55 protein-coding genes and 1 tRNA gene (1 of these 56 running past the window's edge) are annotated in these 56,327 nt (G+C 71.6%); 26 read left to right on the top strand and 30 right to left on the bottom strand.

Annotated features, from left to right (window positions below):
* On the bottom strand, positions 1-284 hold the 5' portion of the coding sequence (locus tag ABD811_RS26455) for an ATP-binding protein (RefSeq protein WP_344952879.1). Its footprint begins 157 nt before the window's first position; the window shows 284 of its 441 coding nt (coding positions 1-284); its start codon is at positions 282-284; the stop codon falls past the left edge of the window.
* Between the two features lie 14 nt (positions 285-298).
* A complete protein-coding gene (locus tag ABD811_RS26450; protein WP_344952877.1) occupies positions 299-652 on the bottom strand; it encodes an STAS domain-containing protein in 354 nt (117 codons plus the stop codon).
* Positions 653-907: 255 nt separating this feature from the next.
* Here ABD811_RS26450 and ABD811_RS26445 point away from each other — a divergent pair, with 255 nt between their 5' ends.
* From ABD811_RS26445 to ABD811_RS26430, 4 genes are all read left to right on the top strand, one after another.
* A complete protein-coding gene (locus tag ABD811_RS26445; protein WP_344952875.1) occupies positions 908-3,214 on the top strand; it encodes a DEAD/DEAH box helicase in 2,307 nt (768 codons plus the stop codon).
* A gap of 207 nt (positions 3,215-3,421) precedes the next feature.
* Positions 3,422-3,943, top strand: a complete 522-nt coding sequence (locus tag ABD811_RS26440; protein ID WP_344952873.1) for a helix-turn-helix transcriptional regulator — start codon at positions 3,422-3,424, stop codon at positions 3,941-3,943.
* 20 nt (positions 3,944-3,963) lie between these two features.
* On the top strand, positions 3,964-4,695 hold the full coding sequence (locus ABD811_RS26435) for an ABC transporter ATP-binding protein (RefSeq protein WP_344952871.1): 732 nt from the start codon (positions 3,964-3,966) through the stop codon (positions 4,693-4,695).
* A 1-nt stretch (position 4,696) separates the two neighbouring features.
* Positions 4,697-6,421 carry an ABC transporter permease gene (locus ABD811_RS26430; RefSeq protein WP_344952869.1) on the top strand — a complete coding sequence of 575 codons (1,725 nt, stop codon included), beginning with the start codon at positions 4,697-4,699 and terminating at the stop codon, positions 6,419-6,421.
* Between the two features lie 3 nt (positions 6,422-6,424).
* Here the strand turns inward: ABD811_RS26430 and ABD811_RS26425 are convergent, their stop codons facing one another.
* The 13 genes from ABD811_RS26425 to ABD811_RS26365 form a co-directional block, all read right to left on the bottom strand.
* Entirely contained in the window at positions 6,425-6,808 is a 384-nt protein-coding gene (locus ABD811_RS26425; RefSeq protein WP_344952867.1) for a hypothetical protein, read from the bottom strand.
* Positions 6,809-7,592: 784 nt separating this feature from the next.
* Positions 7,593-8,018 carry an NUDIX hydrolase gene (locus ABD811_RS26420; protein WP_344953057.1) on the bottom strand — a complete coding sequence of 142 codons (426 nt, stop codon included), beginning with the start codon at positions 8,016-8,018 and terminating at the stop codon, positions 7,593-7,595.
* A gap of 435 nt (positions 8,019-8,453) precedes the next feature.
* A complete protein-coding gene (locus ABD811_RS26415; protein WP_344952865.1) occupies positions 8,454-8,894 on the bottom strand; it encodes a hypothetical protein in 441 nt (146 codons plus the stop codon).
* A gap of 953 nt (positions 8,895-9,847) precedes the next feature.
* A complete protein-coding gene (locus ABD811_RS26410) occupies positions 9,848-11,179 on the bottom strand; it encodes a fibronectin type III domain-containing protein (protein WP_344952863.1) in 1,332 nt (443 codons plus the stop codon).
* A gap of 241 nt (positions 11,180-11,420) precedes the next feature.
* Positions 11,421-11,810 (bottom strand): Rv3654c family TadE-like protein, encoded by a 390-nt coding sequence (locus tag ABD811_RS26405; protein ID WP_344952861.1) that lies wholly within the window; start codon positions 11,808-11,810, stop codon positions 11,421-11,423.
* Between the two features lie 650 nt (positions 11,811-12,460).
* Positions 12,461-12,838, bottom strand: a complete 378-nt coding sequence (locus ABD811_RS26400) for a TadE family type IV pilus minor pilin (protein ID WP_344952859.1) — start codon at positions 12,836-12,838, stop codon at positions 12,461-12,463.
* Positions 12,835-13,029, bottom strand: a complete 195-nt coding sequence (locus ABD811_RS26395) for a DUF4244 domain-containing protein (protein ID WP_344952857.1) — start codon at positions 13,027-13,029, stop codon at positions 12,835-12,837. Before ABD811_RS26395 ends, ABD811_RS26400 begins: the two co-directional genes overlap by 4 nt.
* A 114-nt stretch (positions 13,030-13,143) precedes the next feature.
* Entirely contained in the window at positions 13,144-13,722 is a 579-nt protein-coding gene (locus ABD811_RS26390; RefSeq protein WP_344952855.1) for a type II secretion system F family protein, read from the bottom strand.
* Between the two features lie 211 nt (positions 13,723-13,933).
* Positions 13,934-14,131, bottom strand: a complete 198-nt coding sequence (locus ABD811_RS26385; RefSeq protein WP_344952853.1) for a hypothetical protein — start codon at positions 14,129-14,131, stop codon at positions 13,934-13,936.
* A gap of 36 nt (positions 14,132-14,167) precedes the next feature.
* Entirely contained in the window at positions 14,168-14,983 is an 816-nt protein-coding gene (locus ABD811_RS26380; RefSeq protein ID WP_344952851.1) for a type II secretion system F family protein, read from the bottom strand.
* A gap of 42 nt (positions 14,984-15,025) precedes the next feature.
* Entirely contained in the window at positions 15,026-16,183 is a 1,158-nt protein-coding gene (locus ABD811_RS26375; protein ID WP_344952849.1) for a TadA family conjugal transfer-associated ATPase, read from the bottom strand.
* Between the two features lie 400 nt (positions 16,184-16,583).
* Entirely contained in the window at positions 16,584-17,666 is a 1,083-nt protein-coding gene (gene ssd / locus ABD811_RS26370) for a septum site-determining protein Ssd (RefSeq protein ID WP_344952847.1), read from the bottom strand.
* 2,901 nt (positions 17,667-20,567) lie between these two features.
* Positions 20,568-21,365: a Fic family protein gene (locus ABD811_RS26365; RefSeq protein ID WP_344952845.1), complete on the bottom strand. Its 798-nt coding sequence runs from the start codon at positions 21,363-21,365 to the stop codon at positions 20,568-20,570.
* A 1,253-nt stretch (positions 21,366-22,618) separates the two neighbouring features.
* Between ABD811_RS26365 and acs the strand changes: the two genes are divergently transcribed.
* The 5 genes from acs (at position 22,619) to ABD811_RS26340 (ending at position 28,686) form a co-directional block, all read left to right on the top strand.
* Positions 22,619-24,586, top strand: coding sequence for an acetate--CoA ligase (gene acs, locus ABD811_RS26360; protein ID WP_344952843.1), 1,968 nt, complete (start codon positions 22,619-22,621; stop codon positions 24,584-24,586).
* A gap of 818 nt (positions 24,587-25,404) precedes the next feature.
* Positions 25,405-26,652 (top strand): Na+/H+ antiporter NhaA, encoded by a 1,248-nt coding sequence (gene nhaA / locus ABD811_RS26355; RefSeq protein WP_344952841.1) that lies wholly within the window; start codon positions 25,405-25,407, stop codon positions 26,650-26,652.
* Between the two features lie 159 nt (positions 26,653-26,811).
* Entirely contained in the window at positions 26,812-27,243 is a 432-nt protein-coding gene (locus tag ABD811_RS26350) for a phage holin family protein (RefSeq protein ID WP_344952839.1), read from the top strand.
* Positions 27,244-27,250: 7 nt separating this feature from the next.
* Positions 27,251-28,174: an alpha/beta fold hydrolase gene (locus ABD811_RS26345; RefSeq protein ID WP_344952837.1), complete on the top strand. Its 924-nt coding sequence runs from the start codon at positions 27,251-27,253 to the stop codon at positions 28,172-28,174.
* A 50-nt stretch (positions 28,175-28,224) separates the two neighbouring features.
* Positions 28,225-28,686, top strand: coding sequence for a DUF309 domain-containing protein (locus tag ABD811_RS26340; RefSeq protein WP_344952835.1), 462 nt, complete (start codon positions 28,225-28,227; stop codon positions 28,684-28,686).
* An 8-nt stretch (positions 28,687-28,694) separates the two neighbouring features.
* Here ABD811_RS26340 and ABD811_RS26335 read toward each other — a convergent pair whose 3' ends face one another.
* The 4 genes from ABD811_RS26335 to ABD811_RS26320 form a co-directional block, all read right to left on the bottom strand.
* Positions 28,695-29,876 carry a MarP family serine protease gene (locus ABD811_RS26335; protein WP_344953056.1) on the bottom strand — a complete coding sequence of 394 codons (1,182 nt, stop codon included), beginning with the start codon at positions 29,874-29,876 and terminating at the stop codon, positions 28,695-28,697.
* Between the two features lie 195 nt (positions 29,877-30,071).
* Complete coding sequence (locus tag ABD811_RS26330) at positions 30,072-30,668, bottom strand: NUDIX hydrolase (protein ID WP_344953054.1); 597 nt, start codon at positions 30,666-30,668, stop codon at positions 30,072-30,074.
* A gap of 125 nt (positions 30,669-30,793) precedes the next feature.
* Positions 30,794-31,522 (bottom strand): endonuclease III, encoded by a 729-nt coding sequence (gene nth / locus ABD811_RS26325; protein ID WP_344952833.1) that lies wholly within the window; start codon positions 31,520-31,522, stop codon positions 30,794-30,796.
* Positions 31,523-31,807: 285 nt separating this feature from the next.
* Positions 31,808-32,452 (bottom strand): DNA-binding response regulator, encoded by a 645-nt coding sequence (locus tag ABD811_RS26320; RefSeq protein WP_344952831.1) that lies wholly within the window; start codon positions 32,450-32,452, stop codon positions 31,808-31,810.
* Between the two features lie 532 nt (positions 32,453-32,984).
* Here ABD811_RS26320 and ABD811_RS26315 point away from each other — a divergent pair.
* A complete protein-coding gene (locus ABD811_RS26315) occupies positions 32,985-33,767 on the top strand; it encodes an AfsR/SARP family transcriptional regulator (RefSeq protein ID WP_344952830.1) in 783 nt (260 codons plus the stop codon).
* Between the two features lie 11 nt (positions 33,768-33,778).
* On the opposite strand, the gene ABD811_RS26310 is transcribed toward ABD811_RS26315, so the two are convergent.
* Positions 33,779-34,774, bottom strand: a complete 996-nt coding sequence (locus ABD811_RS26310; RefSeq protein ID WP_344952828.1) for an LLM class flavin-dependent oxidoreductase — start codon at positions 34,772-34,774, stop codon at positions 33,779-33,781.
* Positions 34,775-34,970: 196 nt separating this feature from the next.
* Here ABD811_RS26310 and ABD811_RS26305 point away from each other — a divergent pair, with 196 nt between their 5' ends.
* From ABD811_RS26305 to ABD811_RS26265, 9 genes are all read left to right on the top strand, one after another.
* Complete coding sequence (locus ABD811_RS26305; protein ID WP_344952826.1) at positions 34,971-35,093, top strand: lasso RiPP family leader peptide-containing protein; 123 nt, start codon at positions 34,971-34,973, stop codon at positions 35,091-35,093.
* A gap of 113 nt (positions 35,094-35,206) precedes the next feature.
* A complete protein-coding gene (locus tag ABD811_RS26300) occupies positions 35,207-35,332 on the top strand; it encodes a hypothetical protein (protein ID WP_344952824.1) in 126 nt (41 codons plus the stop codon).
* Between the two features lie 47 nt (positions 35,333-35,379).
* Positions 35,380-37,392 carry an asparagine synthase-related protein gene (locus ABD811_RS26295; RefSeq protein WP_344952822.1) on the top strand — a complete coding sequence of 671 codons (2,013 nt, stop codon included), beginning with the start codon at positions 35,380-35,382 and terminating at the stop codon, positions 37,390-37,392.
* Positions 37,389-37,640, top strand: coding sequence for a lasso peptide biosynthesis PqqD family chaperone (locus tag ABD811_RS26290; RefSeq protein ID WP_344952820.1), 252 nt, complete (start codon positions 37,389-37,391; stop codon positions 37,638-37,640). The genes ABD811_RS26295 and ABD811_RS26290 overlap by 4 nt, the downstream gene beginning before the upstream one ends.
* Positions 37,637-38,092, top strand: coding sequence for a lasso peptide biosynthesis B2 protein (locus tag ABD811_RS26285; protein ID WP_344952818.1), 456 nt, complete (start codon positions 37,637-37,639; stop codon positions 38,090-38,092). The genes ABD811_RS26290 and ABD811_RS26285 overlap by 4 nt, the downstream gene beginning before the upstream one ends.
* Complete coding sequence (locus ABD811_RS26280; protein ID WP_344952816.1) at positions 38,089-38,643, top strand: MauE/DoxX family redox-associated membrane protein; 555 nt, start codon at positions 38,089-38,091, stop codon at positions 38,641-38,643. Before ABD811_RS26285 ends, ABD811_RS26280 begins: the two co-directional genes overlap by 4 nt.
* On the top strand, positions 38,640-39,560 hold the full coding sequence (locus ABD811_RS26275; protein ID WP_344952814.1) for an ATP-binding cassette domain-containing protein: 921 nt from the start codon (positions 38,640-38,642) through the stop codon (positions 39,558-39,560). Before ABD811_RS26280 ends, ABD811_RS26275 begins: the two co-directional genes overlap by 4 nt.
* Positions 39,557-40,381 carry an ABC transporter permease gene (locus tag ABD811_RS26270; RefSeq protein ID WP_344952812.1) on the top strand — a complete coding sequence of 275 codons (825 nt, stop codon included), beginning with the start codon at positions 39,557-39,559 and terminating at the stop codon, positions 40,379-40,381. Before ABD811_RS26275 ends, ABD811_RS26270 begins: the two co-directional genes overlap by 4 nt.
* Before the next feature lie 279 nt (positions 40,382-40,660).
* Positions 40,661-41,347 (top strand): Crp/Fnr family transcriptional regulator, encoded by a 687-nt coding sequence (locus ABD811_RS26265; RefSeq protein WP_026412280.1) that lies wholly within the window; start codon positions 40,661-40,663, stop codon positions 41,345-41,347.
* 77 nt (positions 41,348-41,424) lie between these two features.
* On the opposite strand, the gene ABD811_RS26260 is transcribed toward ABD811_RS26265, so the two are convergent.
* From ABD811_RS26260 to ABD811_RS26240, 5 genes are all read right to left on the bottom strand, one after another.
* The gene (locus tag ABD811_RS26260; RefSeq protein ID WP_344953052.1) at positions 41,425-42,249 is read right to left on the bottom strand and encodes an MBL fold metallo-hydrolase; all 825 of its coding nucleotides are present in this window, start codon (positions 42,247-42,249) and stop codon (positions 41,425-41,427) included.
* 138 nt (positions 42,250-42,387) lie between these two features.
* Entirely contained in the window at positions 42,388-43,236 is an 849-nt protein-coding gene (locus tag ABD811_RS26255) for an NUDIX hydrolase (RefSeq protein WP_344952806.1), read from the bottom strand.
* Positions 43,237-43,431: 195 nt separating this feature from the next.
* Positions 43,432-43,890 (bottom strand): RidA family protein, encoded by a 459-nt coding sequence (locus ABD811_RS26250; protein ID WP_344952804.1) that lies wholly within the window; start codon positions 43,888-43,890, stop codon positions 43,432-43,434.
* Positions 43,887-44,048 carry a Sp36 family protein gene (sp36, locus tag ABD811_RS26245; RefSeq protein ID WP_344952802.1) on the bottom strand — a complete coding sequence of 54 codons (162 nt, stop codon included), beginning with the start codon at positions 44,046-44,048 and terminating at the stop codon, positions 43,887-43,889. Before sp36 ends, ABD811_RS26250 begins: the two co-directional genes overlap by 4 nt.
* A 54-nt stretch (positions 44,049-44,102) precedes the next feature.
* A complete protein-coding gene (locus tag ABD811_RS26240; RefSeq protein ID WP_344952800.1) occupies positions 44,103-44,504 on the bottom strand; it encodes a winged helix-turn-helix transcriptional regulator in 402 nt (133 codons plus the stop codon).
* Between the two features lie 126 nt (positions 44,505-44,630).
* Here ABD811_RS26240 and ABD811_RS26235 point away from each other — a divergent pair, with 126 nt between their 5' ends.
* Positions 44,631-45,587: an NADP-dependent oxidoreductase gene (locus ABD811_RS26235; RefSeq protein ID WP_344952798.1), complete on the top strand. Its 957-nt coding sequence runs from the start codon at positions 44,631-44,633 to the stop codon at positions 45,585-45,587.
* A 47-nt stretch (positions 45,588-45,634) separates the two neighbouring features.
* Here the strand turns inward: ABD811_RS26235 and ABD811_RS26230 are convergent, their stop codons facing one another.
* Positions 45,635-46,699: a slipin family protein gene (locus ABD811_RS26230; protein ID WP_344952796.1), complete on the bottom strand. Its 1,065-nt coding sequence runs from the start codon at positions 46,697-46,699 to the stop codon at positions 45,635-45,637.
* 353 nt (positions 46,700-47,052) lie between these two features.
* On the opposite strand from ABD811_RS26230, the gene bagA reads away from it, so the two are divergent.
* Positions 47,053-48,048 carry an ATPase BagA gene (gene bagA, locus ABD811_RS26225; RefSeq protein ID WP_344952794.1) on the top strand — a complete coding sequence of 332 codons (996 nt, stop codon included), beginning with the start codon at positions 47,053-47,055 and terminating at the stop codon, positions 48,046-48,048.
* Between the two features lie 22 nt (positions 48,049-48,070).
* Positions 48,071-49,225, top strand: coding sequence for an ATPase BagB (gene bagB / locus ABD811_RS26220; protein WP_344952792.1), 1,155 nt, complete (start codon positions 48,071-48,073; stop codon positions 49,223-49,225).
* Between the two features lie 167 nt (positions 49,226-49,392).
* On the opposite strand, the gene ABD811_RS26215 is transcribed toward bagB, so the two are convergent.
* Complete coding sequence (locus tag ABD811_RS26215) at positions 49,393-49,707, bottom strand: WhiB family transcriptional regulator (protein ID WP_344952790.1); 315 nt, start codon at positions 49,705-49,707, stop codon at positions 49,393-49,395.
* Positions 49,708-50,051: 344 nt separating this feature from the next.
* On the opposite strand from ABD811_RS26215, the gene ABD811_RS26210 reads away from it, so the two are divergent.
* On the top strand, positions 50,052-52,388 hold the full coding sequence (locus ABD811_RS26210; RefSeq protein ID WP_344952788.1) for a penicillin-binding protein: 2,337 nt from the start codon (positions 50,052-50,054) through the stop codon (positions 52,386-52,388).
* A gap of 83 nt (positions 52,389-52,471) precedes the next feature.
* Here ABD811_RS26210 and ABD811_RS26205 read toward each other — a convergent pair whose 3' ends face one another.
* Positions 52,472-52,927: a GatB/YqeY domain-containing protein gene (locus tag ABD811_RS26205; RefSeq protein WP_344952786.1), complete on the bottom strand. Its 456-nt coding sequence runs from the start codon at positions 52,925-52,927 to the stop codon at positions 52,472-52,474.
* A gap of 153 nt (positions 52,928-53,080) precedes the next feature.
* Here ABD811_RS26205 and ABD811_RS26200 point away from each other — a divergent pair, with 153 nt between their 5' ends.
* Entirely contained in the window at positions 53,081-53,968 is an 888-nt protein-coding gene (locus ABD811_RS26200; RefSeq protein WP_344953050.1) for a metallophosphoesterase, read from the top strand.
* A gap of 75 nt (positions 53,969-54,043) precedes the next feature.
* Positions 54,044-54,117 (top strand) — tRNA-Pro (locus ABD811_RS26195).
* Positions 54,118-54,210: 93 nt separating this feature from the next.
* Here ABD811_RS26195 and ABD811_RS26190 read toward each other — a convergent pair.
* On the bottom strand, positions 54,211-54,384 hold the full coding sequence (locus ABD811_RS26190; protein ID WP_344952784.1) for a hypothetical protein: 174 nt from the start codon (positions 54,382-54,384) through the stop codon (positions 54,211-54,213).
* A gap of 453 nt (positions 54,385-54,837) precedes the next feature.
* On the opposite strand from ABD811_RS26190, the gene ABD811_RS26185 reads away from it, so the two are divergent.
* The gene (locus ABD811_RS26185; protein ID WP_344952782.1) at positions 54,838-55,335 is read left to right on the top strand and encodes a DUF4265 domain-containing protein; all 498 of its coding nucleotides are present in this window, start codon (positions 54,838-54,840) and stop codon (positions 55,333-55,335) included.
* A 60-nt stretch (positions 55,336-55,395) separates the two neighbouring features.
* Here ABD811_RS26185 and ABD811_RS26180 read toward each other — a convergent pair.
* The coding region (locus ABD811_RS26180) for a serine hydrolase (protein ID WP_344952780.1) at positions 55,396-56,327 on the bottom strand (932 nt) is incomplete at its 5' end.

Here is a 56,327-nt window from a genome sequence, read left to right as displayed (position 1 = left end):
GGCGCGGCGGGCAGGCCGCGGCCGGCGTCCTCACTGGGAACGGTGTCGCTGACGGTCACTTCGAACCGGCGGCCGGTGCCGCTCAGCTCCAGCCGTACCGGTTCGTCCGGACAGTGCCGCTGGTGCGCCTCGACGGCACGCGAACACGCCTCGCCCACCGCCAGCCGGACCTCGTCCAGCAGGGCCTCGGCGACGCCGCTGCGGCGGGCCACCGCCGTGACGATCAGCCGTGCCGTGCGGACATGAGCCGGCAGGGCGCTGAAAGTGAGCTCAACGGGTCCCATCGCGGCCGGGCCGTTTATTTGGCGCCCTTGCGCTTTTCCTCGGCCTCGGCGATCGAGTCGTGGATGCCGAAGACCTTGGTCAGGCCGGTGATGCGGAAGATCTTCAGGATGCGCTCCTGGGTGCACACCAGCTCCAGCGACCCGTCGTGCGCCCGCACCCGCTTCAGGCCGCCGACCAGCACGCCGAGACCGGTCGAGTCGAGGAACTCGACCTTCTCCATGTCAACGAGGAGGTGGAACTTGCCCTTGTTGACCAGGTCGATGAGCTTCTCGCGCAGCCTCGGCGCCGTGTAGACGTCGATCTCGCCCTCCACCGTGATGACGGTGAGGCCATCTTCGGTGGTGTAGTCGTTCACCTTAAGGTCCACAGATCCTCCAGCGCCATGCAGCACACTTCGATCCCGTCGTCCACGAAACCGGCCGCGGGGGGCGGTTCGCGGGCGCCGGGACTCCGCCGTGATTCAATCACGCTCCGGCGTCGAGTACGCGCGTTATCGCCCAGTCGGACGAAACTTCGTACGGCCGTCTGACCTGCTGATCTGCCGGTCGTGACGAGGGGATGCAGCCCTGCGGCGCCGGGGCGTTCACGTACTTGTGCCCAGGCTGGCAGACTGAAAAACCTGATGGGCCCGCAAAGATCTTCGACCCCCCTGGACCGGCTGCTGGCCGTGCCGTCCCGGCGCGACCGCATCACCCACGTCCAGCAGGTTCCCGCACGTCAGGGCCGTCGCGCCGACTGGCCGCGGTGGGCCCCGCAGACGCTGGTGCGGCGGCTGGCCGCCGCGGGGATCGAGGCGCCCTGGGAGCACCAGGCCGAGGCGGCCGAGCACGCCCGGGCGGGACGCTCTGTGATCATCGCCACAGGCACCGCGTCCGGGAAGTCGCTGGCCTATCTGCTGCCCGCCGTCGCCTCCATCTACGAGGAGGAGGCGCGGAGCCAGGGCACTGTGCTCTATCTCTCCCCCACCAAGGCGTTGGCCGCCGACCAGCTTCGTGCGCTGCGGTCACTGCGGTTGACGCGGGTGCGGGCGGCCACCTACGACGGGGACACGCCCCGTGACGAACGCGCCTGGGTGCGGCAGCACGCCAACTACGTGCTGACCAACCCCGACATGTTGCACCGCTCGATACTCCCCGCGCACGGACGGTGGGGCGCCTTCCTGCGTCGCCTGCGCTACGTCATCGTGGACGAGGCCCATGGGTATAGGGGCGTGTTCGGTTCTCATGTGGCGCAGGTGCTGCGGCGCCTTCGCCGGGTGTGCGCGCGGTACGGGGCGTCGCCCGTCTTCATCCTTGCCTCGGCCACCACATCCGAACCTGCGACGACCGCGTCCCGCCTTACGGGCCTGGACGTGGTGGCGGTGGACGACGACGCGTCCCCTCGGGGGCCGGCCACGTTCGCCCTGTGGGAGCCCCCGCTGACCGAGCTGCGCGGAGAGCAGGGCGCCCCCGTCCGCCGTACCGCCACCGCCGAGACCGGTGACCTTCTGGCCGATCTGGTGGTCGAGGGTGTGCAGACGCTGGCGTTCGTCCGCTCGCGGCGCGGCGCGGAGTCGGTGGCGCTCGGAGCCAAGCGCGCGCTGGAGGAGGCCGCCCCCGAGCTTCTCGACCAGGTGGCGGCCTACCGCGCGGGCTACCTGCCCGAGGAACGGCGCGCGCTTGAGGCCGCCCTGCGCTCACGCGAACTGATCGGCCTCGCCAGCACCAACGCCCTGGAACTGGGCGTCGACGTGTCCGGCCTGGACGCGGTGGTCGTCTGCGGTTGGCCCGGCACCCGCGCGTCCCTCTGGCAGCAGGCGGGCCGCGCCGGACGCTCCGGGCAGGCCGCGCTCGCCGTCCTCGTCGCCCGTGACGACCCCCTGGACACCTACCTCGTCCACCACCCGGAGGCGATCTTCGGAACGCCGGTCGAGGCCACCGTGCTCGACCCCGACAACCCGTACGTCCTCGAACCGCACCTGTGCGCCGCCGCGTCCGAGCTGCCGCTGACCGAGGACGACCTCGACCTGTTCGGGCCGTCCACCGCCGACCTCCTGCCGGACCTGGTGCGCCGCGGCATGCTGCGCCGCCGTCCCGCCGGGTGGTACTGGACGCGCCGCGACAAGGCCGCCGACCTGGCCGACATCCGCGGCGCGGGCGGCCCGCCGGTCCAGGTCGTCGAGGCCGCCACGGGACGCCTGCTGGGCACCGTGGACGAGGCGTCGGCGCACACCACCGTCCACGAGGGCGCCGTCTACATCCACCAGGGCGAGTCGTTCATCGTCCAGACGCTCGACCTGGACGACTCGGTCGCGCTGGTGGAGGAGGCCGAGCCCGACTACTCCACCACCGCGCGTGACGTCACCGACATCCGGGTGATCGAGCGCCTGCGCTCGGTCTCCTGGGGCGAGGCGACGCTCAACTACGGCACCGTCGACGTGACACGGCAGGTCGTCGCGTACCAGATGCGGCGCCTGCAGACCGGGGAGATGCTCGGCGAGAAGCCCCTGAACCTGCCTCCGCGCACCCTGCGCACCCGCGCCGTGTGGTGGACGCTGTCGGAGACCCAGGTGGAGGGCCTGGGCGACCTCGACCTGGCGGGCTCTGCCCACGCCGCCGAACACGCCTCCATCGGACTGCTGCCCCTGTACGCGACCTGCGACCGCTGGGACATCGGCGGCGTCTCCACCGCCCTCCACCCCGACACGGGCCTGCTGACGGTTTTCGTATACGACGGCCATGAGGGCGGCGCCGGATTCGCCGAACGCGGCTACGCCAACGCCGCCACCTGGCTGCACGCGACCCGCGAGGCCATCACCGCCTGCGAGTGCGAATCCGGGTGCCCCTCCTGCATCCAGTCGCCCAAGTGCGGTAACGGCAACGACCCGTTGGACAAGCACGGCGCCCTGGTCATGCTGGCCGAACTCCTCCGCCACGCCCCCACCCCCTAGGCCACCAGGGCGGGCGCTCTGATCCGCGCGTGGCGCCGGCGATGAACCTGGACATGCTGCGCTCACGCCGACTGCGGCGCGAGACGCCGGAACCGTCGACACCCGTCACCATTGACACTCCCAGGGGCCTCGTCGCTCATGAGGGGCGGCTCGCTTGACCGGCCCATAGTTAACCGTTATCTATATGGCTGACCGTTAGGGGGCCAGATGCAGGACGTGGTGCTGGCGCTGCTGGCCAAGGAGCCCGCGCACGGGTACCAGCTGCGCGCCAGGCTGCAGGACGCGCTCGGCCCGCTCGGCGACGACCTCAACGCCGGGCAGGTGTACGTGACGTTGCGGCGCCTGGAGAAGGCGGGGCTGGTGACCGCGCGGCTCGTCGGGCAGACCGACCGGCCCGACCGCAAGGTCTACGAACTGACGCCCGCGGGCCAGGAACGCGTCACCCACTGGCTGGCCGACGTGGACCGCGCGTCCCGCCCGGCGCCCACCGACCTCTACCTGAAGCTCGTGGCCGCCGCCTCGTCCGGGCTGGCCGACCCCGTGGACATCGTCGACGCCCAGCGGCGCGAACTGCTGCGACGGCTGGCGGACGTCCAGCGGGCGGCGCTCGACCAGCCCGCCGGGTCCGGCCCGGCACTGCTCCTGGAAGGCGCCGTCCTGCGCCTGCAGGCCGACCTGCGCTGGCTGGACGCGTGCGCCGCCCACTGGGCCGACCGCCCGCGGGGCTGACCGGAAAGAAGTGAGGAACCGTGGAACCCATCCTGCGGGCCCATCGCCTGCGCAAGCACTACGGCACGGGCACGGGCCTGGTCCGCGCCGTCGACGACGTCGACCTCGACGTCGCCCCCGGTGAGGCGCTGGGCGTCGTCGGCCCGAGCGGCTGCGGCAAATCGACCTTGCTGCACCTGCTCGGCATGCTGGACCGTCCGGACGGCGGCCAGATCTGGCTCGGCGGCGAGCGGGTCGACCGGCTGAGCGAGACCGCGGCCGCCCGGCTGCGCCGCCGCGCGGTCGGGTTCGTGTTCCAGGCGTTCCACCTGGTGGACGAGCTGACCGCGCGGGAGAACGTCGAGCTGCCCGCCCTGCTCGCCGGTGCCTCGCCCCGCGCCGCCCGCCGCCGCGCCGCCGCCCTGCTCGACCGCGTCGGCCTCGCCGACCGCGCGGCGCACCTGCCCGCGCAACTGTCCGGCGGGCAGCGCCAGCGGGTCGCGGTCGCGCGCGCCCTCGTCAACGACCCGGGCCTGCTGCTGGCCGACGAGCCCACCGGCAACCTCGACACCGCGGCCACCGGCGAGGTGCTGCGGCTGTTCGACGAACTGCGCGCCGAGGGCCGCACGCTGGTGATCGTCACGCACGACTCCCGGATCGCCGCGGCCGCCGACCGGCTGATCACCATGCGGGACGGCGTGTTCGTCGACCAGACCGTGCTCGGCCGCACCGGCCACGGCACCGGTCTCGGCGCGATCAGCGGGCTGGTGTGACATGGGACGCGTCCTGCTCGCCTGCCGCCTGGCCTGGCGTGACCTGCGCCGACGCCGCGCCCAGGCGGTCCTGCTCCTGGTGGCGATCGCGGCCACCACGACGACGTTGACGCTCGGCCTGCTGGTACGGAACGCGGCCGACGACCCGTGGGAACGCACCCGCGCCGCCACCGCGGGCCCCGACGCCGTCGCCACCGCCACCGACGCACGCGCCCTGCAGGCCCTGGCGAAGGCCGACGGCGTGACCGACGCCGTCCGGCCGTTCCCGACCTTCGCCGTGCGCCTCGGCGTCCGGGACGTCCAGGTCAACGCCGTCGTCCAGGGCCGCGACATCACCCCGAGCCGGATCGACCGCCCCCACGTCACCTCGGGCGCGTGGCTGCGCCGCGGCTCGGTCGTCGTGGAACGAGCGTTCGCCGACGCCCTGCCCGTCCGCCCCGGCGACGAGATCACCCTGTCCGGACGCCGTTTCACCGTCGCCGGAATCGCCGTCACGACCGGCCGGGCGCCCTACCCGTCCTCCGCCCCGGGCCTGATCTGGACCACCCGCGCCGACGCCGCCCGCCTGCCCGCGCTCGCGCAGCGGCGCCTGACCATGCCGCTGCGCCTGGACGCCCCGTCCGCCGCCCCGGCCTTCGCCGCCCGCCACCCGGGCGTCACGCCCTGGCAGGACCTGTCCGCGTACGCCACCGCCGAACTCCGCCTGGCCAACAACGCGCTGATCACCGGTGCCTGGGCGCTGGCGGTCCTCGCGGGCCTGTGCGTCGCCCTGCTGGTCGGCGGCCGTCTCGCCGAACAGAGCCGCCGCGTCGGGCTCCTCAAGGCGGCAGGGGCGACACCGGCCGTCGTCGCCCTCACCCTCCTGGCCGAGCACCTGTTCATCGCAGTCGCCGCCGCCGTCGTCGGACTGCTCGCGGGATGGGCCGCGTCCCCCCTTCTGACGGGTCCGAACGCGGGTTTGCTCGCGTCCGGCGACACCGCCCCCACCCCCGGCATCGTCGCCGCCGTCCTCCTGCTCGCGCTCGGCGTCACCGCGACGGCCACCGCGTTCCCGGCGCTGCGCGGCGCCCGCGTCACCACGGCGCACGCGCTGCGCGCCCCCGTGCGCCCGCCGCGCCGCCTCGGGGTGCCGTCCGGCCTGCCGGTCACCCTGCTGCTGGGCCTGCGCATCGCCGCGCGCCGCGTCCGCCGCACGATCCTGGCGGCGCTCAGCACCGCCGTCACCGTCGCCATGATCGTCGCCGCGCTCGCCATGAACCGGGACGTGGCCCGCATGGACGGCCGGGCGACCGGCCCCGACTTCGTCCCGGGCGCCGGCAACCCCGTCACCGAACGCGTCAGCCAGATCGTCCTGGTGCTGGCCGTCGCCATGCTGCTGCTCGCCGCGGTCAACGCCGTCCTCACCGCGTGGGCCACGTCCCTGGACACCCTGCGCACCTCGGCGCTGGCCCGCGCCCTCGGCGCGACCCCCCGTCAGATCACCAGCGGCCTCGTCGCCGCCCACCTGCTGCCCGCCGCCGTGGCCGCCGCCGGCGGCATACCGCTGGGCCTGACGGTGTACGCGGCGGCCCGCGCCATCGGTGACTCCTCGGCGTCCGGCCAGGTCCCGATCCTGTGGCTGGCCGCCGTCCTCCCCACGGCACTGGCGGCCGTCACCGCCCTGACCGCCATCCCCATCAGGCACGCCGCCACCCGCCCCGTCGCGCCGACCCTCAGATCCACCTGAGGGTCAGGGCCGCCGCACGCCCGCCTGCACGGGTACCACCGAAGCCTGCTGCTGGGGCGACGCGTTGCGCCGGGCCATCGCCAACTCGCGTTCAAGCCGCCGCTTCTCCAGTTCCAACGCCTGGATGGACTCTTCGTGCTCGTCCCGCAGCTCCCGCAGTTCGCGCCGCAACCCGACGGCCCGCCTGACCCCGACCGTCGCGATCGTCGCACCGACCATGAGAACGACGGCGACCACGGCCCCCGCCATGAACACCTGCCACTCGGCCGCGACCCCCGGCACGGCCTCCCCGAACACCGTGAGCTCAGCCTCGCCGGTGTTGTCCGCGATGACGGCCGCCCCCACCACCAGCGCGGCGGCCACGATCAGCAACCCCAAGAAGATCATGCGGAGGGTTCTCCTCTCCGTCGCGGGGAGATCTCAGCTGGGAAGGGAGCCTAGACCGTCCCCATTTGCGACGCCATCCCCAGCCACAGCCTTTCGCCCGCCGCACCCGGCCTGCCGCAAGCTCCCACGCCCTCCTTCCACGCCGCGACTTCAACCCCAAACAGATTCAGCACCCGAAACAGGCCTCACACCCCCGCCGACCACTCCGTGACGGCCCGCCGAACCATGCAACACACGACAGACACCACCGCAACCAGAGCTGCCCGACAGACGGAAATCACCACAGCCACGACACACCGGAGACCGAGACTCACATGACGTGCAGCAACGACAACGGCAACGGCCGTGCATCAAAGAAGCGACACCGCAGCAAGCGCAAACAAACCGTGTCGACACGCTAAGCCCGCCAATATGACCGTAACCACCCTCCGCCTTTTAGAGCGACCACCCCAAACAGCTCCACATGCGGACACCGCACACATCTATGAGAGAGCGAGATCATTCTCGTCGCCACAAAAGGCCCATGCAAGACATGGCAAGGGTGGCATTTGCCAGTGACGAAACGTCCGCAACACTTCGACCAGCCACCCACCTGCAAGAACAGGTCGCAGGCCGACACCATTCTCCTCAGCCGCCCGACGCGGCCACACTAACGACCGGACCGGACGGCCGTCACCGTCAGCGTTCACGCCGACGAGGACGGCGGCACCTCGCCCCCCCGACATGAATTCCGCCCACACCGACAATCCCGTGGACTTAATAAGCAGGCAATGCCGACAACCGGTCAATGATGTTTCCGAGTCAAGGTCGTCCACACCGGGTCGATACGGCCGAGCCATACATCCTGATCGTCCGCCAATGTCTTTCTCAGCGGCAACGGCAGGAAACGGCAGGCGAACGTCAGCCCCACATCGTCCCCGTCGCCGCGGACAGCGTGGTTCCAGGCATCGATCGTGGTCGCAGGCGCCTGCAGATGAAAATACGTGGTCCGGCGCAGCTGCCCGGTGTGGGGGTGGGGCTTGTCCTCCACGGCGATCTGCCGAACCACGGAGACCGCATCCAGGCCAGTCTCCTCTGCGACCTCCCGCAACACGGCCTGTTCCAACTGCTCACCGGGACGGACGCCGCCCGCAGGGACCTGCGTACCGGCCTCAGGCATACCGACATGGTCGAAGACCAGCAACTCAGGGACGGATCGATACCTGATCACATAACCGGCAACGCGAATTCTAGGCGAGTCCACCCCACATTCTCCATCGGACGTCCCAACAAGTCGATCAACACTTGAACCCCAAGCGCGTCCGGAGGCGTCCCCACCCAAGAGAAAGTCAACGTAAGGGGCACCTCCCCTCAACCCCCACCTCCTCCCACTCCCCAAAGGCCCTCCCGCCACAACAACGCATCACGCCGAATCCACCCGGCTCCAACCACAGCCCGTATCCACACGACCTCGACCTCACCCTCACCCTCACCCTCACCCCGAACGACTACACCCTCAACCCTGCTTTCGCCGTTCACCAGGTGCTGGCCCGTACGTCCACACCTCCCACCAGCACCACGCCCGCCTCCAGTCGTAGAACCGCGCGAGCAACTGCAGCAATGTGCTCTTGCCCACACAAGGTCCAATCGGAGGACGGCCGGCGCCCTATCCCAGGATGCGGTTGGGGTCGCTGCCAGGAGCGAATCCGGCGAGCTTGCTCGGATCCCGATCGGTCTCCATGTCCTCTTCCCAGCCAACGGCGTGGGTCACGACGTAGTCCTGATCGCCGCCGGTCTCCAGGATGAGACACCGGGCGTCCAAGGCGAGGCCGGTGTTATCGGCGCGGATCCACTCTTCCTCGGCCGAGGTGGCACAACGGATCACCAGTCCGTCGTACTCAATCCTGATCTTCATGGCTTGAACGGGCTTGAAGAGTACGTCGATGCGGGACTGCCTACATCCATCCCGCCAGGCCGTTCGCGTACGCAGCAACAACTGACTGTGGCTGATGGTGTAGGCCCAGGTGGTGAAGGCCCGATCAGAGCGAAAAAGCTCCGCGCCGGGCACGAAGCGCTCCTCGGCGTTCAGCCAATCCCGTGCAAGCATGCACGAATCCTCCCAGCGCAACCCCATCAACACACAACAAACCCGAATGCGACATTCGACGAAGGACGGCGACGAGAACAACCACGGCAGTTACCGGATGGCGGAAGCCGATGACCTCGCCGCCCGGAGCAGTACAGGTGGCGAGTACCGCAGCGTGCGGCGCGCCAGGATTCCAGCCCCGCCAGGGCGCTATGCACCGACCTCGTCGTCGGCTCAACCCCCAGAACAAGACGGACACGGCATCAGCACTGAGCGAGACCAAGAGTCGCCCTCAGCTGCGGCCTACCTCACCCTGCGACGGCCGCCCCGGCGGCTTCCACCAGCTCAGCCCCCCAGAACAAGAAGGACGCAGCATCAGCACTGAGCTAAACCAAGAGTCGCCCTCAGCTGCGGACTACCTCACCCTGCGACGGCCGCCCTGGCTGCATCCACCGGCTCGACCCCCAACACAAGACGGACACGGCATCGACACTCAGCGAAACCAAGAGTCGCCCTCGACTGCGGACTACCTCACCCTGCGGCGGCCACCCTGGCTGCATCCACCGGCTCGACCCCCAACACAAGACGGGCATCGCATCGACACTCAGCGAAACCAAGAGTCGCCCTCGACTGCGGACTACCTCACCCAGCCACCACCACCCCGACGGCTTCCACCAGCTCAGCAACTCAGCCCCCAGCACAAGACGGACGCGGCGTCACCACTGCGGGAGACCAAGAGTCGCTTTACTGTGGACTACTTCGCCCTGCGGCGGCCGCCCTGGCGGCTTCCACCAGCTCGGCCCCCAGCACAAGACGGCCACCGCATCGGCACTCAGCAAGACCAAGCGTCGCCCTCGACTGCGGACTACCCCGCCCTGCCACCACCACCCCGACGACTTCCACCAGCTCAGCCCCCAGCACAAGACGGACGCGGCGTCAGCACTGAGGGAGACCAAGAGTCGCTTTACTGTGGACTACTTCGCCCTGCGGCGGCCGCCCTGGCGGCTTCCGCCGGCTCGGCGCTTGCCGGGTTGGCGGGACGGCTTGGCGATACGAACCGTGACTCCGCTGGTGCGTGAACCGCCGAGAGTCGCGGGGCGGCGCCCCGCACGCGATGTGGCCTTTCCACTGCGTGACGGCGCCGACTTGCCCTTCGAGGTCGGTGTGGCCTTCGCAGCCTTGGCGATGGACGAAAGGTCCGCGGTTCTGGCGACGGCCTCAGCCCGGGCGATCTGCTTCCTCGCCTTGACGACGCGTTTGCGGCCAGACCCGCCTCGCGCGATGCGCGCCGCCATGCCCTGGCTGCTGATCCCCGCATTGGCGACCCGCATGCGCCGCGTCCACGTTCCCAGGTGTGCCGCGACCACAAGCAGGATGAGGGCGATGGCCACGCTCTTGCCCCACTGCAGGCTGTCGGGCGCCGCGACGTTCTGGGCCTTGGGCCGGCTCTGGTCGGCCACCTGCGGCGTGGGATACGCCAGGCCAGGGGGCGCTCCGTCGGGCTGAACCGAGGGCAAGGTCACCGGAGAGGCGTTGTTGAAAGGCGTCAGCGGCGCCGTACCACGGGGCGTGTTCCCCGGCATCGACGGGACCGAGCTGGACGGTGCGGAGGAATTGGAACCGCCACCACTTCCACCACTGCTGCCCTTGACGGTCACGCTCGCCGACGCGGTGCCTGAGTAGACCGACCCGCCGGAACCGTTGGAACGCTTGGCCCGCACCCGCACCGGAATCGCCCCGCTCGTGCCGGACGGCACGCTGAACGTGGTGGAGCAGCTCGTCCCCGAGCACAGCCCGCCCACTGACCCGCTCTTGGATCCGACGGACCCGGCACTGATCGAGTATCCGGTGAGGTCGTTCTCCAGGCCCCGGTTCCAGCGAACGGTGATCTTGCTACCCGACACCGTGGCCGACAGTCCACCCGGCGCCGCAGGGGGAACCCGCGCGTAGAAGGCCCGGGTCGCCTTGGTGCTCCACGACACCAGGCCCTTCTTCTGCAGCCTCACCTCGTAACGGCCGTTGTCACCGAGCTCCGCGGTTCCGTTCAGGCTCTCGGTGTTCACGCCTTCTTTTGCGTCGACGACCTGCTCGTTACCGCCGGGGCTGACGACCACCAGCCGCCAGGCGAACCACTCCGTGGTGGCCGAGACGCTGACCGAGCCACCGCTGCTGATCACGGCACCGTCACCAGGACTGGTGATCCCGGCGCTGGCCGCGTGGGCCGGAACGGCGGTGCCGAGAATCGGGACGCTCATCGCAAGGGGTGCCGCGAGCACGACTGCACCGATCCTGCGAATCCAGGTCACGGCCTCAATCCCTCCATCGGACGATGTGCCGACTTCGCTCCGTCCGCCGAACCCGGCCCGGCCATCCGGCGGGCGGCCGAGGAGACCGCGCCGTGTCTGATGATTCCGGGGGGCTGAGGGCAGCGTAACGTACCAACGGGTAACCCACGTCACAGTACGGCGACAAAGCCGCGCCGTCGATGGCCGTCCCCGGTCGCCGACACACTGCGCGCACGATCACCGCCTGCTATTGACGCTCCGTTCAACGAGTCAGGTGTGGTAAGGGTACGCTTTCTGACTCCGCGGGACCACCCCGGGCTCGGGAAACGATCCGGATATCGCCGATCGCCAAGGCCCCTGTGACCGCAATCGTCACCGATACATCGACGACGCTTCCTCGTACCTGACACCTCTTCAGCCGCCCACCGAATTCCCGCACTACGACCGCGGCGCTCCTGCATGCCTCGCCAGCACCCTCGGCAACTCGCGCCGCCGCGGCCAGCGCGGCAAGATCCGCCGCAGCATCCGCCCGATGCCGCGCCACCCGCACACCACCCACCGTCAAGGCCGCCACAACCGAAACCCACACGACCGCCATAAACGCGACCACCCACAACGTCCCAGCCCCTTCATCACCCGCTTCCTTTATCACGACAACCCCCTTCCCAGCGAACCTGACATCACCACCCCAACGGCGTCTGCCCCTCTACCTGGCGCCGCCCACCTGCTCATAAGCCGCAGCGACGTCCCCCCGGTGCCACGCCACCCGCACAACACAGCACCCACCGCCAAGACCCACATGACCCCCATGAACGCGACCAACCACAACGCCCCCCTTCATCACCCGCTCTCTTCATGACGACAACCCCCTCCCGGCAGACCTGAGATCACCACCCCACCGGCGGGTGACCCCTCGACAGCTGCTGCGGACACTGGCCGCCTGGGCGGTGCCCCCACACACCTGCCCCGGCTGCTGACCGACCACATGGAGTTCGTCGCCGAGTCGTTCCGCGTGCGCGGTGGCACCGCCCACCTGCTCATACGCCGCAGCGTCCGCCCGGTGCCACGCCACTCGCACACCACCCACCGTCAAAGCCGCCACAACCGAGACCCACATGACCCCCGTGAACGCGACCAACCACAACGTCCCAGCCCCTTCATCACCCGCTCTCTTCATGACCACAACCCCCTCCGGCAGACCTGAGATCACCTCCGCCTGGGGAGGCCGCCCACCTGCTTATGCGCCGTAGGACTGGCAGGTGGGCGGCCGTGAGGCACCTCCTCCGTTGGTGTCACCGGCTTTCACTTCGCGGTCTGGCTATGGGCTCCCGGCTCGGTGGCGGCTGTGGCGTGGGTCCTGATCAGGAGAGCCGGCAGGCCGCTGACGGCCGGCGGCCTGGTGGGGACGGCCACGTCGACGCGGGTCGTTTCCACGTTGCGGCTGATCCTGATCTGGGCGCCGGGCGGCAGGGCCCGGGCGACGACGGCGCGGACTGCCGGCAGGGGTTCGCCGCGGGCCGCCGCTCGGGCGCCGCTTCGCGCCGCGTCCGTGCAGGCCACCTGGGTCGACGCGATCCGAACCGCCCAGAGAGACGTGACCAGGACCAGCACCAGGGCGGGGAGGGCCACGGCGATCTCCGCGGTGACCATGCCACCGTCGTGAGGCTGCCGGGCGCTCATCCCGCCAGCTGAAGCGCCCGCTTGACGACTCCTAAGAGAAGGCTCCTCACCTCCGAACTGGTCACGATCTTGAAGAGGAGCGCGGCGAACGCGGTCGCGGCGATCATGCCGACCGCGTACTCGGCCGTGGACATGCCGAGATCTCGAGCCTCCCGCCGCCACCGCCGTGCGACAGTCGTCATCATCCGCATGGGGATCTCCTTTCTTTGATGTTGTTGCAGGACGTCGGGACAGTGCCCGACTCCAGCCTGCAGAGGCGAGTACTCGGAAAACAGGTGAGCGCCGACCTGTGGATAACTGGGCAGTCACCACGGGAGAAGGACCGTCGCCGCGATCCCTGCGATGGTCGGGACGATGCCGAGCAGAACGAACGCGGGCAGGAAGCACAGGCCGAGTGGAGCGAGCACTCGGATGCCCGCGGCTCTGGCCCGGGCTATGGCCGCCGCGCGGGCTGCACGCCGCTGGTCGCGGGCAAGGCGGGTGAGGGTCGGTGCGATGGCGGCACCGCTGTTGACCGCGCGCACGGCAGTCCGGGCGAGCGGAGCCAGCGTCGGCTCGTCGGCCAAGCCAAGCCAGGCCGTGGACGGATCAACGCCCAACCGGATCTGGACGGCGACGCGCTGGAGATCGTCTCCGAGCGGTCCGCCGATCGCTCGTGCCACCGCCTCCACGGCGTCGCTCCAGGGTGTTCCGCCCTGCAGGCAGGCGGCGAGCAGGTCGATCGCCACTGGCAGATCCGCGACGAGACGCGCCCTCCTACGCCGCTGGTCGCTGTGTTCGAGCCGTCCCAGCACGCGGGCGACCGCCACCGCGACGGCGATCCCCGCCAGTACGCCGACCGGGCCGCCGAGCAGGACCGCGCACACGGTTCCAGACAGCAGCACCGCCCCACGCCTTGTCAGTACTTCGCGCTTGCCTCTGGTGGGAGAGGGCGTCACGTGTCCCGAAGCGTTTTGTGTTTGCTCGGCAGGAGGTGGCGGTCGGCCACGAGGCGGGACCGTGCCCAAGGAGTCGTGCGGACGGCGCGTGCCTGCAGGAGTTCGGTGCGCGCGACCGGAGACGAGCGCGGCGTATCTGTGGAGGGCGGACCTGTGATCACTCGGCCACAGAAAGCCGGACACCGCAGCGAACAGGACGGCCAGAAGGATCATTCGAGTCTCCTACGAGGTTGATGCGGCCGAGCACCAGCGCGACGGCGGTCAGCAGTACGCCGATCAGGATGGAGCCGACGCCGTCCCAGGCGGCCGACCCGGTGAGCTGGTGCAGGCCGAGCCCGCTCGTGTCTCCTTTCATCGGGGGATCGAGGGAGCGCTGGGGCGCGTCCGGCGGTCATCGGAGTACCTCCGCGGCTCGTGCGAGACGACTCGTCCACCACATGCCGAGCACGTCGAGGGTTACTCCGGTGGCGAGGCAGCCCAGGCCGGGGATCGTCCCGAACAGGAACGCCAGTGGCTTGGCGCCGAGCGCGGCCGCCATCGCCAGACCGAGCAGCGGAAGCCCGGACAGCAGGCGCGCCGTCGCCTTCGGCCCCGCCAGTTGGGCCGCGATCTCCTGACGTTGTTCCTCCTCGTCGCGAAGGGCGTCGGCCAGACCGTCCAGGACCGCGGCGAGCGTGCCTCCACGCTCGGCACCGATGCGCCAGCACGCCGCGAGCAGGCGCAGCCCTTCCGCTCCTGGACGTTCGGCGAGCCGCTCCAACCGGTCGGCCATGGAGACCTCTGCGCGGGTCCCCATGGCATGACCCGCTTGCCGCCGGCGCGGCTCGGAGCCGTCGATCCTGGGCTGCGCGGAGTCTCCCGGGTCGGGCGACGCGCTCAGCAGATGGACCGCGACCCGCCGATCGAGGACGCCGGCCGCCGCACGGAACGCCTCGTCGGGTGTACGACCTGCGGCCAGTTCGGCGGCCATTCCATCGCACAGACCGATGACCGCGGCGCGCCATCGTTGACGCTGTTTTCGACGTTCACGCAACTCGTCCAGGCGCGCGACCAGCGTCCGGAGGAGACCCTCCGCCGACGGCCATGCGTCATTGGCGCCCCGTGCGGTGAGCACCCGGCCAAGTCGTTCCGATGCTGTCGGAGGTCGGAACGAAACCCATGCGCAGGCGGCGGCGCACATCATGGCCAGCGCGATGATGACGGTCACGACGCCCTCCCTCCGTAGATTCGGCATTGCTGAAGACGTCGTTCATGGTTGCCACCTGTGATCGAGGCGGGCGGCGAGGTCGGAGGCGCCGGGCAGTGTGCGGGTTTGGCCCGCAGGGGTGAAGGACACCGCTGGGACGGCTTGCACGAGGCCGTCGGACCCTCGGCGCAGGAGGCAGATCTCGGCGACTCTGCGGCGTCCGCCACCGGGATCGCGGACGAGGTGGACCACGACGTCGAGGGCCGCGGCGAGCTGGCTGTGCACGGCCTCCCTGCTCAGGCCCGCGGCACACGCCAGCGCTTCCAGCCTGGCGGGGACATCGGCCGCCGCGTTCGCGTGCAGTGTCCCGCATCCGCCCTCGTGGCCCGTGTTCAGCGCGGCCAGCAGATCGACGACCTCGGCCCCGCGGACCTCACCGACCACGAGCCGGTCGGGTCGCATGCGCAACGCCTGCCGGACGAGTTCGTGCAGCCTGACGCCACCGGCGCCTTCCACGTTGGGTGGACGCGCCTCCAGACGTACGACATGGCCGTGGTCAGGGCTCAGTTCCGCGGAGTCCTCGACGAGGAGGAGCCGCTCGCCGGGGTCCACCAGACCGAGCATGCAGCTCAGCAGCGTAGTTTTGCCCGTGCCGGTGCCTCCGGCGATGATGAAGGCGGCCCGGGCGGCCACCAGGGCGGCGAGCAACCCGGCCCCACTGGAGGGGAGGGTGCCGGCCGCGACCAGTTCGTCCAGTGTGAACGCTCGGCGCCGAGGTAGCCGCAATGAGAGGCATGTGCCGTTGGCCGCCACCGGGGGCAGCACGGCGTGCAGTCGTATGCCGCCTGGCAGTCGCGCGTCGGCGTAGGGGGACGCGTCGTCGAGTCGGCGCCCGGCCGCTGCTGTCAGCCGTTGGGCGAGACGCCGCAAAGACGCTTCGTCCGGGAAGCGGGTCGGGGTCCTTACCAGTCCGCTGCCCGTGTCCACCCAGACCTCGCCCGGCCCGTTGACGAGGACGTCGGTCACTTCGGGGTTGCGTAGCAGCGGTTCCAGCGGGCCGGCACCGACGAACTCCGCACGTAACTCATCAGCGAGTGCCAACACCTCGCGGTCGCCCAGGAGCCGCTCCTCCGCACGCAGCGCGGCGGCGACATGTCCTGCGGTGGGCTCGCCTCCGGTGTAGAGGAGACGATCACGTACGGCATCAGAGAGCTTCCTCATCGTCCGTCCTTCAAGCTTGGTCATGGGTAGCGCGGCCCGAGGCCGAGCGCGCTCATGTCCCTCGTCGCGGCCTGCTCTGCTGGCGGTGTTCGTCTGCTGATCTGCGGCGCTCGCTGCCCTGGCCGCCCGCCCAGCTGGGTGTGGGCTGGTCTCGGGGTGTTGGGGTCAGGCGGCTTCGGCCACGGGTTCTCGTGGCTGGAGGCCTAGATCGCACACCAATTGACCGCAGAGGTCGGCGAGTGGTCCGCGGCGGCGCGGGTAGCGCGGCCTGAGGCCGAGCAGGGCGTCGCGCGCTCATGTCCCTTGTTGCGGCCTGCTCTGCTGGCGGTGTTCGTCTGCGCGGCACTCTGGCTGCTCTGGCCGCCCGCCGGGCTGGGTGGCTGGTCTCGGGGTGTTGGGGTCAGGCGGCTTCGGCCACGGGTTCTCGTGGCTGGAGGCCTAGGTCGGACACCAGTTGGCCGCAAAGGTCGGCGAGTGGTCCGCGGCGGCGGAGGGCCTGGGCGAGATCGCCGTCTTCGAGGATGGCGGGGAGCCGACGGTCGCAGTCGAGCACACCGGCCAGGGGCAGACCGATGGCCTCGGCGATCACCTCTGGGGTGAGGCCTCCGGGGGCCGGCTTCCGGACGATGAGCCGCAGTTCGGCGGTCTCGCGGCGAAGCGTCGTCGCGGTCACGTCGCCGGCCACGGCGGCGCGGACCTCGGCCGGTACGAGCAGGTATGTCACGTCGGCGGCACGCAGGGCGCAACGGCCGATCTCTCCGGGGTGGCGGGGGACGTCCACGACGACCAGGTCGAAGCCGCGGGAAGCGGCGTCCAGCAGGGAGCGCATGGCGTCCTCGGTGACCGGCACCGGTGCGCCGCGTCGCCAGGACAACACGGACAGGTCGCCCAGGTTGGGCAGGGCCTCGCGCAGGGTGGCGGCGCTGAGCCGGCCACGGCGGTCGGCGAAGTCCGGCCAGCGCGCACCCTCGTGATCTTCCAGCCCCAATGCGATCTCCAGGCCGCCGCCCAGCGGGTCGCCGTCGACGAGCAGGGTTCGCGCGCCGACACGGGCGGCGCTGAGTGCCAGGCCCGCGGCGAACACGCTGGCGCCCGTCCCGCCACGGGATGAGCACACGCAGACGGTGGTGCCCCAGGCCTCCACGGGCTCGGACGCCGCCGCCATCGCGTCGATCAGCCAGCTCTCGTCGTCGGGCAGGACCGCGAGATCCTGCGCCCCTATCTGCAGCGCCTTGCGGTAGATGTCGTCGGTTCCTTCTTCTCGGGTCACGAGGACGACGCCCTGTCGGCGCGGTAGGCCGGCGGCGGCGATCTCTTCGGCCGATTCGGCTCCGACCAGTACGAGCGGCGGCCAGTGCCAGCCCGCGCGGGCCTCACCGGCGTCCCGTACGATCTCGGCGCCCGTGTCGGCGGCCGCGGCGAGCCGCAGCAGGTCGTCACCGATCACCGGGTCGCTCGTCACGATCATTGCCGCGTTGGTCATCGTGCCCTCCCGTCCGTTCCTGGGGACACCACCTTGCGTTCTGGCGCGGACGCACCGAAAGGGTTTCCCCAAGTTGTGGATAACTCGGTGGAACCGCAGGTCATGGTGGGCGGGCGGCGTTGTCGCGCTGGTGATCCGCCGGGGCTCGTGGCGTGGTCTGCGCCTGGACTGGCCGGTGCGGCGGCGGGCAGTGCTGCAGCCTCAGCCCTACGGCCGTCGCCTTGGGCGTCGACGAGCTGGTGCGGTCAACTCTCGGTGATTCGCGGGTGTGGCCAACGTCCACGGCCTGGCCAGGTTCCCCAAGTTCTACGGGCGCGTGACACGAGGGCGACGTGCCGGGGTGCCTCGCATTGCGGGTTGTCGGCTACGACCGCTCTGGTCGGGCCGCCCTGCGGCTGTGCCCAGCAAAGCGACGCCGGCAGCCTCCAGCGCCTGCTTGGCGAGCCTGCCTGGCGAGCCTGCCTGACGGACCTGCCTGACGGACCTGCCTGGCGAGCCTCCTTGGCGGACCTGCCTGACGGACCTGCCTGGCGAGCCTCCTTGGCGGACCTGCCTGACGGACCTGCCTGGCGAGCCTCCTTGGCGGACCTGCCTGACGGACCTGCCTGGCGAGCCTGCTTGGCGAGCGCGGCGGCCGCCCCGGCCTTGGCGGGCGCGCCGGACGCGGTAGCTGCCCAGCCGACGGCGGTGGTACTGGCGGCTCTCGTTCGGGGGCATTCAGCGGGCGCTGGTCGAGGTGGCGCGTCGGGTCGACCTGGTGAATCGGGGCTGGGGGCGGAAGGGGGCGCCAGCAGACGGGGGGTCGTTGCGGTGCCTTCACGAGATGTCTGAGGCGGTGTGATCGGGCGGCCGTCCCGCCGATTCTGCGAGCGATCGGAGGGGGAGCGACATGGTGGTCAACGCATGTGCGCGAGGGTTTGGGCAAGGGTGGTCTGGCTGCGACTGGTGGGCCTGCCTCCGCGGAGGGCCGGGCGGTGGATGCCTGGGCTGACGCCTGTTTCTGTGGATGTCAGTGGGCATGTGAGGATCATCTGGGAATGGTGTGTTGACGAGGTGGGCCGGCGCCGTGGGGAGACGGCGTGCAAATTCATCCCGGGTTAGTCCGCTGGACACCTGGTCGTCCGCAACGGACTGCCCGTAGGACGCACATGCCGCCAAGCCGGGTAATGCGGTGCCGATTGGGGCACCCGGGATGCGCGGTCGGGCGGTGGCCTGGGCGCGTTGGCCCGGCCACCGCCCGACTGCGTTACGACAGGGCGACCCCCGCCGGGGGGGAGAGCGGGGGTCGCCGAACGGTCCGGCTCCGGGGGGGTAGAGCCGGGCCGTTTTCCCAAGAAAGTCTCGGGGAGATCGCCCACGGCCCGCAGGCCGGTTTGATCTATAGGACTGGCAAAGTCGCTGCCTCTAGTCTAGGCAGATACAACATATGCTGCCCGATCGTCGTGACTTCCGTCGAGCCGTAATGTCACCGGACGCGTAACGTTTTTTCTCACCTGGTTACGATGATCCCCACTCCAGCGGGCGAAGCGGTGCCCCTCGGCACCATCCCGCCCAGCGCCTGCCGTACGGCCGGAAAGCTCCCGACCGAGAGTGGGAGCGTACATGAGATCTCAAAGATCATTCCGTCGCACCGCCAGATCGAGATCCACAATAGAAATCGATCACACTCTGTGATCACCCGTGGATTGTCGACAGTGACCCGTCTCGTCCGAAATGTGCCCTACGGCGGCGGACTCCCGCCCGAGCGGAGACCTCCGCCGGCGCCGCCGATGCAAGCGCGATACGCGTCTGCGAGCCGCTCATTTTACGAATCAGGGCTTGTCAACTGGACGAATGAGGCGTAGACAGGTCATAAGGACCAAGTGTCCGGGCACGGCACCCGGGTACCCACGCGCGACCAGCCGCGGGAGGCGCGTCGTGACGGGCTTGACCCGGTCCGACGGATATGAGGTGCACGCTTGGTAACCCGGAGTGACGTGACTGGCGACGGCGTCCCGCCCTGAACGGGACGCCGTTCGCCGTGTTCGGGCGGTTGTCCCCACGCTGGTTTTGGACGGTGACGCGGGAAGGATCCGTCCCACCAGTACCCGTAGCCGCAGGAGCATCCGAACGCCACTTGCCTCAAGTTTGACGAGTATCAGCGGAGTGCTGGTGTGATGCGGCATCCACAAGGTGTGGGCGTCACACCACGTCTTGGGAGTCTTGTCCGTAAGGAAACGACTGTGCTGCTGGGGGCGGTCGTCTGCGGCCCTGGCAGTCGGTCGTCGCATGGCCAGTGTCCTCGAAGTCGGCAACGCGGCGCTGCAACCCGGCCCCTGGACGCGCGGCCGTAACGTCATTGCGTTGCGGGCGCCTGCCTGGGGGTGCGCGCGTAAGGGGGCGTCGGTGGGGCGGCCAGCTCTGGCTGACCGCGACTTGGGTCTGCGGATTGGGCCAAGCGTGGGGTGGGGGGACGGCTACACGCTCGCATGACCGGCCGACGTGAGGTGGCCGGCAACTGCAGTTACTGCTCCGCAAGGGTGTGCGGGTTGCCCCGAGGCAGGGACGCACACCGGGACGACTCAAGGTGAGATTCTCACCTGCAATTTTCCCACAAGGCCATAAACCCGGCCAGGTCGTAGCTTGACAGAGGCTTCACGGGTGAGTTCTCGGGTGGGTTCGGTCACACGGACAATGCGCCATGGGTGGCGAACGGCGTCGGCGCATCTCTCACTCAATGCAACAGACCGCCCCTCGTGGTTTCACATGAGAAGGGGGCGACCGGCCCTTCGCGCCGCGCCACGCCCCCATGGCGGCGATCCGCCATGGCTGTCGTTTGGAGTGCCGAAGGTTACGGAACGGCGGCCGAGTGGGATGCGGGGCGTAGAAGCCGAATGGGCGGCGGAGCGTAACGTCAGCGCGTCAGCCTCGCATGATGGCCTCGCAGATGGCCTGGGAGTCACGAGCGGCGGCGGCCGTGGCGTCGGCGCAGTGACGGATCCATCCGGCCACTCCCTCGGGGGTGCCGGAAGCGTAGCCGCGCAGTGCCGCCACGTACTCGTCTGCGAGCTCGGCGTGGCCGACCTCGGGTGCGGTGAGCGACTTGGGGTCGAGCCCACGCGCGACCATGGTCAGGCGTTGGGCAGCACGGGCGACGATGCCGTCCCCCCAGCCGAAGGGACGCAGGGTGAGCAGTTCGCCGTGCACCAGGGCCGCCACCACAAGCGCTGGGGCCTCGGTCGGTTGCACGAGCAGGCTGCTGAGCATGTCGAGCCGCGTGGCGACTTCATGCGCGGTGGGGGGTTGCCCGAGGCCGAGTACGTCCTTGACTTCCTGGCCCTCGGCTCTGGGGCGTCCCAGCTCGGCTTCGTCCACGGCGTCCGCCGCGACAAGGACGTGCAGTCGCGCCAATACCTGCCGGGGTGCCTGCCGCCATGTCTCCACCAGGGAGCCCAGTTCCGCGGAGACGCGAAGGGCACCCTGAACGACGGGGTCCTTGGGGGCCTCGGCCGCGCGCATCTCGTCCAAGGTGACCGAGACTCCCTCCAAGGCCGCCGAGGCGCGCGCGCCCCGCACCGCTGACTCGGTGGAGACCTCGGCACTGCGCCGACGCAGGACGCGATGTCCGAGCAGCCGGTCCACCGCCGTGCGAGCATCAGCCACCGCTTCGGCCACTCCGGGCAGTGCCGCTACTTGGGCGAAGGCATCGGATCCGGTCACGGGCCCGACCTTATGCGGTCGTCCTGACCGACTCGCGCGCGGGGCCAATGCCGAGCCCCCCGCCCCATGACGCCACACTGATCTCTCCTCACCCGGAAGCCACCGAAGCCCCTGTCGCCCTCCAAGCCTCGCGCAGGACGCACAGAGGCACGCACAGCGGGTCTGGGCATGCGCGGCAGCCGCCTATAGGTGCGCATCGCGCATAGGCACGCACGCAGAGCCCGGACACGCACGCCTAGGTTGGGGGGCGCATAGGGCGCCTCGGCCCGTATGCAGACGCAGGGGCGTCATCGGTGTCATCAGCTCGACCACGTCGCTCTTGCGCCAGCGCCGCGCGATGGTGGCGTACATGCCGGGACGCGTGGTCACCGGCGCACGGCACTCTGAGCGCGCTCCGCGAGCGTGGACACAGAATGTGGGCGTCTCCGGCCGTGTGCCGACACCCACGGCGGGCCCCAGCACGCACACCAAGCCTGGAGACGGCACACAGACCCCCAAGCCCGCATACAGACACAACGGCGAACCCGGAGCGCAGGGCGGGCATGACAGCAGGCACGTGGGCGTCCCCGGCCGTGTGCCCACACCACGGCGAGTCTGGCACGCACACCAAGCTCGGAGGCGGCACACAGCCCCCAAGCGCATACAGACACGACGGCGAGCTGAAGACGCACGGCGGGCGTGGACGCGGCGTTTCCGGCCGTGTGCCGACACACACGGCGAGCCCCGGCACACCAAGCGGAGGCGCACACAGACCAGCCGGCATACACACAACGGCGACCCGGGAACGCAGGGCGGGCATGGGAGCAGGCACGTGCACGTCTCCGGCCGTGTGCCCACCCACGGCGAGCCCGGCACGCACACCAAGCCTGGGGGCGGCACGCAGACGCCCAACCGCATACAGACACGACGGCGAGCTGGAGACGCAGGGCGGGCGTGGGGGCGGCGCGTGGGCGTCTCTGGCGGGTGCAGGTGCGCACGGCAGTGTGGGCGCTTACGGCGTGAGCGGGTGGGTTGGAGGGGGATCTTGCGCGGGTGGTGGGGGCGAGGGCGGATGGGGGTCGAGTGGCGGCGGTGGGGGTGTGGGGCTTGGTGTGGTTGTGGGGGCGGTAGAGGGGGCGCCAACGGCGGAAATGGGGGGAGGGGCCGCCATGCGGTGGGGGTCGTGGTGGTGTGAGGGTTGTAAAGAGGGACCCTTGCCTGGTGAAGTGGGGCACACCGGGGCGCCTTCCTCTGTCGCAAGCAAGGAGTACGCGTTGAGCCAGAGCCAAGAGACACTCTCGAACCTGCTGCAGGAGACGCGGCGCTTCCCTCCGCCTGCAGAGCTGGCCGAGTCCGCGAACGTCACCGCCGAGGCGTACGAGGAGGCGGCCGCGGACCGGCTGGGCTTCTGGGCCCGGCAGGCCGAGCGGCTGACCTGGGCCAAGCACTGGGACACCGTGCTGGACTGGAGCAACCCCCCGTTCGCCAAGTGGTTCGTGGGCGGCGAGCTGAACGTCGCCTACAACTGCGTGGACCGTCACGTCGAGGCGGGGCTGGGCGCCCGGGTCGCCTACCACTGGGAGGGTGAGCCCGGCGACACCCGCACGATCACCTACGCCGAACTCCAGCGGGAGGTGAGCAAGGCGGCCAACGCGCTGCTGGAGCTGGGCGTGCGCAAGGGCGACCGGGTGGCGATCTACCTGCCGATGATCCCCGAGCTGCCGATCTCGATGCTGGCGTGCGCGCGGATCGGCGCCACCCACTCGGTGGTGTTCGGCGGGTTCTCCGCCGACGCGCTGCGCACCCGCATCGACGACGCGCAGGCCAAGGTGGTCATCACCGCCGACGGCGGCTACCGGCGCGGCAAGCCGTCCGCGCTCAAGCCCACGGTGGACGAGGCCGTCAAGGACACCCCGTCGATCGAGCACGTCGTGGTGGTGCGGCGCACCGGCGAGCAGGTCGCCGAGAACCCCCGGGACGTGTGGTGGCACGACCTGGTGGAGCGGCAGCCGGACGAGCACACGCCGGAGCCGGTCGACTCGGAGCACCCCCTCTACATCCTGTACACGTCCGGGACGACCGGGAAGCCGAAGGGCATCCTGCACACCTCGGGCGGCTATCTCACCCAGGTGGCCTACACCCACCACGCGGTGTTCGACCTCAAGCCGAAGACCGACGTCTACTGGTGCACGGCCGACATCGGCTGGGTGACCGGCCACTCCTACATCGTGTACGGGCCGCTCGCCAACGGCGCCACCAGCGTGATCTACGAGGGGACGCCGGACACCCCGCACAAGGGCCGCTGGTGGGAGGTCATCCAGAAGTACAAGGTCACGATCTTCTACACCGCGCCGACCGCGATCCGCACCTGCATGAAGTGGGGCGACGAGATCCCGGCCGAGTTCGACCTGTCGTCGCTGCGCGTGCTGGGCAGCGTGGGCGAGCCGATCAACCCCGAGGCCTACGTCTGGTACCGGGAGAACATCGGCGGCGGGCGCTGCCCGGTGGTCGACACCTGGTGGCAGACCGAGACCGGCGCCATCATGGTCAGCCCGCTGCCGGGCGTGACGGAGGGCAAGCCGGGTGCGGCGATGCGGCCGCTGCCGGGCGTCGAGGCGGACGTGGTGGACGACCAGGCTCAGTCGGTGCCCAACGGCGGCGGCGGGTTCCTGGTGGTCCGGGAGCCGTGGCCGTCGATGCTGCGCACCATCTGGGGCGACGACGAGCGGTACGTCAAGACGTACTGGTCGCGGTTCGACGGCCTGTACTTCGCCGGTGACGGCGCCAAGAAGGACGACGACGGCGACATCTGGCTGCTCGGCCGGGTCGACGACGTCATGCTGGTGTCGGGGCACAACATCTCCACCACGGAGGTGGAGTCGGCCCTGGTGTCGCACCCGAAGGTGGCCGAGGCGGCGGTGGTCGGCTCCACGGACCCCGTCACCGGGCAGGCCATCGTGGCGTTCGTGATCCCGCGCGGCAACGCCGGCGCGGAGGTCGAGGGCGAGGACTTCGTGGCCGAACTGCGCGGCCACGTCGCCAAGACGCTCGGCCCGATCGCCAAGCCCCGCCAGATCATGATCGTGCCGGAGCTGCCCAAGACCCGCTCCGGCAAGATCATGCGGCGGCTGCTGCGGGACGTCGCGGAGAACCGCTCGCTGGGCGACGTGACCACACTCACCGACAGCTCCGTGATGGACCTGATCTCCCAGAAGCTCCCCAGCGCCAAGCCGGAGGACTGAGCCCGAGCACACTGATCGGCCCCTCCGCGCCTCACCGCGAGCCTTGCGGCGGCTCCGCAGAGCCCGGCGGTTCTGCGGAGCCTCGCCGGCCCTGCGGAGCCTCGCCGGTTCTGCAGAGCCCGCCAGCCCACTGTGAGGGGCCTCGGCGGCTCTCCGGAGTCTCGGCGGCTCTCGGGAGTCTCGGCGGCTCTCCGGGGCCTCCGCGGCTCTCCGGAGTCTCCGCGGCTCACCGTGAGGGGCCTCGGCAGTTCACCGTGCGTGCTTCCGCGACTCTGCGGAGCCTCTGCGAGTCTGCGGAGCCCCGGCGGCGCTGCGGAGCCCCGGCGGCTCTCCGGAGTCTTCGCGGCTCACTGTGAGGGCCTCCGCGGGTCTGCGGAGGCCGGCGGCTCACTGTGAGGGGGCCTCGGCGACTCACCGGGGCCTCCGCGGTTCTCCAGAGTCTCGGCGGCTCATTGTGGGGGTCTCGGCGGCTCACCGTGAGGGTCTCGAGGGTTCAGCGGCACCTCGGGGGGCTATGCGGAGCCTTCGTGGCTCGGCCGGGGTGCGGTGTTGGGGTGGAGGAGTGGCGGGCAATTGAGGGCCCCTGGTGCGTTCACGCGTCGGGGGTCCTCTGCCGTTCGCAGGGGGTGCCGGGTGTGTGGCCAGGTCAGAGGTTCGGCGACGGCGATCGGGGCGGGCGGACATATCGGGCGATCATCTGGGTACCCTGTGGGGCAGGTGTGCCGGGAAGTCTGGTCGGCGATGGGCTGTTTCGTCCCGGTATGCACGGTGGCGGATCGGTCCGTGTTCGTGTCCGCCCGCTGCCGCCCGGGGGTTTCATGCCGCGCCGCGTCGCCGCGCTCTGGCCGTTCCGTCCCACCGTCCGTTACGGGCGCAACGTCGCCGAGGCGTTGCGGCTGGAGACCGTCGGCGGGATCGTCATGCTGGCCGCCACGCTGGCGGCGCTGCTGTGGGCAAACTCCCCCTGGTCCGATGCGTACAGGGACCTGCAGAAGCTGGAGATCAGCCCGCACTGGCTGCAGCTCGGGCACATGGACCTGCAGCACTGGGCGTCCGGCGGGCTGCTGGCGGTGTTCTTCTTCATCGCCGGGCTGGAGCTGCGCGAGGAGCTGACCCACGGGGAGCTGCGCGATCCGCGGGACGCGGCGCTGCCGGTGATCGCCGCCTGCGCGGGCGTGGCGCTGCCCGCGCTGATCTTCCTGGCGGTGAGCGCGGGAGAGCCGGGCGCGGCCCGCGGCTGGGCGGTGCCGACCGCCACCGACATCGCGTTCGCGCTGGCCGTGCTGGCGGTGACGTTCTCGGCGTGCCCGGCGCCGCTGCGCGCGTTCCTGCTGACGCTGGCGGTCGTCGACGACCTCATCGCCATCGCGATCATCGCGCTGTTCTACACCGAGCACCTGAGCGCGCTGCCGCTGCTGACCGGGGTGGCGCTGGTCGCGGTGTACGGGGTGTTGCAGTGGCGGGGCGTGCGCTCGCCGTGGATCTACGTGCCGCTGGCGGTCCTGGCCTGGTACTTCGTCCACAAGAGCGGCGTCCACGCGACCGTGGCGGGGGTGGCGCTGGGCATGCTGACCTCGTCCAGGGAGACGCCGGGGCCGAGGCGGACGAACGCCGAGCAGGCCGATCACGTGCTGCGGCCGTTCTCGGCGGGCGTGTGCGTGCCGCTGTTCGCGTTCCTGTCGGCCGGGGTGACGTTGAACGCCTCCTCGCTCGGGGCCGTCGCCACCGATCGCATAGCCCTGGGGGTGATCGCCGGACTGGTGATCGGTAAATTCGTGGGCGTCCTGGGTGGAGCCTGGGCGGCCGTACGGTTCGGCCTGGCGACGCTCGGGGAGGAGCTGCACTGGCGGGAGATCGCGGGTGTCGCGATGCTCGCCGGGGTCGGTTTCACCGTTTCCCTGCTGATCGGCGGTTTGGCGTACACCGACCCGGCACAATTCGAAAGAGTGACGACAGCGGTCCTGATCGCGAGCCTCATCGCCTCGGCGGGCGCCACCATCGTCTTCCGGCGGCGGATGCGCGCGCGGGCGCGTGCGGAGGTCGCCGCCGGAACGCCGGACCGGTAGGACGGCACCGGGCGGTCCGGACGTCGGCGGCGGCCCAGGCCGCGCGCCGACGCGGCCACATCCGGACCGCGGTGGTCACGCCGGGTGGCCGGACGAGCCGCCCGGCTGCCAGGCTGGCGCGCAGCCCCTGGGAGCCGGGGCCCTGGAAGGAGTAGCGATATGACCGAGGCACAGCCGGGCGAGCGGATCGAGGACAAGTCCCTCGGTGAACTGGTCGCGCTGGCGTCGAGCAACATCTCCAACCTGGTCCGGGCCGAGATGGACCTGGCCAAGATGGAGCTGAAGGCCGACGCGAAGAAGGCCGCGCTGGGCGGGACGATGTTCGCGATCGCCGGGCTCATCGCCGGGCTGATCGTGATCCTGCTGTCCATCGCCGCGGCGTACGGACTGGTCGCGCTGGGCATCTGGCACTGGGCCGCGTTCCTCATCGTCGCGGGCGTGTACCTGCTGCTGGCGCTGGTGCTGCTCGGCATCGGCTACCTGCGCATCCGCAAGATCGATGGGGCGAAGCGCACGCGCCGCACGCTGCGCGACGACCTGTCGATGCTGCGGCACCGAGGCGACTCCGACGCCCCCGCGCTGACGGACTGAGCACGCCATGCCCGGACACGACGGGTCGATCGTCGAGGTCGACGGGCCGTGGACGCACCGCGCGGTCAGCGCCGGCGGCACGCGCTTCCATGTCGCCGAGGCGGGGGAAGGGCCTCTGGTCCTGCTGCTGCACGGATTCCCGGAGTTCTGGTGGTCCTGGCACAACCAGCTGGTGTCGCTGCCACGCGCGGGTTACCGGGCGGCCGCGGTGGACCTGCGCGGCTACGGCGGCAGCGACAAACCCCCGCGCGGCTACGACCTGGTGACCCTTGCCGGGGACGCGGCGGGGCTCGTCCGTGCGCTCGGTGAGGCCAACGCGATCGTCGTGGGTCACGACTGGGGCGGCCTGCTGGCGTGGACGATGGCCGTGTACTACCCCAAGGTCGTCCAACGGCTGGCCGTGGTGAGCGCCCCCCATCCGCTGCGTCTGAGGCAGGCCGTACGGAGCGACCTGCGCGGCCAGGCGTGGGCCACCCGGCACACCCTCGGGTTCCAGTTGCCCCTGTTGCCGGAACGCCGTCTCCTACGGGACGACGCCGCGCTGGTGGGGCGGCTGCTGCATGAGTGGTCCGGCCCGGGGTGGCCCGACGAACGCACCGAGCGTCTCCTGCGGAAGGCCGCGCAGATACCGGGCGTGGCGCACTGCGCGCTGGAGTACCACCGGTGGTTCGTCCGTTCCCAGCCACGGCCGGACGGCATCCGCTACGCCTCCCGTATGCGCAGCCCCGTCCAGGCGCCCACGCTCCAGTTGCACGGCTCCCTGGACACCTGCATCCTGCCCGCCTCCGCCCAGGGCTCGGGACGCTATGTGGAGGCGCCGTACCGCTGGAGGCTCATCGAGGGCGCGGGCCACTTCCCCCACCAGGAACGCCCAGAGACGTTCGACTCCCAGCTCATCGGCTGGCTCACCGACCCCGAACCCGAACACTGACCCCCCGCACACCGCCCTCGGCGCGATGACCGCTCGCGTACGGTGGAGGCATGCGTGATCGGGACGAGGCGGGCAGGCCGCGCAACGCCCGTCCACGTGACGCGTACGGGCGTCCCCTGCCGCGGGACGCCGTGGGCGTGCCCACCATGCCGGACGACCTGTCCTTCACCCCGGCGGAGACGCTGACGGAGGCGCAGCGGCTGTTGGACGCCGATCGTCCCTTCCACGCCCACGAGGTCCTGGAGGCGGCGTGGAAGGCCGCCGAGGAACCCGAACGCGAACTGTGGCGGGGGCTGGCACAGGTGGCCGTGGGCATCACCCACCTGCGGCGCGGCAACACGCAGGGGGCCAAGGCCCTGCTGACCCGTGCCGCCGACCGCCTGGAGCAGTACACGTCCGACCCGCCGCACGGCGTCGACGTCGCCGGCGTCGTACGGCAGACCCGCTCACTGGCCGCTCAGGCGACGGACGCCGACGCCCCCGTCCACCTGAGCCTGACGACGCCCCCGTAGGGCCGCCGTCAGTCGGAGCAGTTCTGGGTGGACACGGGGACGGTGGCCTGGGCGCCCAGGCGGACGTCCGGGGCGACCTCCTCGGCGGTGAGGGCGTAGCCGGTGGACGGGGTGTCGAGCGCCGCGGCGAAGATGACCCCGTAGACGCGACCGTCCGACGACAGCAGCGGCCCCCCGGAGTTACCGGGTTCCACCGTCCCGCGAATGGCGTAGATCTCGCGGCTGACCTGGCCGGAGTGGTAGATGTCGGGGCCCTTGGCGGTCTGCCGTGCGCGGATGCGGGCCGACCCCGTGGTGAACGGCTGGTTCTTGGGGAATCCGGCGATGATGGCGTCGTCGCGTACCCGGGCGGGCCCGGCGAACTTCAGCGCGGGCGCCCGCAGGCCCGGCACGTGCAGGACGGCGATGTCACGCCTCGGGTCGTACACCACGACCCGGCCGCGCTCGGTGGTGCCGTTCAGCGACGCGATCGTGGACGAGCCGCGCGCGCCCGCCACCACGTGCGCGTTGGTCATCACCCGTTCGGGCGCGAACACGAAGCCGGTGCCCTCGATCTTGCGCTGGCACTGCGGGGCGGTGCTGGTCACCTTGACGATGCTCTGCCGGGCGGCGAGCAGCGCCGGGGTCCGCAGGATCGCGTCGTTGGGCGGCGGCACCTCGGTCACCGACTCGCCGCCCAGGCCGTTGAACACCTGCGGGAACTCGCTGGCGGCCACGAACCGGCGGAAGGAGGCGAACCACGTCTGCGCCTGCTCGGGCATCACGTCGTTGACGCCGTTGAGGACCGAGGAGCCGTTGACCTGCGTGCGCAGCGGCTTGAACTCCGAGCGCGCCACCAGGCTGCCGAAGAACCAGGCGACCAGCAGCAGGGAGACGGCGCTGACGACGGCGCCTCCGGCCGCGTCGACGGCGCGCGCGTTGATCCCGGTGACCCGGTTGCGCAGCACGGCGCCGACGGACGAGGCGATCAGTTGCCCGAGCGTGGCGGCCAGGAACGCGATGACGATCGCCAGCAGCGCCTGCTGGGCCGCGCCGTCCACCGCCGTCTCGGCGATCGGCGGCGCCACCAGCACCCCGACGACCCCGCCGCCCACGAATCCCGCGAAGCTCAGCAGGCTGACGATGAAGCCCTGCCGATAGCCCGAGATCGCGAACAGCACGATCAGTACGAGCAAGATCGCATCCAGAATGTGGTCGCCCAGCACCGCTTCACCGTATAGCGCAGCGACCCGTGTTCACGTCCCCTCGGTGTACCAGATTGGACGGCACCGCGTAACCGCGCAGTGCGATGCGAGACGATCACCGACCGTGCCCCGCGGAACGCCGCTCACCGTCGGCGCGAATGCGCAGGGCATCCGCGAGCGGCGGACGTGGGCCCCGGGGGGTCAGCCTCGGGCGGCCAGGTCCAGGATCTCGCGGGGGAGGTCTTCCACGCGGTCGTCGTCCCAGGGGCGTTCCCAGCCGCCCGCGCGCAGCACCTGGGTGAGCACCCCGGCGGTGAAGCCCCAGACGAGCATGCCGCGGACCCGGAAGGCGGGCCCCATGCGCAGGCCGCCCGGGTAGCGGACGGTCAGCCGGTTGTCCGGGTCGACCAGCTCGTCGATCGGCACGCGGGCGACCGTGGCGACCTCCCCGGGGTGGCCGGGCGCGATCTCCGACGGCGTGCGCCACCAGCCCGCCACGGGAGTGACGCGGTGGTCGCTGCGGGACAGGTACAGCTCGGGAAGCGTGGTCAGCACCTGCACCCCCGACGGCTCGACCCCGGCCTCCTCGTGCGCCTCGCGCAGCGCCGCGCCGACCGGCCCGTCGTCCTCGGGGTCGATCCGGCCGCCGGGGAAGGCGGGCTGCCCGGCGTGCTTGGTGAGCGTGGCGGCCCGCTCGGTGAGCAGGATGTCCGGGCCGTGCGGCCCCTCCCCGAAGAGGATCAGCACCGCCGCCGGGCGCGCCGTCGGCACCGGGCGCATCGTCGGCGGGACGGTCATCCGCGGCGCCTCGACGCGGAACCGGTCGAGCCATGCCGGACAGGGGGCTGCAGTCTCGCTCACGCCTCTCCCAACCTGATCAGTACCTGTTTCCTTCCCACCCTCCCAGCGCGGCCGGGCGGAGGTCAGGAGAACGGGCCCGGCTTGACCAGCTTGCGGGCGGTCTCCTCGTCGGTCGGCCCCTCGCCGAAGGACGGGCACAGCCGGGCCACCGCGCAGGCCCCGCACGCCGGGCGGCGCGAGTGGCACACGCGGCGGCCGTGCCAGATCAGCCGGTGCGACAGCATCGTCCACTCCTTGCGCGGGATCAGCTCGCCGACCTCGTGCTCGACCTTGACCGGATCGGTCTCGGCCGTCCAGCGGAAGCGGCGGGCCAGCCGCCCGAAGTGGGTGTCGACGGTGATCCCCGGCACGTCGAAGGCGTTGCCGAGCACCACGTTGGCGGTCTTGCGGCCCACGCCCGGCAGGGTGACGAGCTCGTCCAGGGTCCGCGGCACCGCGCCGCCGAACCGCTCGCACAGGACCGCCGACAGGCCCATGACGGATCTGGTCTTGGCCCGGAAGAACCCGAGCGGCTTCAGGATCCGCTCGACGTCCTCGGGGTCGGCGGCGGCCAGGTCCTCGGGGCCGGGGTACTTGGCGAACAGCGCCGGGGTGGTCTGGTTGACCCGCACGTCGGTCGTCTGCGCCGACAGGACGGTGGCGATCAGCAGCTGGAACGGGTCGGCGAAGTTCAGCTCGCACTTGGCGTCGGGATAGACCTCGGTCAGAATCCGGTTGATCTTCCGGGCGCGGCGTACGAGCGCCAGCCTGGTCTCCTGCCCACGCCCCGCGTCGTCCTTGCTGCTCGCCATGCCGGCAAGCGTACGACCTCCCCAGACCTCACCCCCCCGCTACGCCTGCACGGCATCGCGCACCCCGGCCCCAGCCTCGCCGCAGCCCCGCCGCCACCCCGCCACAGCACCGCGCAGCCCCGCTGTCGCCCCGCCGCAGCCCGGTACCAGCCCCGCCGCCCGGTCGCAGCACCGCCGCCGCCCGGTACCAGCACCGCCGTCGCCCGGTCGCGGCCCCGCCGCCGGCCGGTCGTGGTCTGGGCGTGGTCGCGTTGCGGTCTGGGTGTGGTTTGTGTTCGGAGGGGGTCAGGGGTCGACGATGCCGTCTCGGCGGGCCTCGCGGTACAGGTCGAGTCGTGTGGGGGCCTCCCGTCCCGCCTTGGCGTACTTCTCCCTCGCCCGGTCGAGGTACTGCTTGACGGTGTGCTCGCTGATGCCCATCTGGCGGGCGACCGCCGTCCTGGTGAGGCCGCCCAGCCACAGCCGCATGGTGCGCAGCTCCTGCTCGGAGAAGCTGGGCGGGCACGGGCCCGTGGCGGCGAGCATCGCCCCGGCCTGGGACGGCGTCGTGTACGTTCCGCCCGCCGCGACGGTGAGAACGGCCTCGATGAGGTGCAGCCGCCCCTCGCCGGTCTCCTTGGTGATGTAGGCGCGGGCGCCGGCCATCTCGGCGCTGTGCACCAGGTCGGGGTCGGCGTACTGGGAGAACACCACGATCCGGCGGCCCGCCGCGGCCAGGTCGGCGATCTCGTCGAAGACCAGGCGGCCACCGATCCGCAGGTCGATGACCAGCACGTCGGCGGTCGCGGCCGGGCCCTCGTCGAGGCCGCTCAGGTCGGTGCCGGTGTGCACGATCTCGAGGCGCTCGCCGGGGTCCTCGGCGATCCACGTCCGCACGCCCGACAGCACCACGTCCTGGTCGTCCACGACGGCGATCTTCACCGTGCCCATCGGGCCGCCCCCCAGAGCAGGTCGCCGTCGCGGCCGGCCGTCATGAGGGGCCCGCCTGAGCGCCCCGGCCGTCATCGGCTCCGCCGGGGCCCGCGCGGGCGCGGCGACGGCCCCGTGCGCCGGATGACCCCCGAACGGGGGTCATGACAGTCTTCGGGCGCCGTCCACATGATTGGTCTGGGGCCTGCGTTCGTTCCATCGCGAGGGGAAGAGCCACATGATGGCGAAACGAGAACTTCGGGTCGCAGTCGGTCACGTCAGGATACTTCGACCGTCCCGCGCGGCCCATGCGTCCGACGCCGATAGGGACGCGCCCTTATGATCCGCAGCGCGCCGTCAAAAGGCCGCCGCGGCCACGGCGCGCTGCCCTCGGGTTCCGCTGCGTGATCCGGTTCCAGGCCCCGTCTCTCCGGCTCGGGTGGCCGCCGCCCCGAGCCGTGCCCGCGATTCCTTCCCCGAAGAGACCGACCGTGGCTCCCCGGTCGCATCGCGACGGGGGGCCGAGCACTCAAGGCTTGGAGGATTCCGGAAGATGTGTCCCATCAGTTTCGGTGTGCTGGGGCCGTTCGAAGCCGCGTTCAGGGGACGGCTCACCAGGATTCCGCGCGGTCGGCAGCGGCTGCTGCTGGCCGCGCTGGTGCTCAAGGCGAACGAGGTCGTCTCGGTCGAGGAGCTTCTCGACCGCGTGTGGGGCGACCGGCTGCCCGACTGCCCGCGCGGCGCGCTGCAGACCTGCCTGACCCGGGTGCGGCAGTGGCTGGACGCCCACGAGGACGGCGCGTCCGAGGCGATCAAGACCTCGTCCACCGGCTACGTGCTGCAGCTGCGGCCGGCCGACGTGGACCTGCTGCGGTTCCACGGCCTGGTCGGCGAGGCGCGCGCCGCCGGCGAACGCGGCGACCGGGCCGCCGAGCTGGCGGCCCTGACCGAGGCACTGTCGCTGTGGCGCGGCCCCGCCCTGTCGGACGTGCGCTCCGACTCCCTCCAGCAGGAGGTCGTGCCACGGCTCGCCGAGGACCACCTGCGCACGATGGAGTGGCGCAACGAGGTCGGCCTCGCCCTCGGGCGGCACCGCGAGATCGTCGGCGACCTGCGCTCCATGACCGCCTGCCATCCGCTCCGCGAGCGGTTCTGGCGGCAGCTGATGCTCGCCCTGTGCCGGTGCGGGCGGCAGGCCGAGGCGCTGGCGGCCTACCAGCAGGTGAGCACCCGCCTGCGGGAGGAGATCGGCATCGATCCCGGGCCGGAGCTGCGCAACCTGCACGTCGCGATCCTGCGCAACGACGCGGCGGTGATGAGCGAGGCCGCCCGCTGAGCGGTTCGGGGTCAGGAGGACTGGGGGACGGCCTTGGCCAGTAGTTCGTGGGAACGGACGCGGTCTTCGAGGCCGTGGACCAGGGTCATGGCCATCAGCTCGTCGGCGCCGGTCTCGTCGATCAGCTCGCCGACGCGGCGGGCGACGGTCTCCGGGCCGCCGATGAGGTGCGAGGTCATCCGGGCGCGCACCTGCGCGTACTCCTCCGCGGGCCAGGGGTAGCGGGTGGCCTCCTCCGGCGTGAGGTTCGGGCCGTTGCGGGCGCCCTTCAGGGACTGGTGGATGATGACCGCGATCGGCCCGGCCAGCCACTCGGCCTGCTCGTCGGTGTCGGCGACGAGGACGGAGGCGGCGACGATGGCGCGCGGACGGTCCTGCGCCGCCGACGGCCGGAACGCCTCGCGGTAGGCGCGCAGCGCGGGTGCCGCGTTCTCCGGGCGGACGTGGTGGGCGAAGGCGAACGGCAGGCCCAGCTCGCCGGCGAACCTGGCGTTGTCGACGCTGGAGCCGAGCAGCCACACGGCGGGCCGGCTGCCCTCGGCCGGGACCGCCGCGACCTCGCCGGGTCCGCGGGGCTCGAAGTAGCCGAGCAGCTCGCGGATCTGGTCGCGGTAGGCGTCCGACCCGGGCGGGCTGCTCACCCGCCGCAGCGCGCGGGCCGTGACCATGTCCGTGCCGGGGGAACGCCCGATGCCCAGGTCGACGCGGCCCGGGTTCAGCGCCTCCAGGGTGCCGAACTGCTCGGCGACGACGAGCGGCGGATGGTTGGGCAGCATCACCCCGCCCGAGCCGACCCGCATGCGGGAGGTGGCGGCGGCGATCTGGGCGACGAGCACCGGCGGGGCGCAGCTGGCGATGAACGGCGCGTTGTGGTGCTCGGCCACCCAGTACCGCAGATATCCCATCCGTTCCACTTCCGCGGCCAGCGTCATCGACTCCCGCAGCGCCTGGGCCGGTGTCGAGCCGCGCCATACCGGAGCGGTGTCCAGAACCGAGATCTCGATCATGACTTTCTCCCTTTCGCGGGCTGTGCGGACACGATGAATCCTTTCCGGCGGAGTGGTGCCAGGCAACCTGCAAAGCCCACCGCACGGGCTTTCCGAAAGGGAACTGCAAGCGAAGTGAAATTCCCCCTTTCCTAGAGTGCTAGGTGCAGGCGGGAGGTCCACAAGGGACCTTCCACGCACACAGAAAGGTGTGGCCATGCAGAAGGCTGCGGTGTACGAGCCCCCCACGCTGGCCGAGGCCGGCGACTTCATCCAGGTGACGCTCGGCCGTCCGAACTGGGGCTTCGAGGCCGACTGGTCCTGCGTCATGCTGTGCTGACCGCCCCTTCGGGCCGATCGTAGCGAAACCATTCCGCGCCGGTGCCGGGCCTTCCCGGCACCGGCGCGGCCATTCGGGACCACCTGAAGAAACGACCTGGAGAGGTGTGGAAAATGCTGCGGAAAGTCGTCGTCTACGAGCCCCCGACGCTGGGCGAGGGCGGCCGGTTCAGCCTCGTGACGCGCGGCCCCTCGGACTGGGGATTCGACGCGATGTGGTACAGCCTGATTCCCAGCTGACGAGGCCGGTCGCAGCGAAATAACTCCGAGACGAGGTGGACGGAGCAGTGGAATTCCTGGTCCTGCCGGACGTCCCCGGCCCGCTGGACGCGACCGGTGGCCGGACGGACGGAGAAAGCGCGCGGCACGGCCGCGACTCACGCCTGCGGCGGATTCTCGACGACGCGTTGCCGGACCTGTTCGGCGGGCCGGGTCCCAGCACGGCCGCCTCACCCGCGGAGGCCGCCCAGCCCGGGGACGCCCCCCGGCCCGGAAACGCCTCCTCCCCCGGGGACACCGCCTCGCCCGCGGCCGCCGTCCGGCCCGCGCGCGAGGTGGCCCCCGCGTTCACGGTGATCCCGCACGCCTCCGGCCGTCCCTGGATCGTCGGCCGCTGGCGCGAGGACGAGATCGTGTGGACCCGCGCCGGGCGCGACCGGATCGCCGTGCTCGGCCCGTCGTCGGCGACCGCCGGCACGCTGGCCGCGCGGCTCCGCGACGCCCGCACGCCCGCCGACCTGGACGGGCTGAGCGCGGAGCTGGCGGGCAGCTTCCACCTGGTGGCCTCGATCGGCGACCGCGTACGGGTGCAGGGCAGCCTGTCGACCGCCCGCCAGGTCTTCCACGCCGACGTCGCGGGCACCCCGGTGGCCGCCGACCGGCCGCAGACCCTGGCGGCCCTGGTCGGCGCCGCGCCCCGGGAGGAGACGCTCGCCGCGTGGCTGGTGGCGCCCTGGCTGCCGTGGCCGCTGAACGAACGCTGCCTGTGGAAGGGCGTCGACGCCCTGCCCGCGGGCTGCTACCTGGAACTGTCCGCCGACGGCGGCAGCCGCGCCGTGCGGTGGTGGAGTCCGCCCGAGCCGGACCTTCCGCTGGCGGACGGCGCCGGACGCGTACGCGAGGCCCTGCGCGACGCCGTGGCCGTCCGGACGCGGGGCCACGACACCCTCAGCGCCGACCTGTCGGGCGGCATGGACTCCACGAGCCTGTGCTTCCTGGCCGCCGGTGACGTGGACAGGCTCGTGACGACCCGGTGGGAGGCCGCAGACCCGGCCGACGAGGACCAGGTTTGGGCGGCGCGGGCGGCGGCGTCGCTGCCCGGCGGCGAGCACCTGGTGCTGTCGCGCGACGTCGCTCCCACCTGGTTCGCCGACCTGTCGCAGCCCGATCCCGACATCGAGGCGCCGTTCGCCTGGATCCGCACGCGGGCCCGCCTCACCCACATGGCCGAGCAGGTAGCCGCACGCGGCTCGTCCGCGCATCTCACCGGGCACGGCGGCGACGAGCTGTTCCTGAGCAACCCGCTCTACCTGCACACCCTGGTGCGCACCAGGCACGTGCGGTCGATCCCCTACCTGCGCGCGTACCGCGCCCTGCACCGGTGGCGGGCCGCGCACACCGCGCAGGCGCTGCTGGCGAACGACTCGTTCGGCCAGTGGCTGTCCAGGACCGCCGACGAGCTCACCGACCCCGTCCGGGAGGTGCAGGGCCGGCCGTCGTTCGGCTGGGGCGTCGCCTACCGCATGCCCGCGTGGGCCACCGGCGAGGCCGTCGACACGGTCCGCCGCCTCCTGCGGGACACTGGCCGGTCCGAACCCGAGCCGCTGGCGCCGCTGCGCGGCCAGCACGCCGCGCTGGCGGACGTGCGGCTGTGCGGCGACACGCTGCGGCGCGTCGACCGGCTGACGTCCCGCTCCGGCGTGTCGTGGCACGCCCCGTACGTGGACGACCGGGTCGTCGAGGCGGCGCTGGCCATCCGGTTCGAGGACGTGGCCATGCCCGACCGGTACAAGCCGGCGCTCACCGCGGCCATGCGGGGCGTCGTCCCCGACACCGTCCTCGGCCGTTCCACCAAGTCGGAGTACAGCGCGGAGGCCTACGACAGCCTGCGACGCCACCGCGCCGAGTTGCTGGGGCTGTGCGAGGACATGCGGCTGGCGCGGCTCGGGCTGGTGAACGCCGACGCGCTGCGTTCGCTGCTGCTCGCCCTCCCCCCGACGTCCCTCACCCTCGTTCCGCTGATCAGCACGTTCGCCTGTGAGACGTGGCTGCGGAACCTGCCCTCCGGAGGAGCCCGATGACCATCTCCCCCCACGTGACGCTGACCGAGACCGAGCACGGCATGGTGCTGCTGAACGAGCGGAGCGGCCGCTACTGGACGCTCAACGTCACCGGCGCGACCGTCGTGCGGCTGCTGCTGGACGGGCACACCGTGGACGACGCGCTGACGACGCTGCGCGGCCGCCATCCCGACGCGGCCGACCGGCTGGAGGCGGACGTCGACGCGTTCGTCAAGGCGCTGTACGAGGCCGAGGTGCTGCTGCCATGACGATGCCGGTCGCACTCGAGTCCTCGGCCCGCGTCCCGCGGCACCGCCGGGCCGCCGCCCGGGTCGCGGTGGGGCTGGCATGGCTGCTGATGCGGATGTCCCCGCTGCGGATCCGGCAGGTGCTGGGCGTGCTGCGGCGCGGCGCCCGCCCGGCCACGGCGGCGCGGGCGCTGGCGGCGCGCCAGGCGGTCGTGTCGGTCAGCGTGCAGTGCGCGGGCCAGGGGTGCCTGCAGCGCTCGCTGGCGACGGCGCTGCTGTGCAGGCTCGGCGGCACCTGGCCGGACTGGTGCACGGGCGTGCGCACCGAGCCGTTCCGCGCCCACGCCTGGGTGGAGGCGGAGGGACGGCCCGTCGGCGAGCTGGAGGAGATCCACGCCTTCCGCAAGGTCATGGTGGTGCCGGCCCTGCCCGCCGGGGAACGGCCGCGCTCCGAGGCGGGAGCCGGGCGATGACGGACTACCTGCTCCTGGCCGCGCGGGCGCTGACGGCCACGGTGTTCGCGCTGGCGTTCGTGGGCAAGGCGCGCGGAGCCGAGCGGTTCGGCGGGTTCGTCACCTCGATCCACCAGCTCGCGCTCATCCCGCGGCGGGCCGCGACCCCGGTGGCCCTGGCGATCGTGATCGGCGAGGGGGCGGCCGTGCTGCTGCTGGTCCTGCCGTTCGCGCCGCGCCTCGGGTCGGCGCTGGCCGTCGCGCTGCTGGCGGTGTTCATCGCGGCGGTGGTCCGGTCCGTGCGCGGCGGCGTCTTCGCCGAGTGCCGCTGCTTCGGCTCCCGGGGCGCGGTGATGAGCCACGCGATGATCGTCCGAAACCTGCTGCTCATGGCGATCGCCGCGCCGGGCGTGGCCGCCGCGCCCGTCCCCACGGGCCGGCCGGTCGCCGCCGTCGCGGCGGTACTGGCCGGTGTGCTGGCCGCGGCCCTGTTCACCCGCTACTACGACCGGGGGGTGGCGGCGCTCATGAGGCGGCTGGTGGCGGCGGAGCGCGCGGAGGCCCCGCGGTGATCGAGACGACCGGGCTGTGCCGACGGTTCGGCGCCGTGCGGGCGCTGGAGGACGTGACTCTCAGCGCGCCGCGCGGCTCGGTGCTCGGCCTGCTCGGCCACAACGGCGCCGGGAAGACGACGCTGGTCAACATCCTGGCCACGCTGTGCCGCCCGTCGGCCGGGACGGCGCGGGTGGCGGGTTTCGACGTGGTCGGCCAGGCCCGCCAGGTGCGCCGCAGGATCGGGGTGACGGGGCAGTTCGCCGCCGTCGACGAGCAGATCTGCGGCCGCGACAACCTGGTGCTGATCGCCCGGCTGCTCGGCGCGGGCCGCGCGGAGGCCCGGCGGCGCGCCGACGAGCTGCTGGAGCGCTTCGGCCTGACCGCCGCGGCCGGCCGCGCCGTCCGCGGCTACTCCGGCGGCATGCGCCGCAGGCTGGACCTGGCCGCCAGCCTCACCGGACGTCCCGAGGTGCTGTTCCTGGACGAGCCCACCACCGGCCTGGACCCCGAGAGCCGCCTGACCACCTGGGACGTCGTCCGCGACCTCGTCCGCGACGGCACCACCGTGGTGCTGACCACCCAGTACCTGGACGAGGCCGACCGGCTGGCCGACACCGTCACGGTGCTCGCCGACGGCCGCGTGATCGCCTCGGGCGCCCCGGCCGACCTGAAGGCCAAGGCCGGCGGCCGCACCGCCGCCGTCCGCCCGGCCGACGCGGGCGACGTCCCGCTCGCCGAAGCCGCGCTGCGCCGCCGGGGCCTGCGTACGCACCGCGACGCCGCGGCCGTGTCGGTGCCCGTGCCCGCCGCGTCCGGCGATCTGGGCCTGATCGTGCGGGCGCTGGACGAGGCCCCCATCGGCCCCTACGAGCTGGCGCTGACCGAACCCACGCTGGACGACGTGTACCTGTCCCTGATGGGAGCACGACGATGACGACCGCACCGGCGACCTCCGCGGCCTTGTGGCGGGGCAGCGGCACGGCGACGCAGATCCTCGTCCTCACCCTCAGGTCGCTGCGCGCCCTCGTCCTCGACCCCCGCCTGATCATGGCGAGCCTGCTGAGCCCGCTGCTGATGCTGCTGCTGTTCAGCCAGCTGTTCGGCGGACTGTTCGGCGGCGCCGCCGGGACGGCCGCTGGGGCCCCGGGCGTGCGCTACGTCGACTTCCTCGTCCCGGCGATCCTGGTCACCACGGCCGTGCAGGCGGCCTTCACCACCGGGCTCGGGCTGGTGCACGAGATGACGAACGGCATCGTCACGCGCTTCCGCACGCTGCCGATCTGGCCGGGCTCGGTGCTGCTGGCCCGCAGCCTGGCCGACATGACCCGCACCGCCGTCCAGTTGCTGCTCGTCCTGCTGGTCGCGACGCTGCTGCTCGGTTTCCGCCCGGACGGCGGGATCACCGGGGTCGCGGCCGCGTGGGCACTGGCGCTCACGGTCGGCGGGGGCCTCGGCTGGATCTTCATCGCGCTGGCCTGCTGGCTGCGCGGCCCCGAGCTCATGCAGAGCGTCGCCGGGCTGGCGACCTTCCCGCTGATCTTCGCCTCGACCGCGTTCGTCCCGGCGGCGGCCCTGCCCGGATGGCTGCGGGCCGTCGCCCACGCCAACCCCGTCACCTACGGCATCGAGGCGGCCCGCGACCTCACGCTGGGCCGCCCCGCCGGCGCCGCCGCCCTAGCCTCGGTCGCCATCAGCCTCACCGTGGCCGCCGTCTGCGTCCTGCTCGCGATCCGCGGTTTCCAGCGCATCCGCTGACGGCCCCGGCGCCCCCGGCACACCGGCGGACAGCCGATCCGTCCACAATCGAAATCCTCGCCCCGGTCACCCCGTGATGACCTGCTTCGCGGCCTTGTGACTGCCCTCACCGGGCGGTCCGTACACTTGATGCCGGAAGGATCTGGCGTCTGAGCGGACCAGAGCGGTCCAGCTCATCGCGGGTGCCGGGGTGGAACCGGCACGCCGTGGCCCTGCCTTCACGTGCGCGGTGGGACGTACGTCACACTATGCGTGTAGGTGTTTGTAGGAGGAGAAAGCGTGACCGACCGCGACGTGGACGTTCTGAGCAGAGCCCCGCTGTTCGAGGCACTCGACGAGCAGGGCGCCAAGGCGCTTCGCGCCAACGTGACCGAAGTGCGGCTGGCACGCGGCCAGACGCTCTTCAACGAGGGCGAGACGGGCGACCGCCTGTACGTCGTCCTGGAAGGCAAGATCAAGCTGACCCGTACCGCCCCCGACGGGCGGGAGAACCTGCTGAGCGTGCTCGGCCCCAGCGAGATGTTCGGCGAGCTGTCGCTGTTCGACCCGCGGCCGCGCACCGCCAGCGCCGTCGCGGTGACCGAGTGCCGCCTCGCCGGGCTCGGTCACGACGACCTGCGGCCCTGGCTGACCGGCCACCCCGAGGTGGCGGTGCAGCTGCTGCGCGCGCTGGCCCAGCGGCTGCGCAAGACCAACGACGTGATGGCCGACCTGGTGTTCACCGACGTGCCCGGACGCGTCGCCAAGGCGCTGCTGGACCTGGCCGAGCGGTTCGGCCAGCCCTCGGAGGCCGGGCTGCACGTCCACCACGACCTCACCCAGGAGGAGCTGGCCCAGCTCGTCGGCGCGTCCCGGGAGACGGTCAACAAGGCCCTGGCCGACTTCGCCCAGCGCAACTGGCTGCGGATCGAGGCGCGCGCCGTCGTCATCCTCGACATCGAACGTCTGCGCAAGCGCTCCAAGTGAGGACGGTCTTCCGCAGGGTCGCAGCGCCCCGGTGATCTTGCGGAAGCACCGGCCGTCCCCCCGTTCCCCCCTGCGGTTCACGTACTGGCGGAACGCTCGTTGAGGTAGTCGAGCTGGGCCTGCACGGACCACTCGGCGGCCGGCCACAGTGACCGGTCGACGTCGGCGTAGACGCGTTCGACCACCTCCCGCGCCGTCCGGGCACCGGCGGCCACGGCGGCCTCCACCTGGGCCAGACGCTCCCGCCGGTGGGAGATGTAGTGGTCCAGGGCGGCGATGGGGTCGTCCAGGCGCGGGCCGTGGCCGGGCAGGATGGTCGCCGCCTCCCGGGCCTCGGCGAACGCCCGCAGCCGGTCCAGGGACGCCAGGTAGTCCCCCAGCCTGCCCTCGACGACCGTGCTGCCGTACCCGAGCACGGTGTCCCCGGTGAGGACGGCGCGGTCGGCGGGCAGCCAGAACGTCAGCGAGTCGTTGGAATGGCCGGGCGTCTCCAGGACGCGCAGCTCCAGCCCTCCGGTGGTGACGACGTCGCCCTCGGCCAGCCCCTCGTCGCCGAGCCGGTGTCGGAGGTCCAGCGCCCGCACCGGGACGGCGCCGCCGCGTCGTCCGGCCGCCTCCGCGGCGAGTTCGGCGAACCGCTTCGCGCCCGCCGCGTGGTCGGGATGCCCGTGCGTGAGCAGGACCAGCCCGACCCGGCGTCCCTGCGACGCGACGGTGCGCACCACGCGCTCCAGGTGCTTGCCGTCCTTGGGGCCGGGGTCGATGACGACCGTCTCCTCCGAGCCGGGCTCGGCGACGATCCAGGTGTTGGTGCCGTCCAGGGTCATCGGCGACGGGTTCGGCGCGAGCACGCAGGTCGCCCGTTCCGTGCCCATCCCATCGATCTCGCTCATCTCATCCATCCTGCCGGTCGCCGGGCGCAGGCCCAGCCGCCGGCCCAGGCGGTCCAGCCGCGCCAGGTGACGCGGCGCCGACGTGCCCGCCAGCCGCCATGCCAGCTCCCGGGTCAGCTCCCGGGCGGGCCGACGGCGCACGACCGCTCACCCCCGCGGGTAGTGGCGGGCCGTCTCGGGCGGCAGCACCAGGTACGGCTCCCCGTCGATGATCTCCGCCGTCGGCTCGTAGGTGACGATCTCGCGCCGGGCCGCCAGCACGTCCGCGACCGTCCGGTAGCCGGCCAGTTCCGACAGGGTGGCCAGGGTCGGCGGCATCAGGAACCACTCGCCCGCCTGCGCCCGCCGCACCGCGTCCTCGGGCCGCACCCACGTCACCCGGTCCGCCTCGGTGCTGACGTCGCCGGCGCGCTGCCCCGGCGGGATCGCGGCGACGAAGAACCGCGTGTCGTACCGCTTCGGCTCGATCGCGGGCGTGATCCAGTGCGCCCACGGCCGCAGCAGGTCGGAGCGCAGCACCAGCCCGCGCCGGTTCAGCATCTCGGCCAGCGACACGGTGCGGGCGAGCAGCGCCTGCCGGTCGGCCTCCCACGTGTCGCCGCGGGTGTCGTCCACCACCGCCGTCCCGGCGGGCCCGGCGAGCAGGATCAGGCTCTCCTCGAACGTCTCGCGCACGGCCGCGCAGACCAGCTCGCGTGCCAGCTTGTCCCCGGCCCGGAACGCGGCGCCCCACTCCGCCGGGGAGGGCCCGGCCCAGGCGATGTCCGTGTCGCCGTCGCGCGGGTCGACCGACCCGCCGGGGAACACGTACGCCCCCGGCGCGAACGCCATCGACGACACCCGCCGCAGCATGAACACCTGCAGCCCGTGCTCAGGATGATCCCGCAGGACGACCACGGTCGCGGCGTCCCGCGGCGCCACCGGCTCGATCCGTCCGGCGCGCATGCCCTCGATCCGCTCCACGAACTGCTCCGGGAGCTTCAGCCCGTTCACCATCGGCCGTTCCGGGGCATGTGGGGGGACGCCCCCTCGCGGACAATTCGACTGATCCCCATGGCGGCTAATTCGGACATACCGAATGCCGTTCCGTCAAGTCCCGGCCGATCCCGCCCTTGCCGCCGCCGGCGGGCGCGCCGCCGCTTCGACGGCCGCGGTACCGCGCACGGGCGCGCCCGCGGCCGTCTGCGAACGTCAGTCGACCTCGGCGATGAGCTCCACCTCGACGGGCGCGTTCAGCGGCAGCGCCGCCACGCCGACCGCGCTGCGCGCGTGCCTGCCCGCGTCCCCGAACACCGCGCCCAGCAGGTCGCTGGCCCCGTTGACGACCTTCGGCTGGCCGTAGAAGTCCGGCGCGCTGGCCACGAAGCCGACGACCTTGACGATGCGCCGGACCCGCGCCAGCTCCCCCACCTCGGCCCGCAGCGCGGCGATCGCGTTGAGCGCGCAGATCCTGGCCTGCTCGGCGGCCTCCTCAAGGCTCACCTCGGCGCCGACCCTGCCGGTCACCGGCAGCTCGCCCTTGACCATCGGCACCTGCCCGGCCGTGTAGACCAGGGAGCCGGTGCGGACCGCCGGCACGTACGAACCCGCCGGCGCGACGACCTCGGGCAGCTCCAGCCCGAGCTCGCGCAGCCGCTCCTCGGGCGTCACTTCGGCTCCACCTCGCGCTTGAAGTAGGCCACCAGGCTCTCGGGGTTGGGCCCCGGCAGGACGGTGACGAGCTCCCACCCGTCCTGGCCCCAGTTGTCAAGAATCTGCTTGGTCGCGTGCACCAGCAGCGGAACGGTCGCGTACTCCCACTTCTTCATGGCCACTCAGCCTAGCGACCACCCCCTCGCGTCCCGCCCGGTCCTCGGGCGGCGTCAGACGCGGGAGGCGTCATAGCGGTCGCGGGCGGCGTGGATCTCGTCGATGTGGTCGTCGGCCCACGTCTTGATCGCGGCCAGCAGCGGGACGATGCGTTCGCCGAGCGGCGTGAGCGTGTAGCTGACCTGCACCGGCACCGCCGGGGTGACGTCGCGGGCCACGAAACCGTCGCGTTCCAGCGAACGGAGCGTCTGGGTGAGCATCTTGGCGCTGGCGCCGGGAAGGGCCCGGCCGAGTTCGGCGTAGCGGCGCGGTCCCTCGGCCAGCCGGGTCAGCACCAGCGACACCCACTTGGACCCGATGATGTCCAGCACCTGGTGGGCGGGGCACATCTTCAGATACTCGTCGAACGCGGCCTTGGCGGCCTCGCGGCGCTGCGCGACCGTCATCGTCGCCATCTGCGGGTTCACCTCCGGGTGTCGAACGCACTTTCAGGTAACTCCTTCCGGCGCATCCGCTCTTCCGGCGAAGGTGATCGGTGCGGGGATTCCCCCGCGGCACCACTTCTCGACCTGGAGTTCGTCATGCGCGCGATCATCGTCAAGGCGCCCGGTGGGCCGGAGGCGCTGCAGGAGGCCGACGTACCCGAGCCCGTGCCGGGTCGCGGCCAGGTGCGGATCAGGGTGGCCGCGGCCGCGGTCAATCCGGTGGACGTGGCCGTCCGGGCCGGGGCCCTGGGAGAGATCGGCCTGATGCCCCGGCCGGGTGAACCGGGAGCACGGGAGGCGTTCGGCCTGGGCTGGGACGTCGCCGGCACCGTCGACGCCGTGGGACCGGACGTCGAGCACCTGGCCGTGGGCGACGAGGTGTTCGCCCTCAAGGACCGCTTGGACGTCCCCCTGGGCACCCATGCGGAGGCCGTCGTCGTGGACGTGGACGCCGTGGCGCGGGCACCGCGTTCCGTTGACGCCGTCCACGCCGCCACGGTGCCGCTGAACGGGTTGACCGCGTTGCAGGCGCTGGACCTGCTCGACCTCCCGCCGGGGGCCACGGTGCTCGTCACCGGGGCGGCCGGCGCGGTCGGCGGATACGCGGTGGAACTGGCGACGCATCGCGGCCTGCGCGTGGTCGCGACCGCGGCTGCGGACGACGAAGCCCTGGTGCGTGGCTTCGGCGCCGAGCACTTCATACCGCGCGGAGCTCATCTCGGCGACGCCGTCCGCCAGGTCGTCCCGGGCGGGGTGGACGGCGCGCTGGACGCCGCCGCGACCGGCCTGGCGGCCCTGGAGGCGGTGCGCGGCGGCGGCGCCTTCGTCGCGGTCCTCGGCGGTGACGCGGTGCCGACCCCGCTGCGCGGCATCCGCGTGGAGAACGTGTGGATCCGCGCGGACGCCACGCAGCTGGGCCACCTGGCGGCGCTGGTCGACGCCGGGCGGCTGACGCCGCGGGTGGCGCGGACGCTGCCGCTGTCGGAGGCCGCCGAGGCGCACCGCCTCCTGGAGAGGGGCGGCCTGCGGGGACGGCTGGTCCTGAGGCCGTAGCCGTCACCGGCCGCCGGGACCCTGCGGGTTCCGGAGGTCTCCGCGGATCACTCCCCCGCGGACCCCGCCGAGGACTCCCCAGCGGACTCCCCGGCGGACTCCCCGGCGGGCGGGCCGCCGTCGGTGAGGCCCGGCCGGGTGTCGGAGCCGGAACCGGACAGCTCGGAGGGCTTGTGCGCGGGCTCGTCCAAGCCGAGGACGGGAGGGACGTCCTTGGTCGACTCCAGCGCCGGGCCGCTCTCGGCCGCCTTGGCGAGTTCCTCCTCGGCCTTGGCGAGGCGTTCACTGAGGTCGGGCTTGCCCGCGCCGCCGGGCTGGGACGCGGGGCCCGGGGCCATCCGGTCGAAGAAGCGCAGCAGCTCCACCGGGAACGGCATGATCAGCGTGCTGTTCTTCTCCGCCGACACGTCCACCACCGTCTGCAGCAGCCGCAGCTGGAGGGCGGCCGGGTCCTGCGACATGATCTCGGCGGCGGCGGCCAGCCGCTTGGACGCCTGGAACTCGCCGTCCGCCGCGATGATCCGCGCGCGGCGTTCGCGTTCGGCCTCGGCCTGGCGGGCCATGGAGCGCTTCATGCCCTCCGGTAGCGACACGTCCTTGATCTCGACGCGTTCGATCCGAATGCCCCAGGGACCGTCGGTGATCTCGTCCATGATCGCGCGCAGCCGCGTGTTGATCTTCTCGCGCTCGCCCAGCAGCTCCTGCATGTCGGTCTGGCCGATCACCGAACGCAGCGAGGTCTGCCCGATCTGGGACACCGCGTACCCGTAGTTCTGCACGTTGACGATGGCCTTCACCGGGTCGATCACCCGGAAGTAGACCACCGCGTCGACCCGTACGGACACGTTGTCCTGGGTGATGCCCTCCTGCGCGGGCACGTTCATCGTGACCGTCTGCCGGTTGACCTTCTGCATCCGCTCCACGATCGGGATGATCACGGTGAGGCCGGGCGGCCGGACCGCGCCGGGACGCAGCCGGTCGCCGCGCCGCACCTGCCCGAACCGGAACACGATGCCGTGCTCGTACTGCTGGACCACCCGGACGGCCGACGCCGCGGTCAGCAGGGCCACGAAGGCGACGATGAGGATGATGATGGTGAGGATTACCGCCATCACGGGCACCTTTCGATAGAGAAGGCCCGTACCCGCGGGTCCCGCCGGCCCCCTGGGCGGCGACGGACGAGGCGCCGCACCGGGCGCCTGGAGCGCGCCACCCGGAACGGCGGGCCGATTCGGGGAGCTCGGCCAGGCCGAAACGGTCTGGACGTCCCCCGGGCGGCTCGGCCTGTCAGGCAGGCGGAATCCGAGGGATCGGTCTCACGTTTCCTACCCACCCTCGGGGGCACGGCCCACACGATGGTCGGAAAGGGGGACCTCGGCGGGGCACGGCATCGTGTCAGGAATCACTTGCATGGGGACCGGGCACCCTCTCAAGTCCTTGCCGAGCGAACGATATGGTCGATCGGGTGAGCGCGAGAGACACCGACTGGGACGGCGTGCGCCTGCACGTGGTCACGGGCAAGGGCGGCACCGGCAAGACCACGGTCGCCGGCGCCCTGGCGCTGGCGCTGGCCGCGGGCGGCCGGAAGGTCCTGCTGGTCGAGGTCGAGGGACGGCAGGGCATCGCCCAGCTCTTCGACTGCGCGCCGCTGCCGTACGAGGAGCGCCGGGTCGCCGTCGCGCCGGACGGCGGCGACGTCTACGCGCTCGCCATCGACACCGAAGAGGCGCTCATCGAGTACCTCGAGATGTTCTACAACCTCAAGCGGGCCGGCAAGGCCATGACCCGGCTCGGCGTGGTCGACTTCGTCACCGCGATCGCCCCCGGCCTGCGCGACGTGATCCTCACCGGGAAGACCAGCGAGGCCGTCCGCCGCCGCGACTCCTCCGGCGCGTTCGTCTACGACGCGGTGGTCATGGACGCCCCGCCCACCGGCCGCATCACCAAGTTCCTCAACGTCAACGAGGAGGTGTCCGGCCTGGCCAAGGTGGGCCCGATCCGCAACCACGCCGACACGGTCATGCGGGTGGTGCGCAGCCCCGAGACGGTCGTGCACTTCGTCACGCTGCTGGAGGAGATGCCCGTCCAGGAGGCCATGGACGGCGTCGCCGAGCTGCGCCGCGTCGGGCTGCCGGTCGGCGGCGTGATCGTCAACATGGAGCACCCGCCGATGCTGGACGAGGAGGCGCTGGCCGCCGCCGGGAAGGGCGAGCTGGAAACCGACGCGGTCGTCCGCGGCCTCAAGGCCGCCGGGCTGGAGCACGACGCCGAGGCGATCGCCGCCGTCCTGGCCGCCGAGGCCGGCGAGCACGCCCGCCGCACCGCGCTCCAGCGCCGCGAGAAGGAGCGCCTGCAGACCCTGGACCGCCCGCGCTACGTCCTGCCGCTGCTGTCCGACGGCATGGACCTGGCGGGCCTGTACGACCTGGCGCAGGCACTGCGCGACCAGGGTGCGGCATGACCAGCGGAAGGGACGGCCTGAGATGAGCCCCACCGGCAAGACGCCGCCGGTCCTGGACGTGGACGCGCTGCTCGACGACCCGCGCACGAAGATCATCGTGTGCTGCGGGTCGGGCGGCGTCGGCAAGACCACCACCGCTGCGGCGCTCGGCCTGCGCGCCGCCGAACGCGGCCGCGACGTCGTCGTGCTGACCGTCGATCCCGCGCGGCGGCTGGCCCAGTCCATGGGCCTGTCCGAGCTGGACAACAACCCGCGCCGCATCGACATCGAGGGCGACGGCGAGCTGCACGCCATGATGCTCGACATGAAGCGCACCTTCGACGAGATCGTCGAGGCGCACGCCGACCCCGACCGGGCCAGGCAGATCCTGGCCAACCCCTTCTACCAGTCGCTGTCGTCCAGCCTGTCGGGCACGCAGGAGTACATGGCGATGGAGAAGCTCGGGCAGCTGCACCGCTCGGGCGCCTGGGACCTCATCGTCGTCGACACCCCGCCGTCGCGCAACGCGCTGGACTTCCTCGACGCCCCCGCCCGCATGGGGCGGCTGCTGGACGGCCGGTTCATGAAGATCCTGGCCGCGCCCGCCAAGACCGGCGGCCGGTTCGGCGTCAAGGTGCTCAGCGCCGGGTTCGGCATGTTCACCGGCGTGCTCAACAAGGTGCTCGGCATGCAGCTGCTGCGCGACGTGCAGACGTTCGTGGCCGCGTTCGACACGATGTTCGGCGGGTTCCGCGAACGCGCCGAGAAGACGTTCCGGCTGCTGCAGACGCCCGGCACCGCGTTCCTGGTGGTGGCCGCGCCCGAGCCGGACGCGCTGCGCGAGGCGTCCTACTTCGTCGAACGCCTGGCCGAGGAGCGCATGCCGCTCGCCGGACTGGTCGTCAACCGCGTGCACGAGTCCGCGGCCGACGGGCTGTCGGCCGCGCGCAGCCTGGCCGCCGCCGAGACGCTGCAGGAACGCGGCGACCATCCGCTCACCGCCGCGCTGCTGCGCCTGCACGCCGACCGCATGCAGCTCGCCGCGCGCGAGGGACGGCTGCGCGAGCACTTCGCGTCCACGCACCCGACCGTCCCGGTGACGACCGTCCCCGCACACGCCGAGGACGTCTGCGACCTGGACGGCCTGCGCCTCATCGGCGAGGACCTGGCCCGCGCCAAGCCCGCCGAGGCCGCCTGACCTGCCGCCTCGTCCACACGTACGCGCGAAAAGCGCACACGGTCGTGGGCACGCACCAGTGATGGTGCGTGCCCACGACCGTTGTTAGTTGGTTGGACCCTGCCGATCGGGTACCCGGAGAACCGGGCCCCGTCCCGCCTGCCGCCGCCGGTGCGGCACGACGACGGTCAGCTGGCGACGAGTTCGTTCTCGTTGGACGACTCGACCCGCCGCTCGTACGCCTCCTTGGCGGTCTCCAGCAGTTCGCGCCACGATTTCACGTCCGGACGCCGACGCAACAAGGCTCGCCGCTCACGCTCGGTCATCCCACCCCAGACACCGAACTCGATCCGGTTGTCAAGAGCGTCGGCGAGACACTCGGTGCGCACCGGGCAGCCGCGGCAGATGAGCTTGGCTCGGTTCTGCGCTGCTCCCTGCACGAACAGGGCGTCTGGATCCGCGTTACGGCAGGCGGCGCGGGCGGTCCAATCCGTGATCCACATCTTGGCCCCACTCCCCTAGGGTCTGTGTCGATTTGCGCTCCTTGGCCAGACGGGCGCGGACGTCAGGCCGCCAAACGAAAGCCGTGGGGAAGAACTTACGGAAGCGAGGGGGGAATCAACAGCCCCCGATGGGCCCATTCTCGATATAGCCCGGCAGGGCCATACCGCCGGAACGGACTAGTTACCTCTCCTTGACGCGCGAGGTAGCGCGTCGGTTGACAGCGCACGAGTGATCAGGACCCGGACGATCGGACAGAGCCGGGTCCGTCGCGATACGCAGCGGTCATGTACGGGACGAGTGAGCTGTCCCGTATGCACTGCTCGTCCCGCGTACGCTAGGGCTCGTGCAGAAAGAAGGTCGAGCGCGCGCCGTCTCCACGCTCCTGCGGCTGATCGGGACCGGTGTCGTCGCGGGTGTGCTGGTGGCGTTCATCGCGCTGCCCGGTGTCGGCAGCGCCGGGCTCACCGCCCGCGACGCCGCCAACAACTTCCAGGACATGGACAGCAGCCTGAAGACGACGCCGCCGTCGGAGAAGACGGTGGTGTACGACGCCACCGGGCAGCCGATCGCCACGTTCTTCGACAAGTACCGCGAGTCGGTACGGCTCGACCAGGTCGCCCCCATCATGAAGCAGGCGATCATCGACATCGAGGACTCGCGCTTCTACCAGCACGGCGCGCTCGACATGAAGGGCACCATCCGCGCGCTCGCCTCCAACGTCGAGTCCGACCAGACGCAGGGCGGGTCCACGCTGACCCAGCAGTACGTCAAGAACCTGCTGGTCGACAGCGCCAAGACGCAGGAGGAGTACCTGGAGGCCACCGCCCCGACGGTCGGCCGCAAGCTGCGCGAGCTGCGTTATGCGCTCGACCTCGAAAAGCGCATGACGAAGAACCAGATTCTCGAGGGCTACCTCAACATCGCCTACTTCGGCGCCGGCGCGTACGGCGTGCAGGCCGCGTCCAAGCGGTACTTCAGCAAGCCCGCCGCCGAGCTCACCCTCGAACAGGCGGCGCTGCTGGCGGGCATCACCCAGAACCCGACCGCCTACGACCCGATCCGCAACCCCAAGGACGCGCGCAAGCGCCGCGACACCGTCCTCTACCGCATGCAGCAGCTCGGGCACATCACCAAGGCGCAGGCCGACGCCGCCGCGGCCAAGCCCATCGAGCTGAACCGCACCGAGCCGGTCGGCGGCTGCGAGACCAGCAAGGCGCCGTTCTTCTGCGAGTACGTCAAGTACGACATGCTCAACATCCTGTCCGACGGCAAGTACTGGAAGATGGACCCGAAGGAGCAGCAGGACGTCGTCAACAAGCTCAACCGCGGCGGCTACACGATCCGCACCACCCTGGACATGAAGTCCCAGCGCGCCCTCGACAGCGCGGTGCGCTCGCGCGTGTCCCCCACCGGCAACCGGGTCGCGGTCGAGGCGATGGTCGAACCGGGCACCGGGCACGTCAAGGCGATCGGGCAGAGCAAGCGGTTCGGCGCGGGCAAGGGCCGCACCGCCATCAACCTGGCCGCCGACCGCTACCACGGCGGCGGCAGCGGCGTGTCCGCCGGATCGACGTTCAAGGTGTTCACCCTGGCCGCCGCGCTCGAAGAGGGCATCCCGGTCAGCACCACCATCAACTCGCCGCAGACCACCACGATCAGCGGCTTCCAGCCGTGCCGGATGCCGAACGGCAAGATGCTCGGCGGCGGCACCTGGACGATGAGCAACGCCGGCGACAGCGAGGCGGGCAACTTCAACCTCAAGACCGGCACCTGGCACTCGGTCAACACCTTCTACGCCGCGCTGGAGAAGCGCGTCGGCGTCTGCGACGCGGTGAAGATGGCCGAGAAGTTCGGGATGAAGAAGGCCACCGGCGCCCCGCTCGACCCGTACCCCGCCCAGGTGCTGGGCACCAACGACATCGACATGGTGCACCTGGCCGCCGCGTACGCCGGGTTCGCCGCCCGCGGCAAGTACTGCGCGCCGGTCTCGATCACCGAGGTCGTCGACAACGAGGGCAAGAAGCTCAAGCTGCCCAAGGCCGACTGCCGCCAGGCCGTCGACGAGGCCGTGGCCGACAAGGTCAACGAGATCCTGCAGGGCGTGCTGACCAAGGGCACCGCCGCGGGGCAGGGCATCGGCCGTCCCGCCGCCGGCAAGACCGGCACGTGTGAGGAGTTCACCTGCGCGGTCTTCGCCGGCCACACCCCCAACATGGCCGCCGCCGTCGCCTACTACGACTTCCGCGGCCCGTGGCAGTACAAGGTGTACGGCGTCTACGGCGCCGACATCCCCGCCCCCATCTGGGCGCAGAGCATGCGCAACGCCCTTGCGGGCAAGCCCGCCCCGGGCTTCTCCCGCCCCGTCCGTGACTTCGGCGACACCACCAAGGTCCCCGACCTCAAGGGCATGTCGGTCGACCAGGCCCGGCGCACCCTGGAGGGGGCCGACCTGAAGATGCGGCTGGCCCCCCGCGGCGTCGCGTCCGACCAGCCCCGCGGCTCGATCGCCGCGTCCTCCCCGGACGCGGGCACCGAGGTCGACCCCGGCACCACCGTCACCGTCTACCAGAGCGAGGGCAAGGATCGCCCCGGCGGTCCCAATCGCCCCGATCGGCCCGGCCAGGGCCCCGGGCAAGGCGAATGGCCCTTCCCCTGGCCTCCGGGTCGAGACCGGAACTGACCGCTGAACGAACGCCCCCCGGCCGCACACGCGACCGGGGGGCGTTCCAGTGCTCGCGGCCGCTGCTCGGCTCGCCGAGCGCCTCAGCTGCCGGCGAGCTGCCGCTTGACCTCCGCCGCGACGCGTCCGCCCTCGGCCCGTCCCGCGACCTTGGGGTTCACGACCTTCATGACCTGCCCCATCGCCTTGGGCCCCGCCGCGCCCGTCTCGGCGATCACGCCGGCGACCAGGGCGGACAGCTCCTCGTCGGTGAGCTGGGCGGGCAGGTACTCCTCCAGCACCGCACCCTCGTCCCGCTCGGCCTGCGCCTGCTCCTCGCGTCCGGCGTCGGCGAACGCGGTGGCGGCCTCCCGGCGCTTCTTGGCCTCCCGGCTCAGCACCTTGACCACGTCCTCGTCGGACAGCTCGCGGGCCTTCTTGCCGGCGACCTCCTCGTTCCGCACCGCGGTCAGGGCCATGCGCAGCGTGCGGGTCCGCACCTCGTCCCGCGCCTTGATCGCGGTGGAGAGGTCGCTCTCCAGCTTCTCCTTGAGCTTCATGGTCACATCATGCCCGCCGGGCACCCGCCGTCTCATCAGGAATAATCCGCGACGGTTCAGCCGGGACGCACTTGTCTGGAACGATGGGAGGCGTACGAAGGGGCCCGCCGCGGGCCCGGAGGGAGAACCGTGCGAAAGCTGTATGCCGTCCCCATGGGGCTGGTGGGCGCCGGCGCCGCCACGTTCGGCTATGCCTCGCTGATCGAGCGCAACTGGTTCCGGCTGCGCCGCTTCGAGGTGCCCGTGCTGCCGCCCGGCCGTCCCTCCGTCAAGATCCTGCACATCTCCGACGCGCACCTGACGCCCGGCCGCCACCGCCTCATCCACTGGGTGCGCTCCCTGGACGCCCTCGACCCCGACCTGGTGGTCAACACCGGCGACTCCATCTCCCACCGCGACTCCATCGGCCCGTTCCTGGACGCGCTCGGCCCCCTGCTCGACCGTCCCGGCGTCTTCGTCTACGGGTCCAACGACCTGTACTCCCCGGTCTTCAAGAACCCCCTGCGCTACATCTGGCGCACCAGCCGCCGCGACTACGCCCGCCGCCGCCGCGAACCCGACCTCCCCTACCGCGAGCTGGGCTCCTCCCTCCAGGCCGCGGGCTGGCTCGACCTCAACAACCGCATCGGCCGCCTCAAGGTCGGCGAACTGGACATCGAGTTCGGCGGCATCGACGACTCCCACATCAACCGCGACCGCTACGACAAGATCGCCGGCCCCGTCGACCCGCAGGCCGACGTCCACCTGGCCGTCATGCACTCCCCCGAACCCCGCAACATGGACCGCTTCGTCGCCGACGGCTACGACCTGCTCCTCGCGGGCCACACCCACGGCGGCCAGGTCTGCGTCCCCTTCTACGGCGCCCTGGCCACCAACTGCGGCATCGACCGCCCCCGCGTCAAGGGCCTGCACCGCCACAACGGCGCCTGGCTGCACGTCTCCGCCGGCCTCGGCACCTCCCCGATGGCCCCGATGCGCTTCTGCTGCCCGCCCGAGGCGTCCCTGCTCACCCTCGTCCCGCGCCGTCCGGCCGAAGAATAGGGACGCACCACTCCGCGGCATCCGCTAAAGTGGTCAAGGCGCCGGGAGCACGTACGACTCCCGGGCAGCCACCACCGGGGTGTAGCGCAGCTTGGCAGCGCGCTTCGTTCGGGACGAAGAGGTCGTGGGTTCAAATCCCGCCACCCCGACACAGAAGAAGTACCAGCTGAGACAGGGTCTCGGAGATCCCTCCGGGACCCTTCTTCGTTCCCTGAGGCCGCGGGGAGCCAACGTGCTTCGACTTACGCGACCTTGCTCTTCCTGCGCTTGGTGGGCTTCGGCCGTGGGGTGCCGAATACGGCGTTGATCGTCTCGGCACCCTTGGTGATCACGGGCTTGAGTTGGTGCCGGTAGACCTCTTCCGTGACGGCCGTGGACGAGTGCCCACAGAGGTCGGCGATGCTCTCCAGGGGCACGCCGCTGTCACTTGGCTTGGCCCCCAGGCGGCGCGCGCCTCGCCCGGCCCTCCATGCAGGGGCGTCGCACCCGGTTTGCGAGGTGTGCTGCGCCCGGCTCGGCGTGCGGTGTGTGCCGGGTCCGGCGTGCGACGGGCGCCGCGCCAGTCCGCCATGTGTTGCCCGCCTGGCTCGGCCCGCGATGCGGTGTGGGCTGCGTCCGGCCCGGCATGCGGGTGCGCCGTGCTCGGGACTGGGAGGTGTGTTGCGCCCGGCTCGGCGGGCGGGGTGCGCCTGGCTCGGCATGCGTCGCCTGGGCTGTGGCCGGCATGTGGGGTGTGCTGCGTCCAGCCTGGCAGGGGTGCCCGTCGTCGGTTTGGGAGGTGGTGTCCGCCGCTGGTTCGGTAGGGGGCGTGCACTGGGGGCCGGAACGTCCGAATGGTGGCGATCGCCTGGAATGGGAATGCTGTCGGCATGAGGACGTCCCAGGACCGCCGTTCGGAGCCGGACGTGGTGCGGGTGGTGTTCGAACTCCCCAGGGAGGACGAAGACTGGCCGCCCGCCACCTCCGAACGGGTCTGGGCCTTCCCGGTCGCCGAGAACCGCGTCGAGGTGGCCAACATCCCGTTCTTCGTCCGCGGGATCGCCCTCGGCGACGTGGTGCGCACCGAGGTGGACGACGAGGGCGTGCTCTGGGCCAGGGAGGCGGTGGAGGGCTCCAACAACTGCACGATCCGCGTGGCGGTGTTCCGGGACGGCGCCCTGGCCGGTGATCGCCGGGCGGTCCTCGACATGTTCGCCCCGCTCGGGGTGGAGGGCGAAGGCATCGCGCAGGCCGCGCTCGTCGCGCTGAACGTCCCGCCCACCGTGGACCTCCCAGCGGTGCGTGACCTGCTACAACGCGGCGAAAGTCAGGGCTGGTGGGACTACGAGGAAGGCTGCACCACTCCCGCATGGCGAGCCCTGGAGTAACCGGCTTGAGGCCCGTGCCCGGACGGTTGCCAGGCACGGGCCCCCGCGCCAGGTGAAGGTTCAGAGATCGGACGGGACGGACCCGTCGGACGCCTCCCACGGCACGTCGGGATCACCCATGACGGAGCCGCTGCCCGGGTTGAGGTTGCGGTGCACGACGCGGGCGACCCGTTCGATCGTCTCGACGCCGTACTCCATGGTCGGAGAGTCCTGGGTCAGCACGACGATCATGTAGTCCTGGCCGCGTCCGTCGAAGGTGCCGACGCTGTGCACGCGCCAGTACCTGCCGAGGCGGGGCAGCCAGCCGTTCTTGACGTGCCAGCGGATCCCGGCGGGCCGCCCGGCCGGGGTGCCCCAGCGCTGCTCGGGGATGACCCGTCCCATCAGATCGAGCACGTACCGCCGAGAGGCCGGGGTGAGCACGCTGTTGCGGCTGGTCAGCAGCTTCAGCAGGCGCAGTTCGTCGGACGCGGTGATCTGCGTCAGGCCCCAGTGGCCGTTCGCGCCGAGCGTAGTGTTGCGCATCCCGGCCAGCTTGAGGAAGCGGTTCAGGCGCGTCCGGCCGACCGAGTTCCACAGCGTGGACGCCGCGGCGTTGTCCGACCTGACGATCATCTTGTCGGCGAGGCCGCGCTCGCGCGAGGTCAGGCGTCTGCCCTGCTCCTGGGCCTTGCGCAGCAGGGCGGCCAGAATAGTCACCTTGACGACGCTGGCGGAGTCGTAGTGGCGTCCGGCGTCCACCGCGCAGGTGATCTTGCGCCTGCGGTCGTACACGGCCACGGACTCGATGCCGGTGCGTCCCCTGAGCGCGTCCTGGATGGCACGACCGAGCGTCCGCGCCGTGCCCGGATTCTCGGCCGACCGGCACGCCTGCGCGACCCGCCCCGCCGCGCCCGCGCCGCCCGCCGCCGCGTCGCGCCAGGCGAACACGTCGCCCGCCGCCGCGCCATGCCTGACGGACGCGCCGCCCGCCGCCGTGTCGTGCCCGGCGG

The sequence above is a fragment of the Actinomadura miaoliensis genome (genome assembly GCF_039536785.1).
Classification (GTDB): domain Bacteria; phylum Actinomycetota; class Actinomycetes; order Streptosporangiales; family Streptosporangiaceae; genus Spirillospora; species Spirillospora miaoliensis.
The sequence above is the reverse complement of the archived record's forward strand: the minus strand, read 5'-3'. Positions and strand labels throughout refer to the sequence as shown.

Excerpts from the sequence above, each read along its gene's own strand:
- ABD811_RS26445 (WP_344952875.1), top strand. The coding sequence starts at position 908 with ATGGGCCCGCAAAGATCTTCGACCCCCCTGGACCGGCTGCTGGCCGTG.
- ABD811_RS26440 (WP_344952873.1), top strand. The coding sequence starts at position 3,422 with ATGCAGGACGTGGTGCTGGCGCTGCTGGCCAAGGAGCCCGCGCACGGG.
- ABD811_RS26430 (WP_344952869.1), top strand. The coding sequence starts at position 4,697 with ATGGGACGCGTCCTGCTCGCCTGCCGCCTGGCCTGGCGTGACCTGCGC.
- ABD811_RS26425 (WP_344952867.1), bottom strand. The coding sequence starts at position 6,808 with ATGATCTTCTTGGGGTTGCTGATCGTGGCCGCCGCGCTGGTGGTGGGG.
- ABD811_RS26415 (WP_344952865.1), bottom strand. The coding sequence starts at position 8,894 with ATGCTTGCACGGGATTGGCTGAACGCCGAGGAGCGCTTCGTGCCCGGC.
- ABD811_RS26400 (WP_344952859.1), bottom strand. The coding sequence starts at position 12,838 with ATGAGCGCCCGGCAGCCTCACGACGGTGGCATGGTCACCGCGGAGATC.
- ABD811_RS26395 (WP_344952857.1), bottom strand. The coding sequence starts at position 13,029 with ATGCGGATGATGACGACTGTCGCACGGCGGTGGCGGCGGGAGGCTCGA.
- ABD811_RS26385 (WP_344952853.1), bottom strand. The coding sequence starts at position 14,131 with ATGAAAGGAGACACGAGCGGGCTCGGCCTGCACCAGCTCACCGGGTCG.
- ABD811_RS26375 (WP_344952849.1), bottom strand. The coding sequence starts at position 16,183 with ATGAGGAAGCTCTCTGATGCCGTACGTGATCGTCTCCTCTACACCGGA.
- ssd (WP_344952847.1), bottom strand. The coding sequence starts at position 17,666 with ATGACCAACGCGGCAATGATCGTGACGAGCGACCCGGTGATCGGTGAC.
- nhaA (WP_344952841.1), top strand. The coding sequence starts at position 25,405 with ATGCCGCGCCGCGTCGCCGCGCTCTGGCCGTTCCGTCCCACCGTCCGT.
- ABD811_RS26350 (WP_344952839.1), top strand. The coding sequence starts at position 26,812 with ATGACCGAGGCACAGCCGGGCGAGCGGATCGAGGACAAGTCCCTCGGT.
- ABD811_RS26345 (WP_344952837.1), top strand. The coding sequence starts at position 27,251 with ATGCCCGGACACGACGGGTCGATCGTCGAGGTCGACGGGCCGTGGACG.
- ABD811_RS26340 (WP_344952835.1), top strand. The coding sequence starts at position 28,225 with ATGCGTGATCGGGACGAGGCGGGCAGGCCGCGCAACGCCCGTCCACGT.
- ABD811_RS26330 (WP_344953054.1), bottom strand. The coding sequence starts at position 30,668 with ATGACCGTCCCGCCGACGATGCGCCCGGTGCCGACGGCGCGCCCGGCG.
- nth (WP_344952833.1), bottom strand. The coding sequence starts at position 31,522 with ATGGCGAGCAGCAAGGACGACGCGGGGCGTGGGCAGGAGACCAGGCTG.
- ABD811_RS26320 (WP_344952831.1), bottom strand. The coding sequence starts at position 32,452 with ATGGGCACGGTGAAGATCGCCGTCGTGGACGACCAGGACGTGGTGCTG.
- ABD811_RS26315 (WP_344952830.1), top strand. The coding sequence starts at position 32,985 with ATGTGTCCCATCAGTTTCGGTGTGCTGGGGCCGTTCGAAGCCGCGTTC.
- ABD811_RS26310 (WP_344952828.1), bottom strand. The coding sequence starts at position 34,774 with ATGATCGAGATCTCGGTTCTGGACACCGCTCCGGTATGGCGCGGCTCG.
- ABD811_RS26305 (WP_344952826.1), top strand. The coding sequence starts at position 34,971 with ATGCAGAAGGCTGCGGTGTACGAGCCCCCCACGCTGGCCGAGGCCGGC.
- ABD811_RS26300 (WP_344952824.1), top strand. The coding sequence starts at position 35,207 with ATGCTGCGGAAAGTCGTCGTCTACGAGCCCCCGACGCTGGGCGAGGGC.
- ABD811_RS26290 (WP_344952820.1), top strand. The coding sequence starts at position 37,389 with ATGACCATCTCCCCCCACGTGACGCTGACCGAGACCGAGCACGGCATG.
- ABD811_RS26285 (WP_344952818.1), top strand. The coding sequence starts at position 37,637 with ATGACGATGCCGGTCGCACTCGAGTCCTCGGCCCGCGTCCCGCGGCAC.
- ABD811_RS26280 (WP_344952816.1), top strand. The coding sequence starts at position 38,089 with ATGACGGACTACCTGCTCCTGGCCGCGCGGGCGCTGACGGCCACGGTG.
- ABD811_RS26270 (WP_344952812.1), top strand. The coding sequence starts at position 39,557 with ATGACGACCGCACCGGCGACCTCCGCGGCCTTGTGGCGGGGCAGCGGC.
- ABD811_RS26260 (WP_344953052.1), bottom strand. The coding sequence starts at position 42,249 with ATGGATGAGATGAGCGAGATCGATGGGATGGGCACGGAACGGGCGACC.
- ABD811_RS26255 (WP_344952806.1), bottom strand. The coding sequence starts at position 43,236 with ATGGTGAACGGGCTGAAGCTCCCGGAGCAGTTCGTGGAGCGGATCGAG.
- sp36 (WP_344952802.1), bottom strand. The coding sequence starts at position 44,048 with ATGAAGAAGTGGGAGTACGCGACCGTTCCGCTGCTGGTGCACGCGACC.
- ABD811_RS26240 (WP_344952800.1), bottom strand. The coding sequence starts at position 44,504 with ATGGCGACGATGACGGTCGCGCAGCGCCGCGAGGCCGCCAAGGCCGCG.
- ABD811_RS26235 (WP_344952798.1), top strand. The coding sequence starts at position 44,631 with ATGCGCGCGATCATCGTCAAGGCGCCCGGTGGGCCGGAGGCGCTGCAG.
- ABD811_RS26230 (WP_344952796.1), bottom strand. The coding sequence starts at position 46,699 with ATGGCGGTAATCCTCACCATCATCATCCTCATCGTCGCCTTCGTGGCC.
- bagB (WP_344952792.1), top strand. The coding sequence starts at position 48,071 with ATGAGCCCCACCGGCAAGACGCCGCCGGTCCTGGACGTGGACGCGCTG.
- ABD811_RS26215 (WP_344952790.1), bottom strand. The coding sequence starts at position 49,707 with ATGTGGATCACGGATTGGACCGCCCGCGCCGCCTGCCGTAACGCGGAT.
- ABD811_RS26205 (WP_344952786.1), bottom strand. The coding sequence starts at position 52,927 with ATGAAGCTCAAGGAGAAGCTGGAGAGCGACCTCTCCACCGCGATCAAG.
- ABD811_RS26200 (WP_344953050.1), top strand. The coding sequence starts at position 53,081 with ATGGGGCTGGTGGGCGCCGGCGCCGCCACGTTCGGCTATGCCTCGCTG.
- ABD811_RS26185 (WP_344952782.1), top strand. The coding sequence starts at position 54,838 with ATGAGGACGTCCCAGGACCGCCGTTCGGAGCCGGACGTGGTGCGGGTG.